Consider the following 54,665-nt stretch of genomic DNA (forward strand, 5'->3'; position numbering starts at 1 on the left):
GCCCGCTGGGCATCAGTGACCGACAACGGCGGAATCTTCGGACCCGGACGACTCATACCGAACTAACGACCAACCTCAGACTCAGGACACTAGAGCTGTACCAGCGTGACCTCGGTCGCCTTCACGCTGGTCCACACCTGCGAGCCGTCGACCAGACCCAGTTCGGCCGCGGCCTCCGGGGTGATCTCCGCGACCAGGTCGGGGGCTTCGGCCGAGCCGACGAGCACGCGCAGCCGGCTGCCGACCGCGGTGATCTCCCGTACGGAGCCCTGCCAGACGTTGCGGGGACTGCCCGCCGGGCGGTCGCGGTGCACGGACACCGCCTCGGGGCCGATGATCGCCAGTGCCGGGGACCCCTCGGGCAGCGCCTCCGCCACCACCAGCCGGCCCCCGGCGGCGAGGACGAGGCCGTCGGCCGACGCGGTGCCGGGCCAGGCGTTGCGGCCGAGCATCCGCGCGACCCAGGGGGAGCGCGGGTGGCGGGTGACCTCGGAGGGCGGGGCGTCCTGGAGGGTGCGCCCGTCGGCGAGTACGAGGACCCGGTCGGCCAGCGACACCGCCTCGACGGGGTCGTGCGTGACGATGAGGCAGACCCCGCCGAAGCCGGCCAGGTGCGTGCGCAGGGTGTGCCGTACGCGGGCCCGGGTGGTCTGGTCGAGGGCGGCGAGCGGCTCGTCGAGGAGCAGCAGGCGGGGCCGGGCGGCCAGGGCGCGGGCCAGGGCGACGCGCTGGGCCTGCCCTCCTGACAGCTGGGCGGGCTTGCGGTGGGCGAGGTGGCCGACGCCGAGCCGGTCCAGCCACTGCTGCGCCTCGCGGCGGGCCTCGGCGCGCGGCACCCGGCGGGCGCGCAGTCCGTACGCGGTGTTGGCCAGTGCGCTCAGGTGCGGGAACAGCGCGCCGTCCTGCGGGACCCAGGCCACCTGGCGCCGGTGCGGGGCCAGTGCGGTGACGTCGGTGTCGCCGAGCCGGAGTTCGGCGTGGGCGCGCGGGGTGAGGCCGAGGAGGGCGCGCAGCAGGGTGGTCTTGCCCGCGCCGTTCTCGCCGACGACGGCGATGGTGGTACCGGGTTCGGCGTCGAGGGTGAGCTCGTTGAAACCGGTGACGACGGCGTGCAGGGGCCAGCGGCCGTCGCCGCCCGGGCCGCCGGACAGGCCGGCGGCCAGGTCGCCGGCGGCGGGCTTCCCGGGGGCCGGGCCGGCCGGTGGTGCCGGGGCTGTCGGCGTCCGCTCGGCTTCGGGGGCCGCGGCCGCCGCCTCCTCCGGCGGCTGCGGAGCCTCGGCGGGTGTGCGGGCGACCGGCGTGCCGGTCCAGCGGCCGCGCAGGGCGATCAGTACCGCCATGGCGATCACGAGCAGCAGCAGGGACACGGAGGTGGCGGCTTCGGGCTGGTCCTGGAGCAGCAGGTAGACCTGGAGCGGCAGCGTCTGGGTGGTGCCGGGCAGGTTGCCGGCGAAGGTGATGGTCGCGCCGAACTCGCCCAGCGCACGGGCCCAGGTGAGTGCGGCGCCCGCGATCAGGCCGGGCGCCACCATCGGCAGCGTCACGGTGAAGAAAACCCGCACCGGCGGGGCGCCGAGGGAGGCGGCGGTCTCCTCGTAGCTCTGCTTGAGCCCGCCGAGCGCACCCTCCAGGCTGATCACGAGGAACGGCATGGCGACGAAGGTGGCCGCCACGACGGCGCCTGACGTGTGGAAGGGCAGCGTGATGCCGAACGTGCCCTCGAGCCAGGGCCCGAGCAGTCCGCGCCGGCCGAAGCCCAGCAGCAGCGCCACACCGCCGACGGTGGGCGGCAGCACCATCGGGAGCAGCACCAGCGAGCGGACGAAGGCCTTGCCCTTGAACGGGACACGGGCCAGCAGCCAGGCGAGCGGCACGCCGAGGAGCAGTGAGAGACCGAGGGCCCACAGGGACACGAACAGCGAGAGGCGAAGGGCCTCGACCACGCCGGGGCTGGTGAGGTGGGCGCCGAGTTCGCTCCACTCGGTGCGGGTGAGGATGCCGATGAGGGGCAGCAGCAGGAACGCGACGGCGAGCAGCGCGGGGAGCGCCAGGGTCACGGGGGGCCGGGTGCGGGTGCGGTGTCTGCTCATGTGGATTCCTGGCTGGAGCCTACGGGGGACGGGTGCGGGGGGCCTGGCGGGCGACACGCCGAAAGGGACCGCCTGTCCCCCCTCGGACCAGGCAGTCCCTTTCGATCATTTGCGGTTGCGGTTGCGGCTGCTTCCGCTGCTGCGGTGCCGGTTACACCTTCTGGAAGCCCGCGTCCTGGAGGATCTTCTGTGCCTCGGGGGTGCTCAGCCAGGCCACGAACGCGGCGGCGGCCTCGGCGTTCTTGGACGCCTTGAGGGTGGCGGCCGGGTAGGAGGCCACGGCGTTCTCGGCGTCCGGGATGTCCACGACGGAGACCTTGTCACCGGACTTGATGGTGTCGGTCTTGTAGACGAGGCCGGCGTCGGCCTCGCCGAGCTCGACCTTGCTCAGCACGGCGCGCACGTTGGGCTCCTGGGAGACCGGCTTCACCTCGATCTTCTGGGCGTCGAGGATCTGCTTGCTGTAGCGGCCGACCGGGACCTCGGGCGCGGCGAGCACGACCTTGATCTTGCTGTCGGCCAGGTCCTTCAACTCGTCGACCTTGAAGGGGTTGCCCTTGCCGGCCGCGATGACCAGGCGGTTCTTGGCGATGATCGACGCGTCGTTGGTCTCGGCCTTGAGGCCGTCCATCGTCTTGGTGTCGGCGGTGACCAGTGCGTCGGCCGGGGCTCCCTGCTTCACCTGGGCGGCGAGCTCCTGGGAGCCGGCGAAGGAGAAGGTGATCTTCGTGCCCGGGTGCGCCTTCTCGTACGCGGCACCCGCGGTCTTGAAGACGTCGGTGAGGGAGGAGGCGGCGAGGACGGTGAGGTTCGCGGCCTTGGCCTCGGCGGAGGCGGAGGCCGAGGCGGAAGCCCCGGTGTCGGCGGCCGCCTTCTTGTCGCTGCTGCCGCAGGCGGACAGTGCGGGTACGAGGAGGGCGGCGGTCAGGGCGGCGGCGACGGCGCTGCGGCGGTTCAGGATCGGGGACATGAGCTGGTGCTCCTCGGTCGGGTCGGCGGCCGGCCGGGTGCCGGGACCGCGCGGTGGTGACCCGCGCCGGTGACGGGCGGAGCGGGTGGGGACGCGTGCTGGTGCTGGACGGTCAGGTGCGGTCGATGTGCACACTGGTGGACTTCACGCGGGCGGTGGCCTGCATGCCGACCTCCAGTCCGAGCTCCTCGACGGCCTCACGGGTGAGGAGGGAGACCAGGCGGTGGGGACCTGCCTGGATCTCGACCTGGGCGGCCACGTCTCCGAGCTTCACTGCGGTGACGATGCCGGGAAAGGCGTTGCGGGCCGAGGTGTACGGCTCGTCGTCCTCGGTGTGGGCGCCCTGTCCCACCTCTACGGAGAAGGCGGCCAGGTCGCGGCCGTCGATCAGTCGCCGGCCGGCGTCGTCGCGATGGGTCGCGACCCGGCCGGCGTCGGCCCAGCGGCGGGCGGTGTCCGGGCTGACGCCCAGCAGACGCGCCGCCTGTCCGATGGTGTAGGACTGCATGTGCGACAAGGTAGGGGCACGTGTCCCGCATTTGCAATTCCATTGGGATGATGTACATGGCAGATGCCAAGCCTCTTGGTGAATCTGCCAAAATCCATTCCGTTTCGGCCGGGCCCGCTCGCTAAAGTCGTGGCATGGCTGATGAAGCAACGGGAACGGGCGCGGAAACGGGAACGGCGCGGGTGGACGCCTGGATCTGGTCGGTCCGCCTGACGAAGACCCGCTCGGTCGCGGCGACCGCCTGCAGGGCGGGCCATGTGAAGGTCAACGGCGAGCGCGCGAAGCCGGCGCAGGCGGTGCGGGCGGGGGACGAGGTGCGGCTGTTCCATGCGGGGCGTGAGCGCATCGTCGTGGTGAAGCGGCCGGTGACCAAGCGGGTCGGCGCGCCGGTGGCCGCGGAATGCTTCGTCGACAACAGCCCGCCGGCGCCGACGCGCATCGAGGCCGAGGTGGTCGGCGTCCGCGACCGCGGCACGGGCCGCCCGACGAAGCGCGACCGCCGAGAGATCGAATCCCTCCGCGGCCGCTGACGGGCCCGCCCGCCGGTCAGGCCTTGCGGTAGGTGTAGGCCTCCTCCGCGGCCGCGGCCACGGCGTCCAGGGGGGCGCCCGCGGAGGCGGCGACCACCGCCGCCACCGCGCCCTCCAGGAACGGCGCGTCCAGCAGCCGGGCCCCCGGCGGCAGTTCGTCCTCCACCAGCAGCGCCTTCACCGTCAGCACCGAGCTGCCCAGGTCCGCCAGCAGCGCGACCCCCGCCCCCCGGTCCACCTCCTGCGCGGCCGCCAGGACGCGCTCCGCGCTCGTGCCCAGGCCGCCGTCCGCCGTGCCGCCCGCCGCCGCCACCGGGACGACCGGCCCGCCCGCCGCCAGGCCCCGCGCCAGGTCCGCCACGGACTCAGCGACCAGCGCGCTGTGCGACACCAGCACGATCCCGACCACCGCCGGCGCGCTCATGCGGAGTCCGCCGCATCCGCCGCATCGGCCGTGTCCGCGAGAGCCGCCATCAGCAGGGCCGCCGAGGTCGCCCCCGGGTCCTGGTGCCCGACGCTCCGCTCGCCCAGGTAGCTGGCCCGCCCCTTGCGGGCCAGCATCGGCACCGTCGCCCGGGCGCCTTCCTCCGCAGCCTCCGCCGCCGCCCGGTACGAGGTGCCCAGCGCCGCCACGCCCGGCACCAGCGCGTCCAGCATCGTCTTGTCGCCCGGTGCCGCACCGCCCAGCTGGGCCACCGCGCCCACCCCCGCGTACAGGGCCTTGCGCACCTCCTCGTCGGAGACCTCGGCGGCCTCCCCGAGGTCCTTGCCCGTGCGCCGCAACAGCGTCCCGTACAGCGGGCCCGACGCGCCGCCGACCGTCGAGATCAGCGTCCGCCCCGCCTGTTGCAGCACCGCCCCCGGCGTTGCGGCCGGTTCCGCCTCCAGGGCCGCGCGTACCGCGGTGAAGCCGCGCAGCAGATTGCTCCCGTGGTCGGCGTCCCCGATGGGGGAGTCGAGCTCGGTCAGCCGGTCCGCCTCGCGTTCCACCACGGCCCAGGCGGCCGTCATCCAGCTCCGGAAGAAACCTGCGTCACGCAATTGCGTCTCCTCAGCCTTGTCCGCACCTCGTGCGCCCACCTTCTCAGCAGCCCCAGCGCAACGCCGCCGTCCGCACCGGCGCGTCCCACAGCCGCAGCAGTTCCTCGTCCGCGCGGCACAGCGTCACCGAACACCCCGCCATGTCCAGCGAGGTGACGTAGTTCCCGACCAGTGTCCGCGCCACGGTCACCCCGCGCTCCGCCAACACCCGGGCCACCTCCGCGTGGAACCCGTACAGCTCCAGCAGCGGCGTCGCCCCCATGCCGTTGACCAGCGCCAGCACCGGCCCGTCCGCCGGACCCACCTGCGCCAGCTCCTCCAGTACGGCGCCCACCGCGGTCTCCGCGATCTCCCGGGCCGGCATCATGGCCCGCCGTTCGCGGCCCGGCTCACCGTGGATGCCGATGCCCAGCTCCAGTTCTCCGTCGGGCAGCTCGAACGTCGGACTGCCCTTCGCCGGGGTCGTGCACGCGCTGAGCGCCACCCCGAAGCTGCGCGAGGACGCGTTCACCTGCCGGGCGAGCGCCGCGACCCGCTCCAGCGGCGCGCCCTCCTCGGCGGCGGCGCCGGCGATCTTCTCGACGAACAGGGTCGCCCCGGTGCCGCGCCGCCCCGCCGTGTACAGGCTGTCGGTGACGGCCACGTCGTCGTTCACGAGGACGCGCTCGACCCGCAGGCCGTCCTCCTCGGCGAGTTCGGCGGCCATCTCGAAGTTCAGCACGTCCCCGGTGTAGTTCTTGACGACGAACAGCACCCCCTGCCCGCAGTCCACTGCCGCGGCCGCCCGCAGCATCTGGTCGGGCACCGGAGAGGTGAACACCTCGCCCGGGCACGCGGCCGACAGCATCCCGTACCCCACGAACCCGGCGTGCAGCGGCTCGTGTCCGGAGCCGCCCCCGGACACCAGCCCGACCCTGCCCCCGTCCCGCGCGTCCCGCCGTACGACGACCCGCCGCTCGACGTCGACGTCCAGCTCGGGATGCGCAGCCGCCATCCCCTGCAGCGCATCGGCGACGACGGTCTCGGGGCTGTTGATCAGCATCCGCATGGTTGTCTCCTGATCGGGTCGGCCGGTGAGCCCGGGGCGGTGGGCCCGATGGTGACGGTAGGGCAGCCGGTAGCCCGGGACCAGGGCGCCGCGGCGGAGACGACGGCTGCGGGTTCAGCGCTGGATGGCGTCGAGCGCTTCGTTCAGGGTGGTCGCGGCCATGATGAGCGACAGGTGGGTGAAGGCCTGGGGGAAGTTGCCGAGTTGCTCGCCGCTGGGGCCGATCTCCTCGGCGAACAGGCCGACGTGGTTGGCGTACGTGTGCATCTTCTCGAAGGTGTAGCGGGCCTGCGGCAGCCGTCCCGCGCGGGCGAGGGCGTCCACGTAGAGGAACGTACAGAGGCTGAACGTTCCCTCCGAGCCGCGGAGCCCGTCGGGGGAGGCCGCGGGGTCGTAGCGGTAGACGAGGCTGTCGGACACCAGGACCCGGTCCATGGCGTCGAGGGTGGACAGCCAGGTCGGGCTCCTCGGCGCGAGGAAGCCGACCCGGGGGACCAGCAGCAGCGAGGCGTCGAGGACGTGGCTGCCGTAGTGCTGGACCAGGGAACGCTCCGTGTCGCTCCAGCCGCGCTCCATGACCTGTTCGAGGACCTCGTCGCGGGCCTTGGTCCACAGGGCCGTGTCGGCCGGGCGGCTGAACTCGGTGGCGAGCTTGATCCCGCGGTCGAAGGCGGCCCAGCACATCACGCGGCTGTAGGTGAAGTCCTGGCGGCCTCCCCGGGTCTCCCAGATGCCCTCGTCGGGCCGGTCCCAGGAGTCGGCGAGCCAGTCCAGGGCCCGCGACAGGGCCTTCCATCCCCGGTAGTCGGCCTGCACGACGATCTCCCGGGCCTCGGACAGGGCGTACAGGGCCTCGCCGTAGATGTCGAGCTGCAGCTGGTCCATGGCCGCGTTCCCAGCCCGTACGGGATACGAGCCGCGGTAGCCCTCGAAGTGCTCGAGGACCTCCTCGGTCAGGTTGGGGTCACCGTCGACCCGGTACATGATCTGGAGGGGCTCACCGTCCCGGCCCTCGTGGGCGCGCAGGCGGTCACCCAGCCAGTGGGTGAAGGCGGTCGCCTCCTCCACGAAGCCGAGGTCGAGCAGGGCCCGTACCGACAGGGAGCCGTCCCGCACCCAGGTGTAGCGGTAGTCCCAGTTGCGCTCGCCGCCGACCTGCTCGGGAAGACCCATGGTGGCGGCGGCGACCGGCGCGCCGGTCGGAGCGTACGTGAGCAGCTTGAGCGTGATGGCCGAGCGGTACACCATCTCCGCCCAGCGGCCGTGGTAGCGCGACGTGCGCACCCACTTCTGCCAGTAGTCGACCTGCTCCCAGAGCTCATCGGTGATCTTCTCGCGCTCCGGCGGCGGCGGCGCCGCGCTGCCCTCCCCGCCGGTGGTGAACACCGCTGCCTCCGCCTGACCATCGGTGAGCGTGATGGAGGCCCGGACGTCCTGACCGTCGCGTTCGAGCGGGAACGTGGCCTGCAGGAACGCCGTGGCCCCCGGTGCCCGGAAGGTCGCCGTGCGGTCGGCCAGGTCGAGTCGGTGGGATGCCCGCGCGTAGTCGAAGCGGGGTCGGCATTCGAGGGAGAAGCGCACGGTGCCGCGCACCGCGCGGATCACACGCACCAGGGTGTGCCGGTCGGTTGCGGTGCGGCCCTGGAGGACCGGCATGTAGTCGACGGTCTCGCCGACCCCGTCGGGGGACATGAACCGGGTCACCACGATCGCGGTGTCCGGGTAGTAGAGCTGTCTCCACGTCCCTTCCTCGTTCTCCGGCGCGAGCAGGAAGTGTCCGCCCCCGTCGTGGTCGAGCAGCGAGGCGAAGACGCTGGGGGAGTCGAACCGTGGTGCTGCGAACCAGTCGATCACTCCCCTGGACGACACCAGAGCTGCGGTCTGCAGGTCCCCCACGAGTCCGTGGTCGGCGATGGGCGGGTAGCGGTCCATGGTTCTCCTCCTCGGTACGCCTCAGCGGTGGTCCGCCCGGGTCCGGTCACTGCAGGCGCTCCGCGAGGTGGTCTCCGACGCGCAGGGCGTTGGCGATGGCCGTCAGCGAGGGATTGACGGCGCCGATGCTCGGGAAGAAGCTCGTGTCGACGACGTAGAGGTTGTCGAGGTCGTGGGCCTTGCAGTTCACGTCGAGCGCGGAAGTCTGCGGGTCGCGGCCGAAGCGGACGGTGCCGGCCTGATGCGCCGTGGCGCCGATGGGCATGCCCTTGTGCAGGTAGATGCTGTGCGACAGCAGATGGTGCTCCTGCATGCCCAGGTGGCCGAGCATGCCCTGCAGTTTGTGCCGCAGCCGTTTCAGCCCGGCGATGTTGTTCTTCTCGTCGAGGGCGAGGTGGATCCTGCCGTCCGTGTCGAGGGTGACGCGGTTGGCGGGGTCGGGCAGGTCCTCGCCGCACAGCCAGAAGTCGACGGCGTGGTGGGCGAGCACCTCGAACGGCATGTCCGGGGTGACGGCACCGGCCCAGCGGGGTGCCTCGCCGTGGATCTGCTCGGCGTCGGACTTGCCGAGCATCTGGATGCCGCCGAGAGGGTAGTCCCAGTCGTCGCTGCCCAGGTACCAGTCGTGCAGCGCCAGCGTCTTCTGGAACTTGGTGTCGTTGGGCTCCTTGGACACCGCCATCAGGGCCAGGTTGTTGTGCCGCATGTAGTGCCGGCCGACCACGTCCGCGCTGTTGGCCAGGCCCTGCGGGTGCCGGTCGTCGGCGGAACGCAGCAACAGGACGGCGGAGTTGACGGCTCCGCAGGCCACCACCACGATGCCGGCGGAGAACCGGACGGTGCCGTCCTCCAGTTCCGCCACGACCGAAGTGACACTGCGCCCGGTGGCGTCCGTCTCGAGCCGGCGTACGTCGGCGTGCGTGATCAGCTCGACGTTGGAATGCTCCAGGGCCGGGTCCACGCAGATGACCTGGGCGTCCGACTTCGCGCCGACCAGGCAGGGGAAGCCGTCGACGCGGTCGCAGCGGATGCACGCGCTCCCGTGCGCGGCCCGCCCCTGGTCGTCCTGGACGAGGTTCACCCCGATCGGGAGATGGAAGGGGTGCAGGCCCTGCTTCTCCAGATCGTCGCTCAACTGCTGGATGCGCGGCTCGTGTTCCACGGGCGCATGCGCGTACTGGGCGCTCGCCGGCCCCTCGGTGGGGTCCTCGCCGTGCCGCCCGTGGACGAGGTAGAGGTGCTCGGCCTGCGTGTAGTACGGCTCCAGGTCCCCGTAGTTCAGCGGCCAGGCGGGAGAGACGCCGCCATGGTGGCGGATTTCGCCGAAGTCCTCGGGGCGCATCCGGAACAGCGCGGCGCCGTAGAACTTGGTGTTCCCGCCGACGTAGTAGTTCACCTCGGGAGGGAAGCGGTCTCCGTGCTTGTCGTACCAGAACTCCGGTGCGCGGTACTTCCCTTTGACGAAGACCTGGGTCGAGTCCCAGTTGTCGCGTTCACGCGGCAGGTAGCCGCCGCGCTCGAGAAGGAGGATCCGCTTGCCGGTGGGCGCCAGGCGGTGGGCGAGTGTTCCGCCGCCGGCACCCGTGCCGATGATGATGAGGTCGTACTCCCGCGCCTCGGTCATGCAGGCCACCTCCGCAGAGCAGGATCTGCTCCCATCGGGTGAGTTGGGGTCCGTATCGCATCTACAACGTAGCTCCGGAGGGGATGCCCAGCGACTCGGGCCGGCCGGAGCGCGGGGACGCCCGGCCGGTCACAGGATCGCGAGCGGATTGACGGGAGAGCCGGTCGCCGAGGACAGCCGTAGCGGTGCGATCACGCAGAGGAACGACCAGCGGCCCTCCCGTTCGCAGAGCGGGGCCAGCTCCTCGAACTGCAGGTAGTCGAGCAGGTGCAGCCCCATCGCGTGGACGGCGAGTACGTGCACCGGGAACGCGACGCTCGGCACGGCACTGGGAGCCGTGTCGTTGTTGCCGTCACTGCCGAGTACGGCCACCTGTCGCTCCGCCAGGAAGCGCAGGGCCGTCGGGTGGAGCCCGGCCCGCGCACCGGCCGCGTCCCAGGCGCCGAGCTGCGCACGCCGCCGCTGGTGCCCGACGCGTACGAGCAGGATGTCGCCCCTGCCGACCCTCACCCCCTGCTGCGCCTCGGCGGCGGCGAGGTCCTCGGCGCTCACGTGCGATCCCGGCTCGAGCCAGGGGACGCCGTGCAGGCGCGGGACGTCCAGGAGCACTCCCCGGCCCACGATGCCGTCGCGGGCCAGGTCGATGGACAGGGCCGCGGACCCGTCCGGGGAGAGCACGTCCGCGGCGGGAACGCCGCCGTGCAGGGTGCCCCCGTAGATGACGTGGCAGAGGGCGTCGATGTGGCTGTCGACGTCGCCGTGGATGTTCATGGCGATGCGGTCCCGGGCGAACTGCAGGCCGCCCGGGTCCGGGACGCCGCCGGCGGGCGCGGTGAGCCGGTGCTCCGCCGGTTCGGCGTTGTCCGGTCCCTCGCGGGTGTGCACGGGCGCGGCGAGCGAGACCGAGCGGCCGGAGCGCACTTCACGGACGGCCGCCAGCGTCTGCGCGGGGGTGAGGGTGCCCAGGGCTCCCAGCGGTGCGACACCACCGGGTGCCGTATTGCGCAGTTCACGATAGAGCGACCCGAAGTCGGCCCCGCTCATCCCGTCGGGCGTACCCATGTCCTCACCATCCGGCACACCCGCCGCCGGCGCGCGCCGAGCGGTGGCCCGGCCGCATCCGATTTGCCGAGCCCCAGGGCCGCCGCGTTAATGGACGAGCGGCCTGTCCGGGCCCGGCGCACCCGTGCGCACCCCTCTCACACGCGGAGATTCGCTTGGACATGCTGCACGTCCGCGCCGTGAGCCCGCCGGACCTCACGGGTCGTGTCATGACCCTGCTGAGCGCCCAGCCGTGCGTCCTCAACCTCTCCCTGCAGCCCGACAGCGTACGGAACCCCGACGGCGACGCCATCGTGTGCGATGTCCTCACCGGAGTCGCCAACGAGGTGCTGCGCGGGCTGCGGGACCTCGGACTCGAACGCCGGGGGTCCATCGTCCTCGACCCGATCGACACGGCCTTCTCCGATCACGCGGCCAGAGCGGGGGCCGCGGTGCTCGGGTCCCGGCTGCGCGTGCCGGTGTGGGAGCAGGTGGAGGCCCGGATCCGGGCAGCGGGGCGCTACCCCCCGAGCTTCTACCTCTTCATGGTCATCGCCGGTGTCATCGGTGCGGTCGGCATCATCACCAACTCGCAGATCCTCATCGTCGCGGCCATGGTGGTCGGTCCGGAGTACGCGGCCGTCACCAGCGTCGCCCTGGGCATCGACCACGGTTCCCGGCCGCCCGTCCGGCAGGGCCTCGCGGCGCTGGTCGCGGGCTTCGCGCTGGCCGTGGCCGCCACCTTCCTGTTCGGCCTGCTCGTCCGCGCATTCGACCTCCAGCCGAGGGCCTTCGAGCTCGGGATCAGGCCGGTGTCGAACCTGATCAACACCCCCAATTTCTTCTCGGTCGTGGTGGCCGTGCTCGCCGGGATCGTGGGCATCGTCTCGCTGACCGAATCCCGCACCAGCGCACTGCTCGGCGTCTTCATCTCGGTGACCACCATTCCGGCGGCGGCCGACATCGGGGTCTCGTGCGCGTACGCCAGCTGGGACGAGGCCGTGGGATCCCTGCTCCAACTGCTGCTCAACATCGTCGTACTGATCCTGGTGGGAACCGGGACGCTCAAGGTCCAGCGGGCGATGTGGCGGCGCGTCAGCGCGCACCGGAACCGGCGGACCGCGGCGTGAACGCGGCCGCGGCCCTGTCGCAGGACCAGGTGTTCACTGGCCTCGGACTGATCGTCGTCCTGGCCGTGGGCTCCCAGCTGCTGGCGAGCCGGCTGCGCATCCCCGCGCTGATCGTCCTGCTGCCGGCCGGATTCGCCGCCGGCGCGCTGACCGAAGACGTGAACCCCGAGAAACTGCTCGGAGCCGCCTTCTCCCCGCTGGTCTCGCTGGCCGTCGCGGTGATCCTCTACGACGCCGGGCTCGGCCTGGACCTGAAGCGGTTCAGGGCGCACACCCGCCGGGTCGTGGTGCGGCTGATCTGGCTCGGCGCGCTGCTCACCGCAGGGTCCACGGCGCTGTGCGCCGGCGTGCTGCTGGGGATGTCGGGCAGCGCGGCCGTGATGCTCGGGGTCATCCTGATCGTGTCCGGCCCCACGGTCGTCGGACCCCTGCTGGGATTCGTACGTCCCACCGAACGGCTGCAGCACATCCTCATCTGGGAGGGCACGCTGATCGACCCGGTGGGAGCCATCCTGGCGGCCCTCGTCCTCCACGGCGTGGTGGCCGGGAACGGCAGCGGCTTGGGCGGCAAGGTGCTGGAGTTCGCCACCAGCGTCGTGGTGGGCCTGGCCGGCGGCATCGCGGGGACCGTGGTGCTGATGCTGCTGCGCAGGCTCCGCCCCGGCGCGGTGCTGGGCACCACGGTCCAGCTGGCCGCGGTGATCGGTGTGGCGGCGGCCTGCAACGTGATCCGGGACGACACGGGTCTGATCGCCGCCGTTCTGATGGGGCTGGCGGTGGCGAACCTGCCCGGCTCCGACACGGGCGCCCGCAATCCCTTCTTCGAGACCCTGGTGCACCTGGTCATCGGCCTCCTGTTCATCTCCATCTCGGCCACCGTCAGCCCCCATTCGCTGCGCCACGTGGCCCTGCCGGCGCTCGGTCTCGTCGCGGTCCTCGTCCTGGTGACCCGGCCGCTCGTGGCGGCCGTCGCGTCGCTCGGCACGGATCTGACGCGCGGGGAGCGGGGCTTCCTCGGGTGGATGGCGCCGCGCGGCATCGTGGCCGCGGCCACCGCCTCGACGTTCTCGGCCACGCTGGCCGACGAGGGCGTGGGCGGCGCCTCGAAGATCCTTCCCGCCACGTTCGTGGTGATCGTGGTGACCGTCACGCTCTACGGGCTCACCGCCGGGCCGGTCGCGAAACGGTGGGGCGTCGTGCGCCCCTCGCGCTCCCGGCCGCTGCTCGTGGGCGGTGATCCCTGGGTGGTCGATCTGGGACTGGCCCTGCGGTCGGCCGGGCTGGAGGTCGTCATGTGGGCGGGGCACGACGCGCAGCGGGACCGGATCAGGGCCGCCGGACTCGAACTCGCCCCCGGGGAGCTGTTCGCCGCGGCCACCGGCTCGGGCGCCGAGCTGGAGGGCCTCACCGGCGTCCTGCTCCTCACCGACGAGAGCGACTTCAACGCCCTGGCCTCCATGAACCTCCAGGGCAGCGTGGAGGGCCCGGTGTACCGCCTGGGGCCGGCGACCGACACCGCGGGCGTCGTCGCCCCGTACACCGGCGGCCAGGTGCTCTTCGATCCCGCGCTGACCGGCGCGGAGCTGTCCCGCCGCTACGACGGGGGCGCCCGCCTCGTCACGCGCCGCCTCGACGGGCCCGTCCCGGCCGGGCACCATCTGCTGTTCCTGGTGCGCGCCGACGGCACGCTGCTGCCCGTCACCCGGGCAGGCGGTCCGCAGCCGCGGCCCGGGGACGTCGCCGTGCTCCTGGGTGGCTGATCCCTCAGCGGGCCGGCCCCCGGCCGAAGCCCGCGACGGCGCGACGGGCCCGGGCCATGGTGACCTCGGGGTCGCCGGCGGCGTCGACGGTCATGCCGGGCTCGTCCGGTTCCAGCGGTTCCAGGATCTCGAACTGCGAGTCGACCAGGCGCAGGGGCATGAAGTGGCCCGTCCGCCGGGAGACCCGGGCCCGGGCGGTGTCGCGATCCACGGCCAGGTACACGCACCAGACGCCCGGGGCGGCCCCGCGGAGTTGGTCGCGGTACGCGCGCTTGAGAGCCGAGCAGGAGACGACCAGCCCTCGGCCCGACCGGGAGGACTGCCGGATCCGGTCCGTGAGCGTACGCAGCCACGGGGCGCGGTCCGCGTCGTCCAGGGGGCGGCCGGCGGCCATCTTGGCGACGTTCGCGGCGGGGTGGACGTCGTCGCCCTCCAGGTACGGCACCCCGAGCCCGTCGGCCAAGGCCCGGCCGACGGTGCTCTTGCCGGCGCCCGACACGCCGAGCACCACCACGACGACCGGTCCCTGCCCGGCCCCCGTCATGGACCGCCCCCTTCACGCATCGCCGCCGCCGACCGCGTCCGTCCGCCGGGCACGTTCAGGACGGCGGGGCGCTGCCCGCGCTGCCCGGATCCCGGTTCACGGCTGTCCGCCGCAGGTCGTTCTCGGCGAGGGGCTGCAGGGCGCCGCCGGTGTCCAGCCGGTAGAGCAGAACCAGCGGCGGTCCGACGAGCACCATCGCGATGACCGTGACCAGGAGCAGCCAGCGCAGGGTCGTCGATGCTCCGGCCGCCTGGTCCACGGTCAGCGAGGTGGGGATGAGGTACGGCCGCTGGGCGACCCCCCAGGCGAACACGACGAGGGCGACGCTGCCGACGGCCGTGATCCTCGCCCAGCCCGTCGCCGTGCGGTACAGCAGTCCGGCGGTGGCCACGGCGCTGACGACGGCCACCAGGACGAGGGCCAGGCCGATGCCGCTGGTGAGGCCGTCGTAGACGTAGCGCGCGTCGTGGTGGGTGACGGCGAGGCCGACGACGGCCAGGACGGCGACGATCCCGAGGCTGCACCAGGCCCGCAGCCGGAAGTAGCGGACGAGGTCGGGGGCGTCGAAACGGCGCGCGTCGGCGGTGAGGAACACCGCGCCCAGGAAGGCGGTCGCGGCGACGGTGAGGAGCCCGGCGAGCACGGAGGTCCCGTTGGACCAGGCGTCGGCGGACGCCTTCGTGCCCGGCGCGACCCGGCCCGTGGCCAGGCCGCCGATCACCGCTCCGAGGAAGAAGGGCGTCAGGAGGGAGGACACGGCGAAGGCGGCGCCGTAGATCCTGCGGCGCGAGAGGCGCGTCATGGGCTTGCGCAGGGCGAAGCCCGCACCGCGCAGGACGAGTCCGACAGCCGCGAGCGCCAGCGGGAGCCACATGGCCGTGAAGATCGTCTGGAACAGGACCGGAAAGCCCGTCCACATGATCACCAGGACGAAGATGAGCCAGACGTTGTTCGTCTCCCAGACGGGCTCCATGGCGTGGTCGATCAGCCACCGGGGCCGCTTGCCCCGTTCGGAGCCGCCCGCGAACAGATCCCAGAACCCGGCTCCGTAGTCGGTCCCGCCGGCGCACGCGTAGGCGGCGACCGCGGCCAGCAGCACCCAGGCCACGACGTCCTGGATCATTGCCCTCCTCCGTCACCGCGTGCCGTGCCGTGATCCGGTGCGGCCGCTGCGGCCGCCCGGCGGGGCCCGTAGGGGGTGTCGCCCTCCGGAGTGCCGCCGGCCTGGGCGTCGCCCTGCTGCTCATCGGCGGCCCGCCAGCGGGTGCGCATTTTGAGCAGGACGGCCAGGAAGGTGCCGAGGATCAGCGTGTAGACCACGATGACGATGCCGAGCATCGCCCACAGCGACGAGGCCCGGGTGTCCGTGACGGCTTCGGACACCCGCATGTTCTCGTAGACGATCCAGGGCTGGCGACCCACCTCGGTGGTGATCCAGCCGCATTCCACCGTCACCAGGCAGGCCACCCCGGCCACGGCCGCGCACCGGAAGAACCACGGTGAGCGCGGCAGGTCGCGGCGGCGCAGCCAGCACCAGCCGTACCAGAGCGCGAGCAGGACGAGCAGGCTTCCGATCGTCACCATGATGTCGAACGCCCAGTGGGCGATCGTGGCCTGGGTCGCCGTCGGGCGGTCGCTCGCGGGGACCGAGGACAGGCCCGTCACCACGGTGTCCGGGCGGAAGCCGGCGAGGATCGAGTCCAGGAGTGGGATCTTGATCCCGCCGGAGATAGATCCGTCGGGATGCATGCGCCCGAACAGGTACTCCGGCACGTCGTCGCCGGTCTTCCACACGAGCTCGGTGGCGGCGAACTTGATCGGCTGCTTGTGGAAGACGGAACGGGCGATCGAGTCCCCGAGCATGAACTGCACGGGGGTGAGGATCGCGGCGACGGTGAACGGCACGGTGAAGCCGAGCCGGTGGTAGTGGTCGCGCCGGCCGCGCAGCCAGCCGACCGCGTACACCCCGGCCACGACGTAGCCCGCAGTGAGGACGACACCTGCCACGAAGTGCCAGTACTCGGGGCCGAACATCGGCGTGAAGATCGCCTTTCGGACGTCGACGTCCACGGGGTTGCCGTCCGCGTCGAGCGAGAAGCCGCGCGGCGTGTTCATCCAGGAGTTCGCGGCGATGATTCCGAACGCCCCCATCAGCGCCGTCAGCGGCAGGGGCACACCCAGCCAGAAATGCGTCCACGGCTTCAGCCGTCGCCAGCCGTAGAGGTAGATGGCGATGAGGATCGCCTCGAGGAAGAACGCCCACGCCTCGACCCCGAATCCGAGGCCGAAGACGTCGCCCCAGCGGCCCATCAGGCCCGGCCACAGCAGGCCGAACTCGAAGGAGAGCACGGTACCGGTGACGATGCCGATCGCGAACTGCACGGCCATCACCGCCGACCAGCGCCGCGCGAGCAGCAGGGCGACCGGGTCGCCCTTGCGCAGCCCGCGGTGGTGCATCAGGAGGGTGATGGCGGGCAGGGCCACGCCGAAGGGCACGAGCAGGATGTGGGAGGCCAGGGTGAAGGCCATGAGCTCGCGGGCAGGGAGCAGCTGCGGAGGGGTGTCCGCCATGATCGCGATCGCGCTGTTCATGTGAGCCTTAGCAGTTCGTGCCGGACGGCTGACGGGCTGTGGGCCTCAGCCACCGGTCGCGAACCCGGGAAACAGGGTCATGCCCCCGTCCACGTAGATCGTCGTTCCCACGACGTAGTCGAGCAGGTCGGAGGCGAGGAGGGTCACGGCGTTCGCGATGTCCTCCGGGTCGCCGACGCGGCGGTACGGGATGAGCGTCAGCAGGTCCGCCTCGGCCTCGGGGGTGTCCCAGGCGCTCTGGTTGATGGGCGTGCGGATCGCACCCGGAGCGACGGCGTTCACCCGGATCCGGTGCGGGGCGAGCTCCTGCGCGAGCGTGGTCATGAGCATCTGTACGCCGCCCTTGGAGGAGGCGTAGTTCACGTGCCCGGCCCAGGGGATGATCTGGTGCACCGAGCTCATGCAAATGATCTTCCCCGCGGAACGGGACACCTCCGGCACGACGCCGCGGCGCAGGAATTCCTTGGTCGCCTCGCGGGCGCACAGGAACTGACCGGTGAGGTTGACGTCCAGTACCTTGCTCCACTGGGCCATGGTCATGTCGGTGACCGCGGCGTCCCGCTGCAGACCGGCGTTGGCGACCATGATGTCGATGGTCCCGAACTCCTCGACCATCCGGGCCACCATGCCGACGACCTGGTCCTCCTGCGACACGTCGCCTTCGTGCGCGTAGGCGCGGACCCCGAATCCCTCGATCTCCCGCACCACCTCCTGCGCGGCTTCCTGCCCGGAGACGTAGTTCACGACCACGTCCGCGCCCGCCCGTCCGAGGCCGATCGCGGTGGCCTTGCCGATGCCGGAGTTCGCCCCCGTCACCAAGGCCTTCTGCCCCTTGAGGACCTGAGGAACGAGCAGCGTTCCACGGTCACTGCCGCTGGCTTCCACTGAAACCCTCCCTGGGTGCTGACGGGGGCACGAAGTACGCGCCACAACGAGAGCACCTCCGTACGGCCACGGCCCGGTGGCACGACCGCCGCTGCCCCGATGGAGTGTTCTCCCCGCGCCGAACGGCGCAACGGCGGCGGGGGAGGAGGCCGGGACGCGCGTTCACAGTCGGGGGCGCCCGGCCGAGGTGCGATGCCATCCGCGCGGTGATGGAATGGAACCACCCGGTGAGCGGGATCCCGATCCCCGAACGCCACCGGCGAGGATGGCGACCATGCATCGGACGGGTGCCCAGTACCGGCTGACCTGTGGTCAGCAGACCGTCGTCGTCGTGGAGTTGGGCGGAGCCCTGCGCCACTACGCCGTCGGCGGGCGACAGGTCGTCGACGGATTCGACGCCGACGACCTAATAGAGGGCGGACGCGGACAGCTCCTGATGCCGTGGCCCAACCGGATCGGAGACGGCCGGTACCGGTGGCAGGGCCGGGAACTGCAGCTGCCCCTCAACGAGACCGAACACGCCAATGCCATCCACGGTCTGCTGCGCTGGACGTCGTGGCAGGCGGTGGAGCAGGCGGAGCGCCGCGTGGTGCTGGCGGCCACGCTCTGGCCGCAGCCCGGTTACCCCTTCCACCTGCTGGCGCGGGCGGAGTACGCACTCGACCGCCACGGCATGACGGTCACGCTCACCGCGCACAACGTCGGCGACACCCCCGCACCGTACGGAGTCGGTCAGCACCCGTATCTGGCCGTGGCGCCCCGCACGGTCGACGGCGTGCTGCTGACCGTTCCCGCCCGGACCTGGCTGCGCACCGACGACCGCGGCCTGCCCGTCGCGTCCGAGCCGGTCTCGGGGACGCCCAACGACTTCGGCGCGCCGCGGCCCATCGGCCCCCAGCGGCTGGACACGGCCTTCACGGACCTGCGGCGGGAGGCGGACGGGCGTGCCGTCGTACGTCTTGCCGAGCCGTCCGGCGCCTACGGTACCGATCTGTGGCTCGGTGAGGGGGCGGACTTCGTTCAGGTGTTCACCGGGGACACCCTGCCCGAGCCGCACCGGCGGCGCAGCGTCGCCGTGGAGCCGATGAGCTGCGGCCCCGACGCCTTCCGCGGCGACACCGCGCGCGTGCGTCTCGAACCGGGGGCTCGGCACACGCTGCAGTGGGGGCTCGCACCCTGGCCGGGGTAGGGCCCGACCGCTCCCCGCGGGCCTGCGGCGGGGCGCGCCGCAGGATCCGTCATTCGGCGAGCTCGCGCGCGTCCAGCGGCAGCCGCCAGACGTTGCGCCGGTGGACGGCGTCGATTTCGGCCTGCAGCGGGGACGGCGGCACGGTCAGTACGGGGCAGGGCGCGTGCGCCAGGCAGTAGCGGGCCACCGAGGGCCGCAGCAGACGGCGTATCGGGCCGCGTGCCCCCGCCCCCACCACGAGCAGGTCCTCGGGGTCGTCCACCGCCTCCACGAGGGCCGCTCCGGCCGTGGCCCGTACGGCGTGGCCCTCGAGGACCACCCCCGGGCCGCCCGCGCCGAAGGCGGTGTCGAGGGCCAGCCGCAACCGCTCCACGGCCGCGGACCGGGCGGCGGCCAGCACCGCGGCGCCGGCCGGTCCCCGGCTGCCGACGTCCCCGCCCGGACCCTGCCAGGCCAGGACCACCCACAGCTGCGAACCCCGTACCCGGGCCTCGCCGGCGGCCCGGTGCAGGGCCGTCAGGCTGCCGGAGCTCCCGCTCACACCGACCACGACTCTGTGCCGCACTGCGCCCACCCTTCATCCGGTCTGCCGCCGCCCATACAAGCCCCGGGCGGGCGGAGCCGGGTAGGCCCGCTGACGGGTTCCTGATGCGGAAGCCGCGGACCATGACGGGTTCTTGATGCCGCTGGGGGTGTCCTGTGGATCAGGCCCGGGCGGACGGCGTCAGCCGGCGTGGACGTGGGGGCGGCGGTTGCGGTCGGGTTCGGCCTCGCGGATGACCTCGCGGGTGACGGGGGCGACCTCGCCCTGGCCGAAGAGGAAGAAGCGGAGGAAGTTGGCCATCGGGTTGCCCTCGGTCCACTCGAAGTAGATGTGGGGCCGCTGGCCGGTCTCGTCGCGTACGTGGAGGAGGAGGGCCGCGAGGGCGTTGGGGATGCTGGAACTCTCCAGGGTCAGGACGCGGTAGCGGCCGTGCAGGACTTCGCCGCGCACGCGCATGCCCGATTCGAACTCGGACGCGTCCAGGACGGTGACCTCGACGAACATGACGTCGTCCTCGGCCGGGATGTCGTTGTCCGCGCGGATCTGCGCCTTCTTCTGCCGGTACTCCTCGAAGTCCCGGTTGTCGGGCTCGTTCGCGATGAACCGGATCGTGCGGTTGGCGGTGTCACGGATGAACCGCTGCGCCATGTCGTCGAACTCGATGTGCGTGACGCGCAGCTCGAAGACGCGGGCGAGGCGGGAGAGGAGGGAGAGGGCCATGATGCCGGCGATGAAGCAGGCGCCGATCTTCACGCCGTCGGGGCGCTCGGCGACGTTGACCGCGGTGGTGTAGACGAACACCGCGGAGATCACGCCGAACGCGATCGTCCAGCCGTGCTCCCCGGCCCGGCGGGCGGCGATGGTCACGGCGACGGCCGCCGAGGTGATCAGGACGAGGACACCCGTGGCGTACGCGCCCCCCTGCGCGTCGACGTCGGCGTCGAAGATCCAGGTCACCAGGAAGGCGATCAGGGTGAACACGATGACCATGGGCCGCAGGGCACGGGCCCAGTGCGGGGCCATGCCGTAGCGGGGCAGGTAGCGCGGCATCAGGTTGAGCAGGCCGGCCATGGCCGAGGAGCCCGCGAACCAGAGGATCAGGATGGTCGAGACGTCGTAGACGGTGCCGAAGGCGGAGCCGAGGTACTCGTGGGCGAGGTAGGCCAGCGCGCGGCCGTTGGCCTCGCCGCCGGGCTGGAACGCCGCGGGCGGGATCAGCAGGGTGGTGACGAAGCTGCTGGTGATGAGGAAGACGCTCATGATCACGGCGGCCGTGGTCAGCAGCTTCTTCGTGCCCCGGATCCGGCCCGCTGGCTTCTCGTCCGTGTCGTCCGGGGAGCCCTGGACGTGCGGCATGACCGCGACACCGGTCTCGAACCCGGACAGACCCAGCGCCAGCTTCGGGAAGACCACGAGCGCGATGGCGATCATCATGAACACGTTGCCGTGCTCGGTCAGCAGCGCCTGTTTCCAGTCGGTGATGACGTGGGGCTCGCTGATGACCTGCCACAGGCCGACGCCGATGACGACGACGTTCAGCGCGAGGTACGAGAAGACCAGGACCACGGCCACCCCGATGGCCTCGCTGAACCCCTTGAGGAACACGCCGCCCAGCAGGGCGATCAGGATCAGGGTGATCAGGACCTGGTGGCCGTTCAGGGTACTGGTCAGATGCGGGTTCTCGACCAGGTGCGCGGTCGCGTCGGCCGCCGACAGGGTGATCGTGATGAGGAAGTCGGTCGCCGCGAAGCCCAGCAGGGTCAGGACGAACAGCTTGCCCTTCCAGAACGACAGCAGCCGCTCCAGCATCGCGATGGACCCCTCGCCGTGCGGGCTCTCCTCCGCGACCCGGCGGTAGACCGGCAGGGCCCCGAGCAGCGTCAGCACCACCAGCACGATCGTCGCGAGCGGTGACAGCAGGCCGGCCGCGAGCGCAGCGATGCCCGGCTGGTAGCCGAGGGTCGAGAAGTAGTCGAGGCCGGTCAGGCACATCACCCGCCACCACGGCCGCCCGTGTTCGGCGGTCTCGGACGTTCCGCCCTCGCCCGGCGCCTCCTCCGGCCGATGCCCCGACCTGTGCTTCGTCTGGTCGGTCAGGCCTTCCAGGAGCCATGCCCTGAGGCGGCTCGGCTGGGTGGGGGTGGCCATCGCGGGTGCTCCTTCGTACGGCTTGGATCCGGCCATCGGTGCGACGGCTGGGCAAGCGTACGGAACCCGATCATTCGTGCACGCGCGCGTTCCCATGCTGACGGGCTCCCGGCGCTGTCGCGCGGCAGGCTGCTCCGGTTGGCCGGAAGGCTTTACTCCGGCCCGACCCCGCCTCCCACCTGCGCAGACGCTGCGCCCCGGTCCCCGCGGCCGGCGGGCGCCCGGGCTCGTCGCCGAGGTCGGTCTTGACGGCCCCTTAACGGCTCTCTAGCGATACCTTGACGCGCCGCTCGCGGGGATGCGGGCGCGGAGCGGAGGTCCGTACCGGCCATTGAATCGAGCGAATGTTCGAGTGGGGCGTTACGATGGATCCGTGCGTACGACCCCCGGCCTCCAGGGCTCCCTCTTCGACCAGGGCGACGAGATCCGCCTCGGCCCGCTCCCGGACCTGCGCCGCACCCCGCTCGGCTCCGGCGCCTGGGTCGACCACCTGCCCGGCTGGCTCTCCGGCGCCGACCTGCTGTTCGAGCGGCTGGCCGAGGACGTGCCGTGGCGGGCCGAACGCCGCCGGATGTACGAGCGCGAGGTCGACGTGCCCCGCCTGCTCGCCTTCTACGACGAGGGGGAGCCCCTGCCCCACCCGGCGCTCACCGAGGCCCGCTCCGCGCTGACCCGGCACTACGCCGCCGAGCTCGGGGAACCCTTCGCCACCGCCGGGCTCTGCCTCTACCGCGACGGCAGGGACAGCGTCGCCTGGCACGGGGACCGCATCGGCCGGTCCGCCACCGAGGACACCATGGTCGCGATCGTGTCGGTCGGCGACCCCCGCGATCTCGTCCTGCGCCCCCGCGACGGCGGCCCCACCCTGCTGCGCCTGCCCCTGGGGCACGGGGACCTCGTCGTGATGGGCGGCTCCTGCCAGCGGACCATGGAGCACGCGGTGCCCAAGTCCCGCCGTGCCGTCGGCCCGCGCATCAGTATCCAGTACCGCCCGCGCGGAGTCCGCTGAGCCGCGGCCGACGTCTCCCTGCCCGCCGCGCCCGCGTCAGTAGCCGTACACGCTCAGCTCGGTGACGGACGCGAAGACGTGCTCCCACACCGCGGCGCCCGGCTCTTCGGGATCGTCGGACTCCAGGACGTCCGGCTCCAGCTCCGCCACCTCGCAGAGGAAGGAGCCGGAGCCGCTCTCGCCCGGGTACGGATCCCAGCACGCCCCCATGAACCGGCGCACGGCCTCCAGGAGGCGCACGAACGTCTCCGTGTCCCGGGCGAAGGGGAACGGCCCCTCGCCCTCGCGAACCAGGGACACCGCCCCCGTCCGCGGGTGGAGGAGCACCTCGCCCTCGTCGGCGTAGCCCAGCTCGAACGTCCCCAGGTGCAGCAGGTCGCCGAAGTCGACGTCGGGCTCCGGGTCCCCCGGCTGCGGCTCCTGCGGCCCCTCCTCGGTCCAGGCGAGCTCGAACGAGGTCACGCCCGCCGCCCAGTGCCGCGGCAGCCCCACCGTGGTCAGCAGCTCCCGGGTGGGGCCGTGCGTCAGGGCGGCGGGCAGCAGTGCATCCGGGACGCGGACCGTCCGGCCGGCGCCGAACACCGCCTCCATGCGGGCCGCGTCCAGCGGTGTATCGCCGGGCGCCGGGCCCGCGAACCAGGGCTCGCCCGCGCCCTCGTCCCACGAGCCGGTGTCGGCGCCGCCGGCGGGCCAGCCTGCCGCCGCCACCGCCTCGTTGCGCTCCACCACCACGATCCCGCGCGCCTCGCAGAGCAGGAAGCGGCCCCCGCCGAGGGGCACCGGGTCCTCCCAGGTGCCGGGGCAGTGCAGGGCCCAGGCATCCTCGTCCCGGTCGAAGAGGAACGGCTCGTCCTCCCCGGCCCGCTCCTCGCGCTCGGTGAACTCCCCGGCGGCGGGCGCCGGGCACGGCTCGCCGGTGGCCAGGTCGAACCAGCGCTCCTCGGTCCACAGCGACCAGACCTTCAGCAGGCTCCGGCCGCCCGGTTCGTCGAACACGTCGGCGGAGGAGTCCCCGCTGAGGTTCGGCTCGGCCCGGAAGGCCCCGACCGGCCGCCACCAGGCCCATACGGTCCGCCACGGCATGCCGGGCTCGGCCGCGGCGACCTGCTCCGCGTACGCGTCGTGCCCCAGCACCTTCGCGGCGAAGTGCAGCCAGGAGGCGAACTCCGCCCGCGACACCTCGGCCTGCCCGAAAACGGCCTCGGCCTGGGTGAAGACCTCGCGGCCGACCCCGCCACCGGCCGCCGAGCCGGGCCACTCCCGCACCCGGGCCGGTCCGGCCTCCAGCAGGGCGGCGGGGGAGCGGAACCGGGCGTCAAGATCGTCACGAGGCCTGCCGCTATGGTGCCACCGGCCACCGGCACTCCCCGATCCGGGGGATGTCACGCCACAAGACACCCCCTGGACGAGTCATTCCGAGGTGATCGTGCTCAGCTTGCCGATGGGCCAAGGGGCCGTTCGATGGCGTGCTGCCGGCCCGTGGACATGCATGCTGCCTGCGCCAGGGCGGGCTTTGCGTCCCTCGAGAAGCCGGCGAAGTAGATGACGCTCGCCGCACAATGGAGGCCGGAGCTGGTGCCGCTTGTCCCGGGCCGCTCACGGCAGCTGCCGAATCCCTCCCCGGGACTTCAACTCAGCTGGTCGCGCACGAGATCAAGGAATGCCTGTCGGCTCGGACGGATGTGCGCCCAGACCTTCTCGTCCTGTGGCTCTCCCGGGTCTTCGGGGCCCTTCCTGATCACCTCCTGCACTGCCCACGCGAGGCTGCGTGCCGCTTCGCTGACCTCGGACGCGCACAGTACGTGGATCGTCTTCTGCGTCACCCACACCCTGTCAAGGACCTGCCTTGCCCGGGCCTGCCACTGCTCGTCAGCCAGGTTGTGGTGATACCGATCCACCGCGACTCGTTCTGCTTCCTGCACCGCAGACAGAAATGCGATGAGGTGCGTGAGACGCTCGTTGCGGCGCGCCTCGGCAAGTTCACGGACACTGCGGCGCGCCTCGCCGCGTTCCAGGGCGCGTCCTGCCGAGCGTTGGGCCAGCATCGACATGAGCCCGCCGAGCAGGACGCCGATGAGCGGCGCAAGCGTTGTCCACACAACGTCCGATTATGACATCGATGGCATGAACACGGCACGGGGGTTCGGGCAATACCGGGCCGGGACCGGGACGCGCAGACGGCCAGGTCGTCGCAGCCTTCGACAACGGCGGGCAGCAGACGGCGGAAGATCTGAGATCTTCGCGCTGCCCTGGGCGCTCTTGGCCACAGCGCGGACCGGGAGGTCCGGTACTGGGCATGAGGTGGCGTCCGGTCTCCCGTGAGTCGGTGAACGACGCCCTCAAAGGCCAGCTCGACCTGGAACAACACGGCGGCCGGACCTTTGAGGGCGTCACCGTCCGCGTCGCCCAACGCGTCCTCGCACTGGCCGCAGCAATCTGGCACAACCACAAGACCGGACAGCCAATCACGCGGTCCCTGATCGCCTACGACCACTGATCACTTCGGAATGACTCATCTAGGCGGTGCCCGGCTCCTTGGCCGTCACGGGTTCCGTGGACGCGGCACGGCCCGCGCCGGGTCGCACGGCGCCCGCCGCCGCGTGCAGGGAGCGCAGGGCCAGCAGCAGAATGCCGATGTCGTCGAGGTACACCGGGTCCGGGATCAGGTCCACGGGCGAGACGGTGTAGATGACCGCGACCCAGAAGAGCGCCTTGTCGCGCAGCGGGATCCCGGCGTCGAGCAGCAGGCGCCGCGCCGCGAAGACGCGTACGAGCAGCACACCGGCCGCGATCGCCAGCCCGAGGGCGACGACCACGGCGACCGTCAGCCAGACCGTTCCGTCCATGTCACCCCTATACCCCGTCCGGTACCGATATCCGCCGATCCGTCGATCCGCGGTGATGTCAGCCGTGCTCGCGCAGTCGGCGGCTGACCTCTCCCAGCCCGTCCGCGAGCACCTCGAGCTGTTCGGGAGTGAGGACGTCGATCAGCGCCTCCCGGACGGCGGCCACGTGGCCGGGCGCGGCCGCCTCCAGGCGGGCGGTGCCGGCGTCCGTGAGGACGGCGAACACCCCGCGCACGTCGGAGGGGCAGCTGCGGCGGCGGACCAGGCCCGCCTTCTCCAGCTGGGTGACCTGGTAGGTCAGCCCGCTCTTCGAATTGATCAGGCCATTGGCCAGTTCCGTCATCCGCAGCTCGCGGTCCGGAGCTGCGGCGAGCCGCACGAGTATCTCGTACTGCGGGTGCGAGAGCCCGGAATCGTCTTTGAGCTGCTGGTCGAGACGGCGGTTCACCAGGGCGGATGCGGCCAGGAAGCCGCTCCAGGCGCGCATCTCGCGCTCGTCCAGCCATCTCGTTTCAGCCATGCGCCCAGGGTACACGGGTTGTTCCAATTTGAATCACTGGTTAGGGTCGGGGCTGGCGGTTCGAATTTGAACTACTCCGTCCCCGCCCCGGACCGCCCGACCGGAAGGATCCCCCCCATGACCAGCCCCTCCGTCACCGCGACGAAGCCGCAGGCCGCTGCCGTCCCGGCCGCCCCGCTCGCCCTCTCCACCCCCGCCCACGACGCCGGCCTGCTCCTTCTGCGCGTCGTCCTCGGGCTCACCATGGCCGGCCACGGCACCCAGAAGCTGTTCGGCTGGTTCGGCGGCGGCGGCATCAGCGGCACCGGCCAGTTCTTCACCGCCAGCGGCTACCCCTCGGGCGACGCCATGGCCGTGCTCGCCGGCCTGACCGAGACCCTCGGCGGCCTCGGCCTCGTCCTCGGCCTGCTCACCCCGCTCGCCGGAGCCGCGGTCGTCGGCACCATGATCAACGCGATCGCCGTCCACGGCGCCGGGTCGTTCTTCGCCCCGAAGGGCATCGAGTACGAGCTCCTCCTGACCGTGGGCGCCGCCGCCCTCGCCCTCACCGGCCCCGGCCGGTACGCCGCCGACCGCTTCCTGCCGGTCCTGCGCAGCCACCGACTGGCCCACGGCGCCCTCGCCGTCGCCCTCGGCGTGATCGTCGCCGGCGCGCTGCTCCTCGTACGCAACTGACCGGCGCGCGCGAGCAAGTGTCCGGGTCCTAGGCTGAGGAGAGCTGATTGGACCCGGGCATTCGGGGGAACAGCGCACAAATGACACAACCCATCGAAGACTACGCACTCATCGGCGACCTCATGACCAGCGGGCTCGTCGGCCGCGACGGGTCCATCGACTGGCTGTGCCTGCCCCGCTTCGACTCGCCCGCCTGCTTCGCGGCGCTCCTCGGCGACAAGGAGAACGGCCACTGGCGCATCGCCCCGGCCGGGGCGGGCGACGGCGCGCGATGCACCCGCCGCGCCTACGTCGACGGCTCGCTGGTCCTGGAGTCCTACTGGGACACCCCGGACGGCGGCTCGTTCAAGGTCGTCGACTTCATGCCGCAGCGCGACAGCGCACCCGACGTGATCCGGATCGTCGAGGGCCTCTCCGGCGAGGCCACCGTGCTCAGCGTGCTGCGCCTGCGCTTCGACTACGGGCACGTCGTCCCCTGGGTCCGGCGCGCCGACGGCGACCGGGTCGCCGTCGCCGGGCCCGACTCCCTGTGGTTCCGCAGCGAGCCGCCCGTGCACACCTGGGGCGAGGCCAACAGCACCCGCTCCGAGTTCACCGTCACCGCCGGCGAGCGGGTCGCCTTCGTCCTGACCTGGCACCCCTCGCACGAGCCGCGCCCCGAGCCCTGCGACCCGTTCGAGGCGCTGGAGCAGGGCCTCGCCGACTGGCGGGACTGGTCCGCCCAGTGCACCTACGAGGGCCCCTACCGGGAGGCCGTGACCCGCTCCCTGATCACCCTCAAGGCCCTCACCTATGCCCCGACCGGCGGAATCGCGGCCGCCGCCACGACCTCCCTCCCCGAGGAGCTCGGCGGTGTCCGCAACTGGGACTACCGCTACTGCTGGCTGCGCGACGCCACCCTGACCCTCGGCTCCCTCCTGGAGACCGGCTTCCACGACGAGGCCCGCGCCTGGCGCGAATGGCTGCTGCGCGCCGTCGCCGGCGACCCCGCCGACCTGCAGATCATGTACGGGATCGGCGGCGAACGGCGGATCCCCGAATTCGACGTGCCGTGGCTGCGCGGCTACGCCTCCTCCGCCCCGGTCCGCGTCGGCAACGCGGCCGTGGACCAGCTCCAGCTCGACGTGTACGGAGAGGTCCTCGACTCCCTGTACCTGGCCAGGTCGAACGGACTGCCCGCGGAGCGGCACGCCTGGCGGATCCAGCTCGCGCTCCTGGACTTCCTGGAGCGCAACTGGCACCGGCCGGACGAGGGCCTGTGGGAGGTGCGCGGACCGCGCCGGCACTTCGTGCACTCCAAGGTGATGGCGTGGGTCGCCGCGGACCGGGCCGTGCGCACGATGGAGAGCGACTCCTCGCTGCTCGGCGACGTGCAGCGGTGGCGGACCATGCGGGACCAGGTGCACCAGGACGTGATCGAGCACGGCTTCGACCCCGTACGGGGCACCTTCACGCAGTACTACGGCTCCCGCGAGCTGGACGCGGCCACCCTGCTCATCCCGCGGGTCGGGTTCCTGCCGCCCGACGACCCGCGCGTGATCGGCACGGTCGACGCGGTCCGGGCGGAGCTCGGCAGCAGCGGCCTGGTCCGCCGCTACAGCACGGAAGGGCCGTCGGTGGACGGGTTGCCCGGCGACGAAGGGGCCTTCCTGGCCTGCTCGTTCTGGCTGGCCGACGCGCTCCACATGACCGGGCGGGAGAAGGAGGCGCGAGAGCTGTTCGAACGGCTGCTGGCCGTACGCAACGACGTGGGCCTGCTGGCGGAGGAGTACGACCCGGTGGCCGGCCGCCAACTCGGCAACTTCCCGCAGGCGTTCAGCCACGTCGGCCTGGTGAACACGGCCATCACCCTGGGCCGGCCCGCCGTCGACAGCATCGGCGGGGCCGACGGGAGCTGATCCCGCCGACCCCGCCGAGGAGCGGTTCAGAGCGCGGCGGGCTCGCCGTCCTCCGGGATGCTGACCAGCCAGCGGCTGTCCTGCCGCGGCCGCAGGTACAGCGCCCAGTACAGCGTGGCCACGGCGGTGATCCCGCCGGTCCACAGCAGGTACTGGGTCTCCTGCTGGGTCAGGATGTACGCGAGTACGGCGATCAGCGCGATCGGCACCGCCGGCCACAGCGGCATCCGCCAGGCGGCCACCTCGCGGTGCGCCCCGCGCCGGGCGAACAGCGCGGCCACCGCGACCAGCAGGTACATGCCGGTCACCGAGACGCCGGTGACCCCGTACAGGGTGTCGAGGTTGACGAAGCACAGCGCCGCACCCGGGACGCCGACGAGGAGGGTGGCCACCCAGGGGGAGCCGAAGCGGCCCAGCTTGGACAGCGCGTGGTTGACCGGCTCGGGCCAGGCCTTGTCGCGGGCCGAGGCGAACAGCACGCGGGAGTTCTGGATCACCATGACGATGCCGGCGTTGACGATGGCGAGCGCCACGCAGAGGCTGACGAAGGTGCCGACGGCCGAGTTGGACCAGGCGGTGACCATGCCGCCGAGGTCGCCCTCGGTCAGCGCGGAGAGGTCGGGCGCGCCCACGGTGATGGCGATGACCGGGATCAGGATGACGGCCGTGGAGATGGCGAGGGTGGCGAGCACCGTACGGGCGACGTTGCGCCGCGGGTTCTCGAGCTCCTCGGAGAGGTAGACGGCGGTCGAGAAGCCCTGGGTGATGAACAGGGCGATGGCGAGCCCGGAGACGACCATCATCGCGGTCACCGTGGAGGTGCCGCCGCCCTCGGCCGCGACCGTGCCGTGCACCAGTGCGTCGGCGCCGCGCTCGCTGTGCGCGAAGCCCAGTACGGCGACCAGTGCGGCGGCCACGACCTCCAGCACCAGGAAGATGCCGGTGATCCAGGCGTTGGCCCGCAGGTCGAGGAGGCCGGCGAGGGTGGCGAGCAGCATCACGCCGCCGCCCGCGACCGGGGCCGGTATGTGCACGATCGGCGCGAGGTAGTCGGCCGTACCCATGGCGATCACGGGCGGCACGATCATCACGACCAGCAGGGAGAGCACGAACACCAGCCACCCGGCCAGCCGGCCCGCGAGGGTCGACACCATCGCGTACTCGCCGCCGGCGCTGGGGATCAGGGTGCCGAGCTCGGAGTAGCAGAACGCGACGCCGATGCAGAGCAGCGAGCCGATGGCGATCGTGAGGGCGGTCCACGTGCCGAGGCTGGCGAACAGGTCGGGCACGACGACGAACAGGGTCGAAGCGGGCGTCACGCACGAGAGCGTCAGCAGTGTGCCGCCGACGACGCCGATGGAACGCTTGAGCTTCTGGGGGACGGGCCCGGTGGCGGGCGCGAGGGCCTGAGGGGCGCTGATCGTTTCAGACATCGGTGCGGGGTTCCGATCGGCAGGTGCGGTGAGCTGAGGGTGCGGGAGCGGTATCGCCTCCGAGGCGGTGGTGAGCAGAGTGGTTCAGTGGCTCCCGGGCCGACATCGAATCCCTGCGAGATCCGCAGGTCAATAGCAGTTCCCCTGCGGATTCCATCGTTCCGTGGCACTGCGGCAGCCCTACGGCAGTGTTAAGACCGCGTAAATGCTGCACAGAGTCCGGGTGCGGGAACCGCAGCGCGGTGCGGGCGAATTTTCTTCCGCTTTGCCGACATGTGCCCGCGGCGACACCAGCTGCCCAAGGAGTGGGCACCCGCGACGCCGCGGGCACGGCTCCCGCGACGCCTTCCGGGTCAGCCGCTCGCGGCCGGCCCGCCGCCCGTGCGCAAGGCCAGCAGCAGGGCGATGTCGTCCGGCCGGTCCGCCGAGCCCGCCTCGCCCACCAGCAGGTCGGCCGTCTCGGTCAGCGGCGACGGCCGGGCCGCGGCCAGCGCCGCCCGCAGCCGCTCCACACCGAGGTCGATGTCCTTCCCCGCCTCCTCGACCAGCCCGTCCGTGTACAGGGCGAGCAGCGAGCCCCGCGCCAGCCGCAGCTCCGTCACCGGGTACGCGGCGTCCACGTCGATGCCGAGCACCATCCCGCCCGGCAGGTCCAGCACCTCGGCCCGCCCGTCCGCGTGGCGCAGCAGCGGCTGCGGGTGCCCGGCCCGGACGGCCCGCGCCCGGCCCGAGGCCGGATCGAGCAGGACGTAGCAGCAGCTGGCGAACTGGCCGGGGTCCAGGTCGATCAGCAGCCGGTTGGTGCCCGCCATCACCTGCTCCGGCGGACTGCCGCCGAGCGTGAAGGCCCGCACCGCACTGCGCAGCTGGCCCATCGTCGCGGCGGCCGCCACCCCGTGGCCCTGGACGTCCCCGATGACCAGGGCCAGGACGCCCTCGCTCGTCTCGATCACGTCGTACCAGTCGCCGCCCACGTCCATGCCCTGGGAGCCGGGCAGGTACCGGGCCACCGTCTCCACGTGCCCGCCCACCGGCAGCCGGTGCGGCAGCAGCGCCGCTTGCAGTCCGCGGGCCAGCGCCGCCTCGGAGTCGTAGCGCTGCGCCCGCTCCAGAGCCTGCGCGATCAGCCCGGCCAGCGCGGTCAGCACCGTACGCTCCTCCGGGCTGAACCCGCGCGGCGCGTCGAAACCGAGGATGCACGAGCCGACCGGCCGGCCCGAGGCGATCAGCGGCAGGAACGCGCGGGCCCCTATGTGGGCGTCCAGCGGGATCCCGGGATACGCGGCGGCCAGGTGCTCCATCGACTCGAAGAACATCGGCCGGCCCGTGGTCAGCGTCTCCACGCCCGGCAGCCGGACATCGAGCGCCACCCCGTCGAACCGGTCGAGGAAGCCCTGCGGGAAGCCCGTCTCCCACGCCAGGTGCAGATGCCGCTCGTTGAGCAGGTAGATCGCCAGCTGGCGGCCGCCGAATGCGGGCAGCAGCTCCTGGGTGACCACCGCCGACACCTGGCGGGCCGTGACCGCCTCCGTCAGCGCGATCGCGAGGGCCACCGGCCGGTACAGCGCCGAGGCCCGGTCGGCCGGCGAACCCAGCCCCGCGCCCGGCCGGACCATGGCCCCGGGCGTGTAGACGGGCGGTTCGGCCGCACCGATCGTCACGGTCACCCCGTCCGGGCCGGGGTACAGATCCACCGACACCCAGTCCCCGTCCGGCTGCCGGCCGCGCCGGGCCGGGAAGCGCACCGGTTCGCCGGACATGAACACCCCGCGGAAGTGGTCCTCGTACGCGGGCTGCCCGAGCCAGGGCACCGCCTCCCACACCACCCGCCCGCGCAGTTCCGCCGCACCCAGGCCCAGCAGGCGCGCGGCGGCGCGGTTGACGTAGCGGATCCTGCCCTCGCGGTCCACGGAGAGCACCGACAGCGTGAGTCGCTCCACCGCCTCGCGCGCGCCCTGCGCCGTGTCCGAGGGCGGCACGCACACCGGATCGCCCTTCCAGAACACCGGTTGCCCGGTCGCGGTGAGCGCGGCCAGCCCGTCGGCCAGCCCGTCCGCGGCGGAGCGCAGCCGCTCCCGGTCGGCGGCGCCGACCGAGGCGCCGGGGGTCGCGGGGCGCAGCACGAACAGCACCCCGAACCGCTCCGCCCCGGCCATGACGGGCTCGTAGAACGAGCCGAAGGGGAACGGCAGCCCGGCCATCATCTGGGGGAAGCGCTGCATGGCCGTATCCGCGTCGGGCAGGTGCACCGACTGGCCGGAGCGGTAGGCCTCGGCGACCGGGTACGGGCGGTTCACGTGCATCCGCCACCACGGGCGGAACAGCTTTCCGGGCAGGCCGGTGAGCACGGCGAGCAGCAGCGCTCCTTCGGCGCCGGAGCGCAGGTAGACACCGCCCGCAAACCCGCCGACGGCCTGCACCGCATCGACGCAGGCCCGTGCGAGCACGCGGGCCGTGGCGTCGGTGGCGGGGCCGCTGTCCGCTCTCGCCGTCACACAGTCAGCATGCGCCCCCGACGCCGGACGCTGCATCCCGGCACCCGCGCCCCGCGCCCCGGCGGGTGGCCCCGCCGTTCCGGTAGCCGGCCACCACCGCGAGCGCCGCCAGCAGCAGTACGGCGGCCACCGTGCGCAGCGCGACTCCCATCGCGTCCGTGAAGGCGCCGATCTGCGCCGGATCGTGCGGATCGCCGTGGAACCGGGAGGCCAGCACCGTGCCGACCACCGCCACCCCCAGCGCCGCGCCGATCTCCCGGGCCGCGGTGTTCAGCCCGGAGCCCAGCCCGGCCTGGTGCGCGGGCAGCTCCGCGACCACCGTCAGGGTCAGCGACGGCGCGCACAGGCCCGTCCCGACCGACAGCACCAGCAGGTAGCAGGCGTAGAGGGCGTACGGGGTGCCCGCGTCGACGGTGGAGACCATCAGCAGCCCGGCCCCGATCAGGCCCAGCCCGGCGCCGACCGGCAGCCGCGGACCGGTCCGCTCCGCCAGCCGGGCGCCCAGCTTCGGCACGACCGCCATGCCGATGGTCAGCGGGACGATCGCCAGGCCGGTGAGAGCGGGCGAGAAGCCCTTCGCGTACTGGAGGAACTGGGCGTTGACGAAGAAGAGGGAGAAGAGCCCGAAGAAGGCGGCGCCGATGCCGAGCGCCCCGGCGCGCAGCTTGCGCGAGGTGAAGATCCGCGGGTCCAGCAGCGGGTGCGCGGCGCGCAGCGCGTGGCCGGTGAAGGCGGCGAGCAGCGCGGCGCCCGCGGCGAAGGCGATCAGCACCGCCGCGGAGGTCCAGCCGTACGAGGGCCCCTCGATGATCCCGTAGACGACCGCGAGGAGCGCCCCGGCCAGCAGCAGCGCGCCGAACGGGTCGACGGAGGCGTCGGAGCGGGCGGGGGTGCGCGGGACCGTACGGGCGACGGTGAGCGCGAGCAGCGCGCCCAGCGGGACGACCGCCCAGAACAGCGCCCGCCAGGTCAGGTACTCCCCGGCCAGGCCGCCCCCTACGTTGCCCGCCAGGCCCCCGAGGCCGGCGGCCAGCGTCCAGGTGGCCAGCACCTGGCCGCGCCGCTCGGGCGGGCTCAGGTGGATCAGGACGGACATGGTGGCGGGCATGATCAGGGCCGCGCCGGCCCCGCACAGACCGCGCCCGGCGATGAGCACCGCCGGGGTCGCGGCGAGCGCGCTGACCGCCCCGCCCGCGGCGAACAGGGCGAGCCCGGCCAGCAGCGCGCCCTTGCGGCCGTACCGGTCGCCGAGGGCGCCCGCCGGGATGAGCAGCGCGGCGAAGGCGATGACGTAGGCGTCGACCGCCCACACCAGCTGGCCGGGGGTCGGGTGCAGGACGGACGCGGCGAGCTGCGGGATCAGCAGGTTGACGGCGGCGACCATGGCCTGCGCGACCAGTACGCAGGCGCACAGGACGAGCAGCGCGGACCGGGTGAGGGCGGCGGGCGCCGGGGCGGACGGAACGGCGGCGGGATCTGTGGCATCCCGTTCGCGGGCATGGCGGAGCACGGCTCCTCCTCGGAGTCGGTGACGGTGAAGTGGTGCGGGGGGAGAGAGTGGGGGGAGGGGGAGCGCGGTCGGCGTCATCCCCCGTGCCTCACCGTAGAGTTGGCGTGACCTGCTTTCCAGTGCAAGTTCTGCAAGGGATGAATGCGTGTGACGCAATCCGGGCTGGACCTCAATCTCCTCGTCGCCCTGGACGTCCTCCTGGAGGAGTCGAGCGTGTCCCGCGCGGCCGCCCGGCTGCACCTCTCCGAGCCCGCCATGAGCCGCACCCTCGGCCGGATCCGCAAGGCCCTCGGCGACCCCGTGCTGGTCCGCGCCGGGCGGACCATGGTCCCGACCCCGCACGCCCTCGCCGTCCACGGCGAGGTACGCGCCGTCGTGGAGCGGGCCCGGGCCCTCTTCCTGACGGGCGGACAGGTCGACCTCCCCACCCTCACCCGCACCTTCACGGTGCTGGCCCACGACGCCTTCGCCGCCACCTTCGGGGCCACCCTCTTCTCCCGGGTGGCCAAGGAGGCGCCCGGCGTGCGGCTGCGCTTCCTGTCCGAGAGCCACGTGGACGTCCCGGCCCTGCGCGAGGGCATCGCCGACCTCGAACTCGGCGTCGTGGACAGCCGGTCTCCCGAAGTGCGCGTCGAGCACCTCTTCGACGAGCACATGATGGGCGTCGCCCGGGCCGGCCACCCGCTCCTGCGGGGCCGGATCACCCCGCGCCGGTTCGCCGCCGCCGAGCACCTCATCGTCTCCCGGCGCGGCCGGCTGGAGGGCCCGGTGGACGCGGCCCTCGCCGAACAGGGCCTGTCCCGGCGGGTGGTGGGCAGCGTCGGGTCCTACCCCGCCTCGCTGTTCATCCTGCGCGAGAGCGACCTCGTCGGCCTGATCGCCGCACAGGCCGTGCCGCTCGCCGCCGAGCTGGGGCTGGAAGCCTTCGAGATCCCGCTCGACCTGCCGACCCTGCCCTTCGGCATCGCCTGGCACCCGCGCCACGACGCCGACCCGGCCCACGCCTGGCTGCGCGGCTGTGCCCGGGAACTGCTCCCGGTGGTCGCCGGGCACCCCGTACGCCGTACGCACTGACCCGAACGCCTCCCCCGTCCGGGGGACGGGCCGCCGCACACGTCCTCGCCGGCCGCGCTCCGGGGCACGATACGCACGCGTCCCACCCCGCCACGGAAGGCAGAGCATGCGGTTCCCGTACGACAGCATCGGCGAGCGGTTCGTGGAGTCGAAGACCACGGCGGCCTTCTCGGCGGCCGACACCCACACCCTGCTCGGGGCGCTGGACGCGCTCGGCGGGGTACGTGGGCTCGACACCCTCGACCTGGCCTGCGGATACGGCTACAACACGCGGCTGCTGGCCCGCGGCGGGGCCCGCCGGGCCGTCGGCGTGGACATCTCGGAGGAGATGATCCGGCTGGCCCGCGCCCACGGGGTGATCGGCGCGGACGGCGTCGGCGCGTTCGAGGCCGCGGTGGGCGCGGTCCGTCCGGTACGCGGGGCGGGCGCGGTGGCGGCCACCGGAGCGGCCGCCGGCACCGAGGCGGCGCCCGGTGAGCGAGTGTCCGGTGAGCGAGTGTCCGGCGAGGGGGCGCGGGGCGAAGCCGCGCCCGTCGGTGCTGCGCCCGTCGGTTCCGCGTCGATCGAAGCCCCGTCGATCGAGTACGTGGTCGCCGACGCCGCCAAGCTGCCGCAGATGGGCCCCTTCGACCTGGCGACCGCCGTGTACCTGTTCAACAACGCCACCGACAGGTCCGCCCTGCACGCCATGTTCCGGTCCATCCGGGCCAACCTGCGCGACGGCGGCCGGCTGCTGGCCATCGTGCCCAACGCCGGCGCGTACCCGAACGTCGACTGGTCGCCGTACGGGGTACGGATCGTCGACCGCGTCCACGAAGGCGACGCGCCGCTGCTGAAGGCGCAGTTCCTGACCCAGCCCCCGGCCGACTTCGAGTTCCGCGAGTGGGCGCACTCCGACTTTGCCGAGGCCGCCGTCGAGGCGGGCTTCTCCACGGTCGGCTGGCAGCCCAACCGGACCCCGCCCGCCGACGGCGCCCGCGACGAGGCGTACTGGACCGCCTACCGTGCCTGGCCGATCAGCTCACTGATGACCTGCACGGCGTGACGGCCCACCCGGCAGCCCCCGGGGCGGTCCATGCGTCGGCCCGCCCGCCGGCCCGGCGGGCCGTCACTCGTCGGCGGCCGACCTGATCAGCTCCACGATCCGGTCCCGGGCCGCCCGCCCCTCCGGCACCGGCAGCAGCGGGTACCCGTGCGGCAGCCCCGGCTCCTCGTGGAACTCCACCTCCACCCCGTCCGCACGGGCCCGGCGCAGCAGTTCCCGGCTGTCGGTGGTCAGTACGTCCCGGGTACCGGTGAACACCGTCAGCGGAGCCAGCCCCGCGAACGAGCCGTGCAGCGGGCTGACCTGCGGGTCGTCGGTGGCCAGGGTGCCCGCGTACAGCCGGCCGGCCTCCAGCAGCCCCGGCCGCGCCTGCACCGGGTCGGCGGCCTCGATGGCCGCCTGGTCCGGGTGGCTCATGGTCAGGTCCAGCCAGGGGGAGATCAGCACGATCCGCGACGGCTGCGCCCCCGTACGGTCGCGCAGCCGCTGGGCGGCGGCCAGCGCCATCCCGGCTCCCGCCGCGTCCCCTATGAGCACGGTGCCGCCCGCTCCGCCGCTCGCAATGAGCCCGCTGAGCAGGTCCGCGGCCACCGGAACCGTCCGGTCCGCGGTCCCGCGCGGGGCCAGGATGTACGCCGGTACGACAACGCGCGCCTGCGCCTCCGTGACCAGGGTCCGGATCATCGACCAGTGCGGCCGGACCAGCTCGTTGATGTACCCGCCGCCGTGCACGTACAGCACCTGGGCCGCGGGCTCGATCCCGCGCGGCGAGGCGTCGTACACCGGCCAGGCACCGACGAAGGTGCGGGAGACCTCGGCGACCCGGCCCAGCGAGCGCGGCGGCAGGTGCGACGCCGGCCGGCGGGCCGACTCGGCCACCCGCGCGCGTACCGCCTCGGCACTCGCGAACCGTCTTCGCCGACCCGCCGCGATCAGCGCGACCGACAGCGCTCTGCTGCGCAGACTCGGCACGCCCCTCACCTCCCCATTCCCTGCCCCGGCCGCAGGCCCCTGCCCAGGCCACAGCCCTTCACGTGAGGAGCATAGGCGTGAAGCTGGGCTGTCGACCCGCTTAAGAAATCCTCGATGGACTGATCACCTCCGCGCTCGGCAGATTGGTCCTTGTCGATACGTCGCACCCGACCCCTTGGTTGCAACGTCCCCTCCGCATGCCTGGAGCCACCCCCATGAAGGCACTCGTCAAGCACAAGGCCGAGCCCGGGCTGTGGCTCATGGACGTCCCCGAGCCCGAGTACGGCCCCGGCGACGTTCTGATCAGGGTGCTGCGCACCGGCATCTGCGGCACGGACCTGCACATCCGCTCCTGGGACGGCTGGGCGCAGGGCGCGGTCAAGACCCCGCTCGTGCTCGGCCACGAGTTCGTGGGCGAGGTGGCCGCCGTCGGCGCTGACGTCCGGGACATCGAGACCGGCGCGCTCGTCAGCGGCGAGGGCCACCTGGTGTGCGGCAAGTGCCGCAACTGCCTGGCCGGGCGCCGCCACCTGTGCCGCAGCACGGTCGGCCTCGGCGTCGGGCGCGACGGCGCCTTCGCCGAGTACGTCGTCCTGCCCGCGCAGAACGTGTGGGTGCACCGCACCGCCGTGGACCTGGACGTGGCGGCGATCTTCGACCCGTTCGGCAACGCCGTCCACACGGCGCTGTCGTTCCCGCTGGTCGGCGAGGACGTACTGATCACCGGCGCGGGCCCGATCGGGATCATGGCGGCGGCCGTGGCCAAGCACGCGGGTGCGCGCAACGTCGTCATCACCGACGTCAGCCCCGAGCGCCTCGAGATCGCCCGCAAGGCCGGCGCGACGCTCGCGCTGGACGTCTCGAAGGCGACGATCGCCGACGCACAGGCGCGGCTGGGCCTGCGCGAGGGCTTCGACGTCGGCCTGGAGATGTCAGGCCGCGCCGAGGCCATGCGCGACATGATCGACAACATGACGCACGGCGGTCGGATCGCCATGCTGGGCCTGCCCGCGCAGGAGTTCCCGGTGGACTGGGCGAAGGTCGTCACCTCGATGATCACGATCAAGGGCATCTACGGCCGCGAGATGTTCGAGACCTGGTACGCGATGACGGTGCTGCTGGAGGGCGGCCTGGACCTCAGCCCGGTCATCACCGGCCGCTACTCGCACCGTGACTTCGAGGCCGCGTTCGACGAGGCGGCCACCGCCCGCAGTGGAAAGATCATCCTGGACTGGACGGCGTAACGGCCCCCGGGCCACGGGACCGGAGGGCGCAGCAGGCCCTCCGCTCCTCGCCGCCTCCGTCCCACCGAACCATCTCCCTCCGGCCGGGCCCCGCCCACCCTCCCCCCTCCGCGGGGCCCGGCCCCCTTCGTCCGCCGCACAAGGAGAAGCCGAAGCCCATGTTCGAGTCCGTACGCGAAGACCTCCGCACCACCCTCGACGAGATCCGCGCCGCGGGCCTGCACAAGCCCGAGCGCGTCATCGGCACCCCGCAGAACGCGGCCGTCGCGGTGACCGCGGGCGGCGCCCCCGGCGAGGTCCTCAACTTCTGCGCCAACAACTACCTGGGCCTGGCCGACCACCCCGAGGTCGTCGCCGCCGCCAAGGACGCACTGGACCGCTGGGGCTACGGCATGGCCTCCGTCCGCTTCATCTGCGGTACGCAGGAGGTGCACAAGGAGCTCGAGGCGCGGCTGTCCTCGTTCCTCGGCCAGGAGGACACGATCCTCTACTCCTCCTGCTTCGACGCCAACGGCGGCGTCTTCGAGACCCTGCTCGGCGCCGAGGACGCGGTGATCTCCGACGCCCTCAACCACGCCTCGATCATCGACGGCATCCGCCTGTCCAAGGCCCGCCGCTTCCGGTACGCCAACCGCGACATGACCGAGCTCGAGGCCCGCCTGAAGGAGGCCACCGAGGGCGGCGCGCGGCGCAAGCTGATCGTCACCGACGGCGTCTTCTCCATGGACGGCTACGTCGCCCCGCTCGCCGAGATCTGCGACCTGGCCGAGCGCTACGACGCCATGGTCATGGTCGACGACTCGCACGCCGTCGGCTTCGTCGGCCCCGGCGGCCGCGGTACGCCCGAGCTGCACGGGGTCATGGACCGCGTCGACATCATCACCGGCACCCTCGGCAAGGCCCTCGGCGGCGCGTCCGGCGGCTACGTCGCGGCCCGCGCCGAGATCGTCGAGCTGCTGCGCCAGCGCTCGCGCCCGTACCTGTTCTCCAACTCCCTCGCCCCGGTCATCGCCGCCGCCTCGCTGAAGGTCCTGGACCTGCTGGAGTCGGCCGGCGACCTGCGCGAGCGCCTCGCGGCCAACACCTCGCTCTTCCGCACGAAGATGACCGAGGCCGGCTTCGAGATCCTCCCCGGCGACCACGCCATCGCCCCGGTGATGATCGGCGACGCGGCGGAGGCCGCCAAGATGGCGGAACTGCTGCTGGAGCGCGGCGTGTACGTGATCGGCTTCTCCTACCCGGTGGTCCCGATGGGCGCGGCCCGCATCCGCGTCCAGCTCTCGGCGGCCCACTCCACGGCCGACGTGGAACGCGCAGTGGCGGCCTTCATCGACGCCCGCTCGGCGCTGACGGCGGCCTGACCAGGCTCGGCCCGAGGGCCTGCTCGGCCGGGCGGCCGGGTGGCCTGGCGGGTACGACCCGTGGGGTGGCCCGGGCGGGGCGATCGGCGGCCTCGGCGGGCTGCGTCACCTGCGAGAATGGTGGGGTGATCGACCCCCGCCGGCTGCGCATCCTGCGGGCCGTGGCGGACCACCGTACGGTGACCGCCGCGGCCGCAGCCCTGTACCTCACCCCCTCCGCCGTCTCCCAGCAGCTCGCCGCGCTGGAGCAGGAGACCGGGCACGTGCTGCTGACCCGCAGCGGCCGGGGGGTACGGCTGACCGCAGCCGGCGACATCCTGCTCGGGCACGCCCACGAGGTCCTCGCCCAGCTGGAGCGCGCCGAAGCCGAGCTCGCCGCCTACGCGGGCGGCGCCGCGGGCGAGGTCACGGTGGCCGCCTTCGCGACCGGCATCGCCGAGGTCCTCGCCCCGGCGATCGCCCGCCTGGCCCGCGAGCACCCGGGCATCCGCCTGCGCGTGCGGGACGCGGAAGGCGACCAGAGCCTGCCGCTGCTGCTGGACGGCGAGGCCGACCTCGCGCTCGCGGTCGAGTACCGCGGCGCCCCGGGCGCCGACGACGGCCGCCTCTCGGTCCTGCCGCTGTACGCGGAGCCCTTCGACGCGGTGCTCCCCTCGGGACACCCCCTGGCCGACTTCCCCGAGGTGTCTCTGGCGGACCTGTCCGACGCGGACTGGGTGGGGCAGTACCCGGGGAACCCGTGCCACGACGTGACCCTGCTGGCCTGTGAACTGGCGGGCTTCCAGCCCCGGTTCGTGCACTCGTCGGACGACTTCCGCGCCGTGACGGCACTGGTGGGAGCAGGGGCGGGGGTGGCCCTCGTCCCGCGCTCGGCGCTGCGGGGCATGGACCTCAAGGAGGTCCAGGTACGCCCGGTGGCGGGCTCGGCGCCCACCCGCAGGGTCTTCGCGGCGACCCGCCGCGGCGCGGAATCCCACCCCTTGATCGCCCCGGTCCTCGCAGCCCTGGGCCATGAGGCGGGCCGCCTACCCCCGCACTGAGCGCAGCAGGGGGCGGGGTCCGCCGGGCCGGGGCCGTGTGGGGTCGACCCGCAGGTGACCGGCCGTCACAGCTCGTCGAGCCGCTGGAACGCGAGCGCCCGGCGCGTGAGCACGAGAAGGTCCTCGGGCTCGTCCTGGCCGGCCCAGTGCTCCACGGCCGCAGTGAACGCGTCGAGTACGGCGCCCGCCAGCAGCCGTACCTCCAGGCTGTCGGCAGGCCTGCCCGTCCGCGTGGCGAGCACCGGCAGCAACCGGTCCCGCAACTCCCGCACGGCCGCCAGCCAGCGCGAACGGAGCGCCGGGACATCGCCCATGAGGCGGACGAGGGCGCGGCCGGGCTCCGCCTCGGCGAGGCGCCGTTCGGACATCGGCGTGGCGAACACCCGCTCCACGGCGGTGATCAGCGGCTCGTCCGCCGGCTGAGCGGCCAGGGCGTCGACGAGCTGGCCCACGCCGGACGTGACGAGGGGGGTGAGCGCGTCCTCCTTTGAGGAGCAGTAGCGGTAGAAGGTGCGCAGCGAGACGCCGGCCGCCGCCGTGATGTCCTCGACCGTCGTCGCCTCGTACCCGCGCTCGGCGAAAAGAGCCGCCGCGGTCTCCGCGATCTCGATGCGGGTCTCCTGGCGCCGCCGCTCGGTCAGAGGCGGCCGGCCTCGTTCTGCCGCCATCCTGCGATCCCCCTCCTCATCCCCGCCGACGCGGGTCCAGCCGTAGGGGCCCATGCTGCCCGGCCAGGGGCCCGGCGGCCAAATATGGCAGAAACAAGCAACTTGGCACGTCGTGCAATTAAATATATGTTGATCAAGCCCGCGCAGGTCGCGCACGAGCGATACGAGTCAAGGAGTGCCCATGCCCCGCACCTACCTCGTCACCGGAGCCGCCTCCGGCATCGGCGAAGCCGCCGCCGCCCGCCTCCGCGCCCAGGGCCACACGGTGCTCGGCGCCGACCTCGCCGGCTCGGACATCGACGCGGACCTGTCCACGCCCGAAGGGCGTGCGCAGCTCGTGGACCGGGCCCGGGAGCTGACCGGCGGGCGCCTCGACGCCGTGATCGCCTCCGCGGGCCGCCACGTCTTCGACCCGCAGACCGTCAAGGTCAACTACTTCGGTGCGGTGGCCACCTTGGAAGGCCTGCGTCCCCTTCTTGCCGCCGGTACGGACCCGCGCGCCGTCGTCATCTCGTCGGTCACCGCGATCCACCCCCACGACCCGGCCATCGCCGACGCGGCCCTCGCCGGCGACGAGGCCGCCGCGACCGCCGCCGCGGAAGCCGCCCTGCAGCGCGGCGAAGGCCACGCCATCTACGGCTCCCCGAAGAACGCCCTCGCCCGCTGGGTCCGCCGCAACGCCCCCACCGCGCACTGGGCGGGCGCCGGCATCCCGCTCAACGCCATCGCCCCCGGCACGGTCCTCACCCCCATGACCGAGCCCATGCTCGCGACCCCGGGCGTACGCGAGGTCGTCGACTCGGTCATCCCCATGCCCCTGCACGGCCATGCCGCGGCAGACCAGATCGCCCCGCTCCTCGACTTCCTGACCTCGCCCGAGAACACCCACGTCACCGGTCAGATCGTCTTCGTCGACGGCGGAGCCGACGCCACGCTGCGGGGTGACGCGGCATGGTGACCCGTACGCTGCTGCGCACCGCCGTCGTGCCGGCCGCCCCCGCCGAGGTCTGGGAGGTCATCGGCGCCTTCGGGGCCTTCCCCGACTGGCACCCGCACCTCCTGCCCTCCACGATCGAGAACGGCGCCGACCCCGAAACCCCCGGCGCGGTGCGGGCCTTCACGTACGAGGGCAAGGTCGTCCTCCGTGAACGCCTCCTCGCCAAGGACCCGGCCGCCCACATGTACCGCTACTCCGTCGAGGCTCCGTCCTTCGCCGTGGCCGGGTACGAAGCGACGCTCTGCGTCCACCCGCACGAGGAGGGCGCGGAGGTCCGCTGGGAGGGCACGTACGAGGCGGCGTCCGCCGACGCCGTCGCCCAGGTCGAGCGGCTCTTCGGCGACGGGACGTACGCGACGGGCCTGGCGGCCCTGCGGGAGCGGTTCGCCCGGTAGCCCGAGCGGGCACCTCGAGGGGGCGCTCACGGATTGCGGGGTCGAGCGGTACCACCGATACCGCCGCCTACACCCGTCGTACCTCCACCCCCGCCGCTTCGAACTCCGCCGCCACCGGGTCCGGGAGGGACGCGTCCGTCACGAGGATGTCCACCGAGCGGGTCGGGCAGATGCGGGCGAAGGCGCGGACCGCGAGTTTGCTGGAGTCCGCCGCGATGACCACCCGGCGGGCCCGCTCGCACAGCAGGCGGTTCATCGCGGCCTCGTCCTCGTGGCGGGTCGCTGCGCCGTCGACCGGGTCGAAGGCGTCCACGCCGACGACCGCCGTGTCCATCGTGAGCTGGCCCAGGACCTGCTGCGCCAGCGGGCCGGTCAGCTCGTACGACTGGGGGCGGGCGACCCCGCCCGTCAGGACGATCTTGAACTGCGGCCTGATGACGAGCTCGCCCGCGATGTTCAGCGCGTTGGTCACCACCGTCAGCGCCGGCGAGCCCGACGCCAGGTCCGGGCGGCCGGCCAGGGCGCGGGCGACCTCCGTGGTCGTCGTGCCGCCGGTCAGGCCGATCACCTCGCCCGGGGTGATCAGCTCCGCCACCGCCTCGCTGATGCGCTGCTTCTCCGCGGCGCGGCGGGACGTCCGGTAGCGCAGGGGGAGTTCGTACGAGACGCCGTGGACCACCGCCCCGCCGCGCGTGCGGACCAGCAGCTGCTGCTCGGCCAGCTGGTCGAGGTCGCGCCGGATGGTGGCGGCGGACACGCCGAGGGCCTCCGCCGCCGGCTCGACCTCCAGCTCGCCCCGCTCCACCAGCAGATCCAGCAGCGTCTGCCAGCGCTCCTTGCGGGTCATGGTCCCCACGGCGATCGACCCCCTCGGGTGTGCTCCATCGGCCTACGCGTCGACATTAACTCAGGAGATCAACCCCCGTGGGTGCTTGAAGTTGCGTGAAATGGGCCGCTACCTTGCAGGAAACTGCACCAACCTGCACCCACCACGCCAGGGAGCCGCCATGAGCCACGTCGCGTACGAGTTGGGCACGCAGCCCGAGTGCTGGGAGCGGGCCGCCGAACTGGCCCCGGCCCAACGGGCGTTGCTGCCGCAGCCGGGGGAGCGTACCGCGATCGTCGGGTGCGGGACCTCGTACTACATGGCCCAGGCGGCCGCCGCCCTGCGCGAGGAGGCGGGGCAGGGGGAGACCGACGCCTTCCCCGCCTCGGAGTTCCCCCTGCACCGCCGCTACGACCGGGTCGTGGCGCTGACCCGGTCCGGCACCACCACGGAGGTGCTGGACCTGCTGGCCGGGCTGCGGGACGCGGGGGTGCGCACGACCGCCGTCATCGGGGACCCGGCGACCCCGGTGATGACGCTCGCCGACGAGCTCGTCGTCCTCGACTTCGCCGACGAGCAGTCCGTCGTGCAGACCCGCTTCGCGACGACCGCCCTGACCCTGCTGCGCGCCCACGTCGGCCGGCACAGCGCCGCAGCCGTCGCCGACGCGCGTACGGCGCTCGCCGAGCCGCTGCCCGAACAGGTGGCGAGCCGCGGGCAGTTCACCTTCCTCGGCAGAGGCTGGAGCGTGGGCCTCGCCCACGAGGCCGCGCTGAAGATGCGCGAGGCATCCCTGTCCTGGTCCGAGTCGTATCCGGCGATGGAGTACCGGCACGGGCCGATCAGCGTGACCGGGCCCGGAACCCTCACCTGGTCGATCGGTGAGGCACCCGAAGGGCTCGCCGAGCAGGTGCGGGCCACCGGCGGCCAGTGGGTGGCCGGGCGGCTCGACCCGCTCGCCGAGCTGGTACGGATCCACCGGCTGGCGATCGCCGTCGCCGCCCACCAGGACCTGGATCCGGACCAGCCGCGGAACCTGACCCGCTCGGTGATCCTCACCGCCGGTGAGGAGGCGGTCCGATGAGCCTCGTCTCCGCCGGGACGCTCGTCCTCGAGGCGGCGGCCGCCGGCCGCGCCGTCGCCGCGTTCAACATCATCACCCTCGAGCACGCCGAGGCCGTCGTCGCCGGGGCGGAACGGGCCGGCCTGCCGGTCATCCTGCAACTGAGCGAGAACGCCGTGAAGTTCCGCGGCGGGCAGCTCCTGCCCATCTCGCGCGCCGCCGCGGCCTGCGCGGAGGCCGCCGGGATCCCGGTCGGCCTGCACCTGGACCACGTCAAGAGCGCCGACCTGCTCCGGCAGGCCGCGGCCGCCGGGTTCAGCTCGGTGATGTACGACGCGGCGCAGCTCCCGTACGCGGAGAACCTGGAGGCCACCCGCTCCGCGGCCGACTGGGCGCACGCCAACGGGCTGTGGGTCGAGGCCGAGCTGGGGGAGGTGGGCGGGAAGAACGGCGCCGCCCCGCTCGACCCGCACGCGCCCGGTGCGCGTACCGACCCGGACGAGGCCCGCCGGTTCGTGGCCGACTCGGGTGTCGATGCGCTGGCCGTGGCGATCGGCAGCAGCCACGCGATGACCAGCCGCACCGCCGCGCTGGACCACGCGCTGCTCGCCCGGCTGGCGAAGACCGTGGACGTGCCGCTGGTACTGCACGGCTCCTCGGGTCTGCCGGACGCGGAGCTCGCGGCCGCGGTGGCGGGCGGCATCCGCAAGGTCAACATCGGTACCGCCCTGAACCTGGCCATGACCGAGGCCATCCGCACCCACCTGACCCCGGCGGACCCGCGCCCGTACCTGACGGCGGCCCGTACGGCGATGGCGGCGACGGCCGCGGCGATGATCACCGCGCTGAACTGACCGTGGGATGCGCGAAGGGAGGTAACTGCCCTGGACAATAGGGCGGTAAACCACCCCTTTCGGTGGCGCGGAAGAACCGTTTGATCATGTTCGGAGCCCCCTAACGTGATCACCGTCGCCTCCCGAAACCGAAAGGGAACCCCCATGCGCCTCCGTACCGCCGTGGTCGCTGCCGCCAGCGCCCTCACCCTCCTCGTCGCCGTGCCCGGCTCGGCCAGTGCCGCCACGGGCGAGTTCGAGTACTCGTACGTCGGCCTGGACGGGCAGCCGCGGCAGGAGCGGTTCTCGGACCCGGAGGACTACACGTGCGTGGTCATCCCCGAGGCCGCCGACCCGAACTCCTCCGAGCCGGCCTTCTCCCCGCGCAACCGGACCGACGCCCACGCGCGGGTCTTCACCGGGGCCGACTGCACGGGCGACCACTTCGACCTGCGCCCGTTCACCGGCTACGGCTCGGCGCGCCTCAAGCTGCGCTCGGTGGTCTTCCTTCCCTGACCGGGCCCGAGGGGGTCAGCGGGGGGTGAGCCGGGCCTGGTGGCATGTGAGGGAGTGCCACCGGGCCCGGTCCGGCGTCGCGCCCCGGTCCAGGGTGCGGCGGGCCTCGATCGCGGTGACGTGGCGGTCGGTGGACAGGCACAGGAGGACGAACAGGCCGGTGTGCGCGGGCTCGACGGTCTCCTCGTAGTACCACTCGGCCGTGACGGTCCGCCGCCCGGCCAGGAAGGGGCGCTGCAGGAAGTCCTGCACGTCGAGGGGGAAGTGCCCGAGCACCCCCTGCGCCTCCGGCGGGTCCAGGACCAGCCGCTCCACCGGCGCTCCGGGCCGTCCGGGCGCGGCCGCGCCGGCACCGCCCGCCTGCGCCGGCCGCCCGTCGAAGGAGCGGCTCAGCAGGGACCCGGGCTCCACGCGGACCCGCTCGCCCCGGTGCTCCTGTGCGCGGCCGTTGCGGTACACCGGCTGGACCCGGCACAGCCCCCGGTCTCCGAACACCACCGCGAACGGGGCGCCGTCGTCGTAGACCCGGGCCCACCACACCAGGGACCGGCCCGCCTTCTCGAGCGTCTTGGCGCGCACGTCGCCCGGCAGCAGCTCCCAGCACCCCTCGCGGGCGGGGACCCCGGGGTCGACGGGCAGCGCTCCCGGCTCGTGGACCTGGGTCACGCCCCCGGCGTGCTCCGGCCGGACGGCGGCGGGGGTACGGTCCGCGGGGGTACGGTCCCGGCGTTCCGGCATCCGGTCCCGGCCGGCGAACTCCTGCTCCCAGGCCTTGTCCATGTGTCCCCCGGTTCCTTGAACTTCCGTGCCAGGCAGGCCCATTGTCGGGCACGGGTCCGCGCCCCGTCGGCGGTCGGCGGAATCGGCGGCCCGCGAGTCCTTCCCCCTTCTTGGAACACGTTCTACTCTGTGCGCCGCCACCACAGCGACCGGCTGGACCGCGAGACACCCGGAGGGGCCGTGCACCTCGAATACACGCCTGAGCAGCAGCAGTTGCGCACCGAGCTGCGCGCCTACTTCGCCGAGCTGGTGCCGGAGGACGTCTACGCCCGCTACGAGGACCCCGCCGCGCAGAAGCGCTTCTACCGGGAGACCATCCGCCGGCTCGGCGCCGACGGCTGGCTCGGGGTCGGCTGGCCCGAGGAGTACGGGGGCCGCGGGATGTCTCCGATGGACCAGTTCATCTTCTTCGACGAGGCCGCGCAGGCCGTCGTACCGCTGCCGCTGATGGCCCTCAACACGGTCGGCCCCACGATCATGCAGTTCGGCACCGACGAGCAGAAGGCGTACTTCCTCCCGCGCATCCTCTCCGGCGAGATCGACTTCGCCATCGGCTACAGCGAGCCGGACGCCGGCACCGACCTCGCGGCGCTCAAGTGCAAGGCGGTCCGCGAGGGCGACGAGGAGAGCGGCACGTACGTGGTCGACGGACAGAAGATCTGGACCACGAACGGCGACACCGCCGACTGGGTCTGGCTCGCCGTCCGCACGGACCCGGAGGCCCCCGCGCACAAGGGCATCACCATGCTCCTCGTACCGACCTCCGATCCCGGATACTCCTGCACCCTGATCAACACCCTCGCCTCGCACGACACCACCGCGAGCTACTACGAGAACATCCGGGTCCCCGCGAACCGCCGCGTCGGACAGGAGAACAAGGGCTGGCGCCTGATCACCAACCAGCTCAACCACGAGCGCGTCACCCTGGCCGCCCACGGCACCATGGCCATCCGGGCCCTGCACGACGTACAGCGCTGGGCCGCCGGGACCAAGCTCGCCGACGGCCGCCGCGTCATCGACCTCTCCTGGGTCCGCGGCCGCCTGGCCCGCACCCACGCCCGTCTCGACGCGATGAAACTGCTCAACTGGCAGATGGTCAACGCAGTCCAGGACGGCACCCTGACCCCGCAGGACGCCTCCGCCGTCAAGGTGTACGGCTCGGAGGCCCGCAGGGACGCGTACGCCTGGCTGATGGAGGTGGTCGGCGCGGCGGGCTCCCTCAAGGACGGCTCCGCGGGCGCGGTCCTGCACGGCGAGCTCGAACGCGGCTACCGCAGCGCCGTGATCTTCACCTTCGGCGGCGGCAACAACGAGATCCAGCGCGAGATCATCTCCTGGATCGGCCTGGGCATGCCCCGCGTCCGCCGCTGAGAGACTGTGACTACAGGTCTTGGTCGTCACATGCAGAGGTTGGTTGGCATGAGTACAGGTCAATCGGATGGGCTGGGGGCACCTGGCGGCTGTGGTCACAAAGACAGCGACGGCCGACGGTAGGGGCTCACTTCGTTGGAACCTGACGGATCGGGGACGTGGACGGTGTCAGGTCCGCGAACGAGGTCGGCCACGCGACGTCGTCGATGGCGAGCCACGGCGCGGCGGCCAGGCCGGTGGGTGTCATCCCGGTGAACGCCTTGACCTCGCGGTGGAGGTGGGCCTGGTCGGCGTAGCCGCTTGTGGCCGCCACCTGGGCGGCGGCGTTGCCCGCCGCGAGGAGATGGGCGGCGTGGTCGAAGCGCACCAGCCGGGCGGCATGCTTGGGCGTGAGGCCGATCTGGGACCGGAAGCGGGACCACAGGCGCTTACGGCTCCACCCCACCTCGTTCGCCAGGCTGTCGACGCGCACCCGTCCCCGGCTGGTGAGCATCAGCCACCAGGCAGCGGTCACCTCCGGATCAAGCGACGGGCGGGCGTTCATCCGTCGGCCAAGGGCATCCGCTGCGATCGTGAACCGCTCGTCCCACGAGGCGGCGGCCCGCAGCCTTTCCTCGGTTCGCCCGGCGTCGCGGCCCCAGACGTCCTCCAGGGAGACCACCGTCCCGCTGAGGTCGGTCGATGCGCCGAGCACCGCAGCCGCCAGGACCGGCGACAACCGGATCTGGAGGCACTCGATCCCCCCGGCCGCCCGGCCTCCGAGCCGGAGGGCGCCCGGCAGCAGTCCAACGACCGTGCTGCCGCGTTCGCGCCGGCCGTGGGTTTCGCAGACGAGGCTGTCTCCGTCGCTCAGGTCCACGAACAGAGTGACCGAGGGGTGCGCGACCATGTCGATATGCACGCGAGCCGGAGCACGTTGGCGGAACCCGGCCATGCCGACCCCCGGCAGCAGGCCCGGCTGCCGGGGCACGGCGACCTCTGCCGACGCCCAGTCAGGTGGTGATGGGGTGGACCTCACAGCGGCCAGCCTAGGCGATGGGTGTCAGCGGCCCGCCGCTGCGAAGCGCAGCAGCAACTCGCCGGTCTCCTCGGGCGCTTCGAGCATGGGGAAGTGCCCGACATCGGGCAGCTGCTCGACCCGCGCGTTCGGCACCGTGTCGTAGTGGTGCGCCGAAGACGGATCCCAGCGGCGGTCGGCAGTGCCGAAGACGACCAGAACGGGGACGCCGAGTGCGGTCAAGCGTGCGGGCAGGCTCCGCTCGGCTATGTACGCGCCGTTTTGGCGCAGCACCGTCCTGAACGTGCGGTAGCCAATGCCCCGTACCTCGGCGACCAGGTCGTCAGGGACGTCCACCGGGCGGTTGCACACCGCGGTCACCCCCCGGCGGAGCATCGCGTCGGAACGGACTCTCCACAGAAACGGGCCGAGCGGCGGGGCGATCAGGACCCGAAGGAGGACGGGCTGCGGGAGGAGCGCGTCGGGACTCGGGCCACTGCTGATCAGTGCGAGCGAACCCACCAGGTCCGGGCGCTGTTCGGCGAGCGCGGTGGCGATGTATCCGCCGCTGGAGTGCCCGGCCACGGTGACCGGACGAAGGCCGAGCTCATCGAGCGCTGCGGCGAGGCCGGCTGCCTGCTCGGGCACGTCGTACGACGCCGCGGGCGCGGACCGACCGTGGCCGGGGAGATCGATCCGGATGACGTGATACCGGCCGGCCAGTGCCGGCACCACCGGGCCCCAGGAGCTGCCCGAGGCCCCCGATCCGTGGATCAGCACCAGCGGTGGCGCCTCCCGCGGGCCGTCGTGGACCACGTGCATCCCGTGCACATTCTTGCCGTCGTGGATACCCATGCCCGGGAGGATGCCTGGGCTGCCGGGCCTCGGTCTTGTACGAATGTCGTCACGCGGCCGAGCTGCACCGCGACAGGGGAGCCGGTCAGCAGCCGCCGGAGGAGGCGGGGGCGCCGATGGTGAGGGTGGCGGGCGCCGCGCAGCAGCCGCCACCGGTCGCCCCGGTGGCCTCGGGCTCGTCGAAGAGGCCCGCTCCGCCGCACACGCCGGTCTCGGGGAGGGTGAGCTCGACGCGTTCGGCGGCCTCGATGTCGCCGGCGAGGGCGGCGGCGACGGAGCGGACCTGCTCGTAGCCGGTCATGGCCAGGAAGGTCGGGGCGCGGCCGTAGGACTTCATGCCGACGAGGTAGACGTCCTTCTCCGGGTGGGAGAGCTCGCCCGCGCCGTGCGGGTGGACGGTGCCGCAGGAGTGCTGGTTGGGGTCGATCAGCGGGGCCAGCGCGGTGGGCGCCTGGAGGCGCTCGTCCAGGCCGAGGCGGAGCTCGTCGAGGAAGCCGAGGTCGGGGCGGAAGCCGGTGAGGGCGATGACCTCGTCCACCGGGTCCAGGCGGCTGCCGTCCTCGGCGACGAGGACGAGCTGGTCGGCGGACCTCTCCACGGCGGTGGTGCGGAAGCCGGTGACGGCGTCGGCGTACCCGTCGTCGACGGCGGCCTTGGCGGCAAGGCCGAGGGCGCCGCGGGCGGGCAGCCGGTCGGCCTCGCCGCCCCCGAAGGTGGAGCCGCTGATACCGCGCCGCAGGATCCAGGTGGTGTGTGTGCCCGCCCCGTCCTTCGCCAGGTCGGCCAGGTAGGCGAGCGCGGTGAACGCGGAGGCGCCGGAGCCGATCACTGCGGTGCGCTTGCCGGTGTACCGGGCGCGGACGGCCGGGTCCTTCAGGTCCGGGACGCGGTACGAGATCCGGTCGGCCGCGGAGCGCTCACCGAGGGCGGGCAGGCCGTCGCCGCCGATGGGGCCGGGGGTGGACCAGGTGCCGGAGGCGTCGATGACGGCGCGGGCGGTGAGTCGTTCCTCGCTGCCGTCGGTGTGCGTGATGTGGACGGTGAACGGCTGGGTCTCGCGGTCGGCGTCCACGACCCGGTCGCGGCCGAGGCGGGAGACGCCGGTGACGCGGGCGCCGACGCGGACCCGACCGCCCAGGGCGGTGGCCAGCGGCTGCAGGTACTGCTCGGCCCACTCGCCGCCGGTCGGGTAGGCGGCCGCGTCCGGCTTGATCCAGCCGGTGGGGGCGAGGAGCTTCTCCGCGGCCGGGTCGACGACCTCACCCCAGGTGGAGAACAGCCGCACGTGGCTCCAGTCCCGCACGGCGGTGCCGGCGACCGGTCCGGCCTCCAGGACCAGGGGCTCGACGCCCTGGTCGACGAGGTGGGCGGCGGCGGCCAAGCCGATGGGGCCCGCTCCGATGACAACGACGGGCAGTTCGGTATCGGCGGGCGCGTTCACGGTCGGCTCCTCGGTGTTTCGACGTCTGTCGATGGCTTGCGCAGCCAGCATGGCACTTGATTCGATGAGCGTCAACATAGACATTCATCGATTCAGGAGCGCCTATTCCGGGAGGGCTCGGTTGGTTCGACATGTGTCAACATAGATGCATGTCGAATGTGGACGTGTTGCCGCTGCTGGAGCCGGAAGCCGCCGTGCCGTGCTGCCCGCCGCTCACCGAGCGCCCGCTGACCGCGGACGAGGCCGAGCGCACGGCGACGATGTTCAAGGCCCTGGGTGATCCCGTGCGCCTGCGTCTCTTCTCCGCAGTTGCCTCGCACGAGGGCGGCGAGGCGTGCGTCTGCGACATCTCCGACGTGGGCGTCTCCCAGCCGACCGTCTCCCACCACCTGAAGAAGCTCAAGGAGGCCGGGCTGCTCTCCTCCGAGCGGCGCGGTACCTGGGTGTACTACCGGGTCGAACCGGCGGTCCTCGCGGCCATGGCCCAGCTCCTGACCCGCGCAGCCGGCGTGTAGGCCGCGGCCGGACGCGCGCCGACCGCTCTCGCCGGCGCGGCCCGGCGCGTGGCCTGCCCGTGCTTCCCCGTCAGTCGTGACGGGCGAGCTTGACCGCGGAAACGAGCAGGACCAAGGCGAGCGCGGGGATCAGTACCAGGTCCGGGAACACACCCAGGAGCAGCCCGCCCAGCACCGCACCCGCGACGGAGCCTGCGGCCATGACCAGGGTGAAGCGGAGGTTCGCGCCGAGTGCGGCGAAGCTGCCGTCACGGCTGTAGCGGGCGAAGGCCACCAGCATCGTCGGCAGCGACACCAGCAGCGAGAGGCTTCCCGCCGTCTTGATGTCCACCTCGAACAGCAGCACGATCGTCGGGATCAGCAGCTCACCCCCGGCCACGCCCATGATCGCCGCGACCACTCCGATGCCGAACCCGGCCACGACCCCGCAGGGCACCTGCGCCCACAGCGGCAGCGCGAGCGTGTCCAGCGTGGTGGTGTGCGTGACCAGCAGGGCGGCCGCCATGACCACCATCAGGGCCGCCAGCACCTTGTAGAGGGTGGCGGAGCGCATGCGTACCGCCCACGATGCTCCGGCCCAGGCCCCCAGCAGGCTGCCGGCCAGCAGGTTGACGGCGACCGGCCAGCGCGCAGCCACATCGGCGGCCGGGACCGCCGCCAGGCGGGCCGGCAGCGCGATCAGCACCACCACCAGGCTCATCGCCTTGTTCAGGATGACGGCCGAGAGCGCGGCGAACCCGAAGAGACCGATCAGCAGCGGCAGACGGAACTCCGCGCCGCCCAGCCCGATCATCCCGCCCAGAACGCCGATGCCCGCTCCGGCGCCGAACACCAGGGGTGCCGAATGCTTCGGGCGGAGGGGAACGAGGTCCTGATCGGTGGTCACGACGTGCATCCTCGCCGGTCACCGCGCCCGCCTGCTACGCCACGACCCCACCTTCGGGGAAAGGCACCGGGTGTCCGCTCAGGATTCGTCCGGACCTCCGAGTGCCCGCAGCGGCGCGGGGGCTCCGGCGGTCGCCGTCTTGCCGCGCATGAAGATGACCGCCACCAGGGCCAGGCCGACGACGACACCGGCCAGTTGGGCGCCGATGAAACCCGGGACCGAGGCGGGCGCGATGCCCGCGAAGGTGTCGGTGAAGGCGCGGCCGACGGTGACCGCCGGGTTGGCGAAGGAGGTGGAGGAGGTGAACCAGTAGGCGGCGCCGATGTACGAGGCGACGGCGACGGGTGCGAAGCGCAGCCGGTCGGTGCGGGCCAGGCCGAAGATCAGCAGGATCAGGCCGGCCGTGGCGACGACCTCGCCGAGGAGGAGGTTCCCGGCGGACCGGTCGTGGGTGGACCACTTGACCAGCGGCTCGCCGAACATCGCGTCCGCCAGGATCGCGCCCGCGATCGCGCCGACGATCTGCGAGGGCACGTACACGGCCAGCTCGCGGCCGGTGACACCGGCGCCGCCGCGGCGCGCGGTCCACCACTCGGCCAGGGAGACGGCCGGGTTGAAGTGGGCGCCGGACACCGGGCCCAGGAGGGCGATCAGTACGCCGAGACCGAAGACGGTGGCCAGGGAGTTCGCCAGCAACTGCAGGCCCACGTCCTGGCTGAGCTCCGTGGCCTGGATGCCGGAGCCGACCACCACCGCCACGAGCGCCGCGGTGCCGACGAGCTCGGCGGCGGCGCGGGCGGTCAACGGGGTCCGGGGCGGGGTCGCGCCGGGCACGGGCCGGGGCGCGTCGGTGGCCGTGCCGGTCGCCACTGCGGGGGCGACGCCGACGGGCTCGGTGACGGACAACGGTTCTCCTCGGGCAGGTGAGGCGGGAAGCGGGCTACGGGCAGGACCGCTTGAGGTTCGCTCCGGCGGTGGCGCGCGCGGTCCGAGCGAGGTCGGCGAACTGACCGGCCAGGGCCTCGATGACTTCCGGGCGCAGGCGGTAGTAGGTGTACCGTCCGCACGGCTCCGTATCGACGACCCCGGCCTCGCGCAGGACCTTCAGGTGGTTCGAGAGGTTCGTCTGCCTGGCCCCCGTCTCCTCCACGAGATGGGTGGTGCAGAGCGTCTCCTGGGCGAGGAGGGTCACGATGTGCAGCCTGAGCGGGTCGGCCAGCACCCGGATCAGTTCAGTGTCGACTGACGTCAGCATGGGCTGATACTTTCACATCATCCGGTCCTGATACCAGCCCGGGCTGACCTCTCGGAGCCCGCCGCCGCTACCTCGACCGGCCGACACACCCGTTCGATCCCACCCCGCAGTTGGCTTCTCCCCAAGGAAGAACGATGTCCTCCACCCCCGTCGCGTCCGTGCTGTTCGTCTGCATCCACAACGCCGGCCGATCGCAGATGGCCGCCGGCTTCCTGCGCCACCTCGCCGGAGACCGCGTCGAGGTGCGTTCCGCCGGCTCCGTCCCCGGTGACCGGATCAACCCCTCCGCCGTGGCCGCCATGGCCGAGCTGGGCATCGACATCTCCGACCAGAAGCCCAAGGTCCTCACCCCGGAGGCCGCCCGGGCGTCGGACTACATCATCACCATGGGCTGCGGCGACGCCTGCCCCTACTTCCCCGGCAAGACCTACCTCGACTGGCGGCTCGAGGACCCGGCAGGCCAGGGCGTCGAGGCCGTCCGCCCCATCCGCGACGAGATCAAGGGCCTCATCGAGGGCCTGATCGCCGAGATCGAGGCCAAGCCGAAGGCCTGAAGCGCGATGACCGTG

General features: G+C 72.7%; 52 protein-coding genes and 1 pseudogene. 21 read left to right on the plus strand and 32 right to left on the minus strand.

What is annotated here, in order from left to right; all coding sequences use genetic code 11:
- Positions 1-89: 89 nt before the first annotated feature.
- The 3 genes from ACFYXK_RS32455 to ACFYXK_RS32465 all read right to left on the minus strand — a co-directional run bounded on the left by ACFYXK_RS32455 (position 90) and on the right by ACFYXK_RS32465 (position 3,568).
- Positions 90-2,090: an ABC transporter permease gene (locus ACFYXK_RS32455; protein ID WP_389414402.1), complete on the minus strand. Its 2,001-nt coding sequence runs from the start codon at positions 2,088-2,090 to the stop codon at positions 90-92.
- A 151-nt stretch (positions 2,091-2,241) separates the two neighbouring features.
- Positions 2,242-3,060 carry a molybdate ABC transporter substrate-binding protein gene (modA, locus tag ACFYXK_RS32460; protein ID WP_389414403.1) on the minus strand — a complete coding sequence of 273 codons (819 nt, stop codon included), beginning with the start codon at positions 3,058-3,060 and terminating at the stop codon, positions 2,242-2,244.
- A 112-nt stretch (positions 3,061-3,172) separates the two neighbouring features.
- On the minus strand, positions 3,173-3,568 hold the full coding sequence (locus tag ACFYXK_RS32465; RefSeq protein ID WP_266631845.1) for a molybdopterin-binding protein: 396 nt from the start codon (positions 3,566-3,568) through the stop codon (positions 3,173-3,175).
- A 134-nt stretch (positions 3,569-3,702) separates the two neighbouring features.
- Between ACFYXK_RS32465 and ACFYXK_RS32470 the strand changes: the two genes are divergently transcribed.
- Complete coding sequence (locus ACFYXK_RS32470) at positions 3,703-4,098, plus strand: RNA-binding S4 domain-containing protein (RefSeq protein WP_389414404.1); 396 nt, start codon at positions 3,703-3,705, stop codon at positions 4,096-4,098.
- 16 nt (positions 4,099-4,114) lie between these two features.
- On the opposite strand, the gene ACFYXK_RS32475 is transcribed toward ACFYXK_RS32470, so the two are convergent.
- The 6 genes from ACFYXK_RS32475 to ACFYXK_RS32500 form a co-directional block, all read right to left on the minus strand.
- Positions 4,115-4,522, minus strand: coding sequence for a PTS-dependent dihydroxyacetone kinase phosphotransferase subunit DhaM (locus ACFYXK_RS32475; protein WP_383511095.1), 408 nt, complete (start codon positions 4,520-4,522; stop codon positions 4,115-4,117).
- On the minus strand, positions 4,519-5,139 hold the full coding sequence (gene dhaL / locus ACFYXK_RS32480; RefSeq protein WP_389414405.1) for a dihydroxyacetone kinase subunit DhaL: 621 nt from the start codon (positions 5,137-5,139) through the stop codon (positions 4,519-4,521). Before dhaL ends, ACFYXK_RS32475 begins: the two co-directional genes overlap by 4 nt.
- A 43-nt stretch (positions 5,140-5,182) precedes the next feature.
- Positions 5,183-6,187, minus strand: a complete 1,005-nt coding sequence (gene dhaK, locus ACFYXK_RS32485; protein WP_389414406.1) for a dihydroxyacetone kinase subunit DhaK — start codon at positions 6,185-6,187, stop codon at positions 5,183-5,185.
- Positions 6,188-6,301: 114 nt separating this feature from the next.
- Positions 6,302-8,119 (minus strand): glycoside hydrolase family 15 protein, encoded by a 1,818-nt coding sequence (locus tag ACFYXK_RS32490; RefSeq protein WP_389414407.1) that lies wholly within the window; start codon positions 8,117-8,119, stop codon positions 6,302-6,304.
- Between the two features lie 46 nt (positions 8,120-8,165).
- Entirely contained in the window at positions 8,166-9,743 is a 1,578-nt protein-coding gene (locus ACFYXK_RS32495; RefSeq protein WP_389414408.1) for a GMC oxidoreductase, read from the minus strand.
- Between the two features lie 129 nt (positions 9,744-9,872).
- Complete coding sequence (locus ACFYXK_RS32500; protein ID WP_389414409.1) at positions 9,873-10,805, minus strand: cyclase family protein; 933 nt, start codon at positions 10,803-10,805, stop codon at positions 9,873-9,875.
- A gap of 155 nt (positions 10,806-10,960) precedes the next feature.
- Between ACFYXK_RS32500 and ACFYXK_RS32505 the strand changes: the two genes are divergently transcribed.
- Both ACFYXK_RS32505 and ACFYXK_RS32510 read left to right on the plus strand, forming a co-directional pair.
- Positions 10,961-11,914, plus strand: a complete 954-nt coding sequence (locus tag ACFYXK_RS32505) for a DUF389 domain-containing protein (RefSeq protein WP_389414410.1) — start codon at positions 10,961-10,963, stop codon at positions 11,912-11,914.
- A 14-nt stretch (positions 11,915-11,928) separates the two neighbouring features.
- Complete coding sequence (locus tag ACFYXK_RS32510; RefSeq protein ID WP_389414454.1) at positions 11,929-13,674, plus strand: cation:proton antiporter; 1,746 nt, start codon at positions 11,929-11,931, stop codon at positions 13,672-13,674.
- 4 nt (positions 13,675-13,678) lie between these two features.
- On the opposite strand, the gene ACFYXK_RS32515 is transcribed toward ACFYXK_RS32510, so the two are convergent.
- The 4 genes from ACFYXK_RS32515 to ACFYXK_RS32530 are packed head-to-tail and all read right to left on the minus strand — an operon-like array spanning position 13,679 to position 17,695.
- Positions 13,679-14,218 (minus strand): gluconokinase, encoded by a 540-nt coding sequence (locus tag ACFYXK_RS32515; protein WP_389414411.1) that lies wholly within the window; start codon positions 14,216-14,218, stop codon positions 13,679-13,681.
- A 55-nt stretch (positions 14,219-14,273) separates the two neighbouring features.
- The gene (locus ACFYXK_RS32520; protein ID WP_389414412.1) at positions 14,274-15,341 is read right to left on the minus strand and encodes a cytochrome d ubiquinol oxidase subunit II; all 1,068 of its coding nucleotides are present in this window, start codon (positions 15,339-15,341) and stop codon (positions 14,274-14,276) included.
- Positions 15,338-16,810 carry a cytochrome ubiquinol oxidase subunit I gene (locus tag ACFYXK_RS32525; protein WP_389414413.1) on the minus strand — a complete coding sequence of 491 codons (1,473 nt, stop codon included), beginning with the start codon at positions 16,808-16,810 and terminating at the stop codon, positions 15,338-15,340. The genes ACFYXK_RS32520 and ACFYXK_RS32525 overlap by 4 nt, the downstream gene beginning before the upstream one ends.
- A 45-nt stretch (positions 16,811-16,855) precedes the next feature.
- Positions 16,856-17,695 (minus strand): SDR family oxidoreductase, encoded by an 840-nt coding sequence (locus ACFYXK_RS32530; protein WP_389414414.1) that lies wholly within the window; start codon positions 17,693-17,695, stop codon positions 16,856-16,858.
- 274 nt (positions 17,696-17,969) lie between these two features.
- Between ACFYXK_RS32530 and ACFYXK_RS32535 the strand changes: the two genes are divergently transcribed.
- Positions 17,970-18,884, plus strand: coding sequence for an aldose 1-epimerase family protein (locus ACFYXK_RS32535; RefSeq protein ID WP_389414415.1), 915 nt, complete (start codon positions 17,970-17,972; stop codon positions 18,882-18,884).
- Positions 18,885-18,933: 49 nt separating this feature from the next.
- On the opposite strand, the gene ACFYXK_RS32540 is transcribed toward ACFYXK_RS32535, so the two are convergent.
- Positions 18,934-19,449 (minus strand): universal stress protein, encoded by a 516-nt coding sequence (locus ACFYXK_RS32540; protein WP_389414416.1) that lies wholly within the window; start codon positions 19,447-19,449, stop codon positions 18,934-18,936.
- Between the two features lie 159 nt (positions 19,450-19,608).
- On the minus strand, positions 19,609-21,576 hold the full coding sequence (locus ACFYXK_RS32545) for an amino acid transporter (RefSeq protein WP_389414417.1): 1,968 nt from the start codon (positions 21,574-21,576) through the stop codon (positions 19,609-19,611).
- A gap of 373 nt (positions 21,577-21,949) precedes the next feature.
- Here ACFYXK_RS32545 and ACFYXK_RS32550 point away from each other — a divergent pair, with 373 nt between their 5' ends.
- Complete coding sequence (locus ACFYXK_RS32550) at positions 21,950-22,585, plus strand: alpha-ketoglutarate-dependent dioxygenase AlkB (RefSeq protein ID WP_389414418.1); 636 nt, start codon at positions 21,950-21,952, stop codon at positions 22,583-22,585.
- Between the two features lie 36 nt (positions 22,586-22,621).
- On the opposite strand, the gene ACFYXK_RS32555 is transcribed toward ACFYXK_RS32550, so the two are convergent.
- Positions 22,622-23,971 carry an SUKH-4 family immunity protein gene (locus ACFYXK_RS32555; protein WP_389414419.1) on the minus strand — a complete coding sequence of 450 codons (1,350 nt, stop codon included), beginning with the start codon at positions 23,969-23,971 and terminating at the stop codon, positions 22,622-22,624.
- Between the two features lie 242 nt (positions 23,972-24,213).
- Positions 24,214-24,684, minus strand: coding sequence for a hypothetical protein (locus ACFYXK_RS32560; RefSeq protein ID WP_389414420.1), 471 nt, complete (start codon positions 24,682-24,684; stop codon positions 24,214-24,216).
- A 221-nt stretch (positions 24,685-24,905) separates the two neighbouring features.
- Here ACFYXK_RS32560 and ACFYXK_RS32565 point away from each other — a divergent pair.
- Positions 24,906-25,082 (plus strand): annotated as a pseudogene (locus ACFYXK_RS32565) (IS982 family transposase); the annotation flags it as partial.
- A gap of 19 nt (positions 25,083-25,101) precedes the next feature.
- On the opposite strand, the gene ACFYXK_RS32570 reads toward ACFYXK_RS32565, so the two are convergent.
- Positions 25,102-25,431, minus strand: a complete 330-nt coding sequence (locus ACFYXK_RS32570) for a YkvA family protein (RefSeq protein WP_389414421.1) — start codon at positions 25,429-25,431, stop codon at positions 25,102-25,104.
- A 58-nt stretch (positions 25,432-25,489) separates the two neighbouring features.
- A complete protein-coding gene (locus ACFYXK_RS32575) occupies positions 25,490-25,951 on the minus strand; it encodes a MarR family winged helix-turn-helix transcriptional regulator (protein ID WP_383511126.1) in 462 nt (153 codons plus the stop codon).
- 117 nt (positions 25,952-26,068) lie between these two features.
- Here ACFYXK_RS32575 and ACFYXK_RS32580 point away from each other — a divergent pair, with 117 nt between their 5' ends.
- Complete coding sequence (locus ACFYXK_RS32580; protein WP_389414422.1) at positions 26,069-26,626, plus strand: DoxX family protein; 558 nt, start codon at positions 26,069-26,071, stop codon at positions 26,624-26,626.
- Positions 26,627-26,706: 80 nt separating this feature from the next.
- Positions 26,707-28,524 (plus strand): glycoside hydrolase family 15 protein, encoded by a 1,818-nt coding sequence (locus ACFYXK_RS32585; RefSeq protein ID WP_389414423.1) that lies wholly within the window; start codon positions 26,707-26,709, stop codon positions 28,522-28,524.
- 26 nt (positions 28,525-28,550) lie between these two features.
- On the opposite strand, the gene ACFYXK_RS32590 is transcribed toward ACFYXK_RS32585, so the two are convergent.
- The 3 genes from ACFYXK_RS32590 to ACFYXK_RS32600 form a co-directional block, all read right to left on the minus strand.
- Complete coding sequence (locus ACFYXK_RS32590) at positions 28,551-29,957, minus strand: APC family permease (protein WP_389414424.1); 1,407 nt, start codon at positions 29,955-29,957, stop codon at positions 28,551-28,553.
- Positions 29,958-30,310: 353 nt separating this feature from the next.
- Positions 30,311-32,452, minus strand: a complete 2,142-nt coding sequence (locus ACFYXK_RS32595; RefSeq protein ID WP_389414425.1) for a SpoIIE family protein phosphatase — start codon at positions 32,450-32,452, stop codon at positions 30,311-30,313.
- A 4-nt stretch (positions 32,453-32,456) separates the two neighbouring features.
- Positions 32,457-33,962 (minus strand): MFS transporter, encoded by a 1,506-nt coding sequence (locus ACFYXK_RS32600; RefSeq protein ID WP_389414426.1) that lies wholly within the window; start codon positions 33,960-33,962, stop codon positions 32,457-32,459.
- Positions 33,963-34,103: 141 nt separating this feature from the next.
- Between ACFYXK_RS32600 and ACFYXK_RS32605 the strand changes: the two genes are divergently transcribed.
- Together ACFYXK_RS32605 and ACFYXK_RS32610 are read left to right on the plus strand one after the other, a co-directional pair.
- A complete protein-coding gene (locus ACFYXK_RS32605; protein ID WP_389414427.1) occupies positions 34,104-35,036 on the plus strand; it encodes a LysR family transcriptional regulator in 933 nt (310 codons plus the stop codon).
- A 106-nt stretch (positions 35,037-35,142) separates the two neighbouring features.
- Complete coding sequence (locus tag ACFYXK_RS32610; protein ID WP_389414428.1) at positions 35,143-36,081, plus strand: methyltransferase domain-containing protein; 939 nt, start codon at positions 35,143-35,145, stop codon at positions 36,079-36,081.
- 63 nt (positions 36,082-36,144) lie between these two features.
- On the opposite strand, the gene ACFYXK_RS32615 is transcribed toward ACFYXK_RS32610, so the two are convergent.
- Positions 36,145-37,053: an alpha/beta hydrolase fold domain-containing protein gene (locus ACFYXK_RS32615; protein WP_389414429.1), complete on the minus strand. Its 909-nt coding sequence runs from the start codon at positions 37,051-37,053 to the stop codon at positions 36,145-36,147.
- A gap of 215 nt (positions 37,054-37,268) precedes the next feature.
- On the opposite strand from ACFYXK_RS32615, the gene tdh reads away from it, so the two are divergent.
- The 3 genes from tdh (at position 37,269) to ACFYXK_RS32630 (ending at position 40,698) form a co-directional block, all read left to right on the plus strand.
- Positions 37,269-38,297, plus strand: coding sequence for an L-threonine 3-dehydrogenase (gene tdh / locus ACFYXK_RS32620; protein WP_389414430.1), 1,029 nt, complete (start codon positions 37,269-37,271; stop codon positions 38,295-38,297).
- A 158-nt stretch (positions 38,298-38,455) separates the two neighbouring features.
- Positions 38,456-39,658 (plus strand): glycine C-acetyltransferase, encoded by a 1,203-nt coding sequence (locus ACFYXK_RS32625; protein ID WP_389414431.1) that lies wholly within the window; start codon positions 38,456-38,458, stop codon positions 39,656-39,658.
- Between the two features lie 125 nt (positions 39,659-39,783).
- Complete coding sequence (locus ACFYXK_RS32630) at positions 39,784-40,698, plus strand: LysR substrate-binding domain-containing protein (protein ID WP_383511147.1); 915 nt, start codon at positions 39,784-39,786, stop codon at positions 40,696-40,698.
- Positions 40,699-40,763: 65 nt separating this feature from the next.
- Here ACFYXK_RS32630 and ACFYXK_RS32635 read toward each other — a convergent pair whose 3' ends face one another.
- Complete coding sequence (locus ACFYXK_RS32635) at positions 40,764-41,366, minus strand: TetR/AcrR family transcriptional regulator (RefSeq protein WP_389414432.1); 603 nt, start codon at positions 41,364-41,366, stop codon at positions 40,764-40,766.
- A 181-nt stretch (positions 41,367-41,547) separates the two neighbouring features.
- On the opposite strand from ACFYXK_RS32635, the gene ACFYXK_RS32640 reads away from it, so the two are divergent.
- Both ACFYXK_RS32640 and ACFYXK_RS32645 read left to right on the plus strand, forming a co-directional pair.
- The gene (locus ACFYXK_RS32640) at positions 41,548-42,324 is read left to right on the plus strand and encodes an SDR family oxidoreductase (RefSeq protein ID WP_389414433.1); all 777 of its coding nucleotides are present in this window, start codon (positions 41,548-41,550) and stop codon (positions 42,322-42,324) included.
- A complete protein-coding gene (locus ACFYXK_RS32645; protein WP_389414434.1) occupies positions 42,318-42,758 on the plus strand; it encodes an SRPBCC family protein in 441 nt (146 codons plus the stop codon). Before ACFYXK_RS32640 ends, ACFYXK_RS32645 begins: the two co-directional genes overlap by 7 nt.
- Positions 42,759-42,825: 67 nt before the next feature.
- Here ACFYXK_RS32645 and ACFYXK_RS32650 read toward each other — a convergent pair whose 3' ends face one another.
- Positions 42,826-43,605: a DeoR/GlpR family DNA-binding transcription regulator gene (locus tag ACFYXK_RS32650; protein ID WP_383511267.1), complete on the minus strand. Its 780-nt coding sequence runs from the start codon at positions 43,603-43,605 to the stop codon at positions 42,826-42,828.
- Positions 43,606-43,765: 160 nt separating this feature from the next.
- Here ACFYXK_RS32650 and ACFYXK_RS32655 point away from each other — a divergent pair, with 160 nt between their 5' ends.
- The 3 genes from ACFYXK_RS32655 to ACFYXK_RS32665 all read left to right on the plus strand — a co-directional run bounded on the left by ACFYXK_RS32655 (position 43,766) and on the right by ACFYXK_RS32665 (position 45,996).
- The gene (locus tag ACFYXK_RS32655; protein ID WP_389414435.1) at positions 43,766-44,668 is read left to right on the plus strand and encodes an SIS domain-containing protein; all 903 of its coding nucleotides are present in this window, start codon (positions 43,766-43,768) and stop codon (positions 44,666-44,668) included.
- Positions 44,665-45,501, plus strand: coding sequence for a ketose-bisphosphate aldolase (locus tag ACFYXK_RS32660; RefSeq protein ID WP_389414436.1), 837 nt, complete (start codon positions 44,665-44,667; stop codon positions 45,499-45,501). Before ACFYXK_RS32655 ends, ACFYXK_RS32660 begins: the two co-directional genes overlap by 4 nt.
- 144 nt (positions 45,502-45,645) lie before the next feature.
- Positions 45,646-45,996: a hypothetical protein gene (locus ACFYXK_RS32665; RefSeq protein WP_389414437.1), complete on the plus strand. Its 351-nt coding sequence runs from the start codon at positions 45,646-45,648 to the stop codon at positions 45,994-45,996.
- 15 nt (positions 45,997-46,011) lie between these two features.
- Here ACFYXK_RS32665 and ACFYXK_RS32670 read toward each other — a convergent pair whose 3' ends face one another.
- Positions 46,012-46,776, minus strand: a complete 765-nt coding sequence (locus tag ACFYXK_RS32670) for a hypothetical protein (protein WP_389414438.1) — start codon at positions 46,774-46,776, stop codon at positions 46,012-46,014.
- Positions 46,777-46,956: 180 nt separating this feature from the next.
- Here ACFYXK_RS32670 and ACFYXK_RS32675 point away from each other — a divergent pair, with 180 nt between their 5' ends.
- On the plus strand, positions 46,957-48,147 hold the full coding sequence (locus ACFYXK_RS32675) for an acyl-CoA dehydrogenase family protein (RefSeq protein WP_389414455.1): 1,191 nt from the start codon (positions 46,957-46,959) through the stop codon (positions 48,145-48,147).
- A gap of 127 nt (positions 48,148-48,274) precedes the next feature.
- Here the strand turns inward: ACFYXK_RS32675 and ACFYXK_RS32680 are convergent, their stop codons facing one another.
- From ACFYXK_RS32680 to ACFYXK_RS32690, 3 genes are all read right to left on the minus strand, one after another.
- Positions 48,275-49,081: a helix-turn-helix domain-containing protein gene (locus tag ACFYXK_RS32680; RefSeq protein ID WP_389414439.1), complete on the minus strand. Its 807-nt coding sequence runs from the start codon at positions 49,079-49,081 to the stop codon at positions 48,275-48,277.
- 108 nt (positions 49,082-49,189) lie between these two features.
- Positions 49,190-49,999, minus strand: a complete 810-nt coding sequence (locus tag ACFYXK_RS32685; RefSeq protein ID WP_389414440.1) for an alpha/beta fold hydrolase — start codon at positions 49,997-49,999, stop codon at positions 49,190-49,192.
- Positions 50,000-50,084: 85 nt separating this feature from the next.
- Positions 50,085-51,440: an NAD(P)-binding domain-containing protein gene (locus ACFYXK_RS32690; protein WP_389414441.1), complete on the minus strand. Its 1,356-nt coding sequence runs from the start codon at positions 51,438-51,440 to the stop codon at positions 50,085-50,087.
- A 149-nt stretch (positions 51,441-51,589) separates the two neighbouring features.
- Between ACFYXK_RS32690 and ACFYXK_RS32695 the strand changes: the two genes are divergently transcribed.
- A complete protein-coding gene (locus tag ACFYXK_RS32695) occupies positions 51,590-51,955 on the plus strand; it encodes an ArsR/SmtB family transcription factor (protein ID WP_389414442.1) in 366 nt (121 codons plus the stop codon).
- Positions 51,956-52,025: 70 nt separating this feature from the next.
- Here the strand turns inward: ACFYXK_RS32695 and ACFYXK_RS32700 are convergent, their stop codons facing one another.
- The 3 genes from ACFYXK_RS32700 to ACFYXK_RS32710 form a co-directional block, all read right to left on the minus strand.
- Positions 52,026-52,841, minus strand: a complete 816-nt coding sequence (locus tag ACFYXK_RS32700; protein ID WP_389414443.1) for a sulfite exporter TauE/SafE family protein — start codon at positions 52,839-52,841, stop codon at positions 52,026-52,028.
- Positions 52,842-52,919: 78 nt separating this feature from the next.
- Positions 52,920-53,747, minus strand: coding sequence for an aquaporin (locus ACFYXK_RS32705; protein ID WP_389414444.1), 828 nt, complete (start codon positions 53,745-53,747; stop codon positions 52,920-52,922).
- A 34-nt stretch (positions 53,748-53,781) separates the two neighbouring features.
- On the minus strand, positions 53,782-54,096 hold the full coding sequence (locus ACFYXK_RS32710; protein WP_389414445.1) for an ArsR/SmtB family transcription factor: 315 nt from the start codon (positions 54,094-54,096) through the stop codon (positions 53,782-53,784).
- Positions 54,097-54,230: 134 nt separating this feature from the next.
- Between ACFYXK_RS32710 and ACFYXK_RS32715 the strand changes: the two genes are divergently transcribed.
- Complete coding sequence (locus tag ACFYXK_RS32715) at positions 54,231-54,650, plus strand: arsenate reductase ArsC (protein WP_389414446.1); 420 nt, start codon at positions 54,231-54,233, stop codon at positions 54,648-54,650.
- Positions 54,651-54,665 lie beyond the last annotated feature (15 nt).

The sequence above is a fragment of the Streptomyces sp. NPDC002209 genome (genome assembly GCF_042890265.1).
Taxonomy (GTDB): domain Bacteria; phylum Actinomycetota; class Actinomycetes; order Streptomycetales; family Streptomycetaceae; genus Streptomyces.

What these genes read in the sequence shown, in the direction of transcription:
- ACFYXK_RS32665 (WP_389414437.1), top strand. Translation starts at nt 45,646, where the DNA reads ATGCGCCTCCGTACCGCCGTGGTCGCTGCCGCCAGCGCCCTCACCCTC.
- ACFYXK_RS32570 (WP_389414421.1), bottom strand. Translation starts at nt 25,431, where the DNA reads ATGGACGGAACGGTCTGGCTGACGGTCGCCGTGGTCGTCGCCCTCGGG.
- ACFYXK_RS32535 (WP_389414415.1), top strand. Translation starts at nt 17,970, where the DNA reads ATGCATCGGACGGGTGCCCAGTACCGGCTGACCTGTGGTCAGCAGACC.
- ACFYXK_RS32465 (WP_266631845.1), bottom strand. Translation starts at nt 3,568, where the DNA reads ATGCAGTCCTACACCATCGGACAGGCGGCGCGTCTGCTGGGCGTCAGC.
- ACFYXK_RS32710 (WP_389414445.1), bottom strand. Translation starts at nt 54,096, where the DNA reads ATGCTGACGTCAGTCGACACTGAACTGATCCGGGTGCTGGCCGACCCG.
- ACFYXK_RS32515 (WP_389414411.1), bottom strand. Translation starts at nt 14,218, where the DNA reads ATGACGGGGGCCGGGCAGGGACCGGTCGTCGTGGTGGTGCTCGGCGTG.
- ACFYXK_RS32610 (WP_389414428.1), top strand. Translation starts at nt 35,143, where the DNA reads ATGCGGTTCCCGTACGACAGCATCGGCGAGCGGTTCGTGGAGTCGAAG.
- dhaK (WP_389414406.1), bottom strand. Translation starts at nt 6,187, where the DNA reads ATGCGGATGCTGATCAACAGCCCCGAGACCGTCGTCGCCGATGCGCTG.
- ACFYXK_RS32470 (WP_389414404.1), top strand. Translation starts at nt 3,703, where the DNA reads ATGGCTGATGAAGCAACGGGAACGGGCGCGGAAACGGGAACGGCGCGG.
- ACFYXK_RS32685 (WP_389414440.1), bottom strand. Translation starts at nt 49,999, where the DNA reads ATGGGTATCCACGACGGCAAGAATGTGCACGGGATGCACGTGGTCCAC.
- ACFYXK_RS32715 (WP_389414446.1), top strand. Translation starts at nt 54,231, where the DNA reads ATGTCCTCCACCCCCGTCGCGTCCGTGCTGTTCGTCTGCATCCACAAC.
- ACFYXK_RS32580 (WP_389414422.1), top strand. Translation starts at nt 26,069, where the DNA reads ATGACCAGCCCCTCCGTCACCGCGACGAAGCCGCAGGCCGCTGCCGTC.
- ACFYXK_RS32520 (WP_389414412.1), bottom strand. Translation starts at nt 15,341, where the DNA reads ATGATCCAGGACGTCGTGGCCTGGGTGCTGCTGGCCGCGGTCGCCGCC.
- ACFYXK_RS32640 (WP_389414433.1), top strand. Translation starts at nt 41,548, where the DNA reads ATGCCCCGCACCTACCTCGTCACCGGAGCCGCCTCCGGCATCGGCGAA.
- ACFYXK_RS32585 (WP_389414423.1), top strand. Translation starts at nt 26,707, where the DNA reads ATGACACAACCCATCGAAGACTACGCACTCATCGGCGACCTCATGACC.
- ACFYXK_RS32545 (WP_389414417.1), bottom strand. Translation starts at nt 21,576, where the DNA reads ATGGCCACCCCCACCCAGCCGAGCCGCCTCAGGGCATGGCTCCTGGAA.
- ACFYXK_RS32605 (WP_389414427.1), top strand. Translation starts at nt 34,104, where the DNA reads ATGCGTGTGACGCAATCCGGGCTGGACCTCAATCTCCTCGTCGCCCTG.
- ACFYXK_RS32695 (WP_389414442.1), top strand. Translation starts at nt 51,590, where the DNA reads ATGTCGAATGTGGACGTGTTGCCGCTGCTGGAGCCGGAAGCCGCCGTG.
- ACFYXK_RS32645 (WP_389414434.1), top strand. Translation starts at nt 42,318, where the DNA reads ATGGTGACCCGTACGCTGCTGCGCACCGCCGTCGTGCCGGCCGCCCCC.
- ACFYXK_RS32670 (WP_389414438.1), bottom strand. Translation starts at nt 46,776, where the DNA reads ATGGACAAGGCCTGGGAGCAGGAGTTCGCCGGCCGGGACCGGATGCCG.
- modA (WP_389414403.1), bottom strand. Translation starts at nt 3,060, where the DNA reads ATGTCCCCGATCCTGAACCGCCGCAGCGCCGTCGCCGCCGCCCTGACC.
- ACFYXK_RS32525 (WP_389414413.1), bottom strand. Translation starts at nt 16,810, where the DNA reads ATGAACAGCGCGATCGCGATCATGGCGGACACCCCTCCGCAGCTGCTC.
- ACFYXK_RS32500 (WP_389414409.1), bottom strand. Translation starts at nt 10,805, where the DNA reads ATGGGTACGCCCGACGGGATGAGCGGGGCCGACTTCGGGTCGCTCTAT.
- ACFYXK_RS32680 (WP_389414439.1), bottom strand. Translation starts at nt 49,081, where the DNA reads ATGGCCGGGTTCCGCCAACGTGCTCCGGCTCGCGTGCATATCGACATG.
- ACFYXK_RS32655 (WP_389414435.1), top strand. Translation starts at nt 43,766, where the DNA reads ATGAGCCACGTCGCGTACGAGTTGGGCACGCAGCCCGAGTGCTGGGAG.
- ACFYXK_RS32495 (WP_389414408.1), bottom strand. Translation starts at nt 9,743, where the DNA reads ATGACCGAGGCGCGGGAGTACGACCTCATCATCATCGGCACGGGTGCC.
- ACFYXK_RS32475 (WP_383511095.1), bottom strand. Translation starts at nt 4,522, where the DNA reads ATGAGCGCGCCGGCGGTGGTCGGGATCGTGCTGGTGTCGCACAGCGCG.
- ACFYXK_RS32625 (WP_389414431.1), top strand. Translation starts at nt 38,456, where the DNA reads ATGTTCGAGTCCGTACGCGAAGACCTCCGCACCACCCTCGACGAGATC.
- ACFYXK_RS32490 (WP_389414407.1), bottom strand. Translation starts at nt 8,119, where the DNA reads ATGGACCGCTACCCGCCCATCGCCGACCACGGACTCGTGGGGGACCTG.
- ACFYXK_RS32590 (WP_389414424.1), bottom strand. Translation starts at nt 29,957, where the DNA reads ATGTCTGAAACGATCAGCGCCCCTCAGGCCCTCGCGCCCGCCACCGGG.
- tdh (WP_389414430.1), top strand. Translation starts at nt 37,269, where the DNA reads ATGAAGGCACTCGTCAAGCACAAGGCCGAGCCCGGGCTGTGGCTCATG.
- ACFYXK_RS32650 (WP_383511267.1), bottom strand. Translation starts at nt 43,605, where the DNA reads ATGACCCGCAAGGAGCGCTGGCAGACGCTGCTGGATCTGCTGGTGGAG.
- ACFYXK_RS32575 (WP_383511126.1), bottom strand. Translation starts at nt 25,951, where the DNA reads ATGGCTGAAACGAGATGGCTGGACGAGCGCGAGATGCGCGCCTGGAGC.
- ACFYXK_RS32455 (WP_389414402.1), bottom strand. Translation starts at nt 2,090, where the DNA reads ATGAGCAGACACCGCACCCGCACCCGGCCCCCCGTGACCCTGGCGCTC.
- ACFYXK_RS32660 (WP_389414436.1), top strand. Translation starts at nt 44,665, where the DNA reads ATGAGCCTCGTCTCCGCCGGGACGCTCGTCCTCGAGGCGGCGGCCGCC.
- ACFYXK_RS32635 (WP_389414432.1), bottom strand. Translation starts at nt 41,366, where the DNA reads ATGGCGGCAGAACGAGGCCGGCCGCCTCTGACCGAGCGGCGGCGCCAG.